This window comes from Fervidicoccaceae archaeon (assembly GCA_038878695.1).
Taxonomy (GTDB): domain Archaea; phylum Thermoproteota; class Thermoprotei_A; order Sulfolobales; family Fervidicoccaceae; genus JAVZVD01.
In genome coordinates this window covers 1-56,631 of sequence record JAVZVD010000002.1, presented here as the reverse complement: position 1 = coordinate 56,631, position 56,631 = coordinate 1, and the positions used below count along the sequence as shown (strand labels likewise).

Here is a 56,631-nt window from a genome sequence, read left to right as displayed (position 1 = left end):
CGAAAGAGGCGGCGGAGATAATTCATAGGAAGGAGTTGGAGGCCGCCGGGAGCGAGGAGAGGAGGAGGGAGCTGCTCGAGTCCTTCGAGCGCGAGTATAGGGAGAAGCTCGCCACGCCATTCTTCGCGGCCTCTCGAGGCTACGTCGACGACGTGATCGAGCCCAGCGAGACTAGGCCCAAGCTCGCGAGAACGCTGGAGCTACTCCTGAGCAAGAGAGAATTGAGGATGAACCCTCCGCTCAGGAAACACGGAAACATCCCTCTCTGATTGATTTTCCTATCGAAAGTTTTTGTTCATCGAGAGCGAAACGGCTCGGTGGCTCGCCGTAAGGGCCGAAAGCCTCTCCGACGCTCTGGGGGCGGAGGACCCTTTCCTCGGTATTTTATCTCCTTCCGGTCCCGCTATCTCTGCCGTCGCTCTGAGCCTCGAGGCTCCAGAATTTCGACGCGCTCGACGAGCGCGTCGAGGATCGTGTTGAGAGCGAGGGCTTAATCTCCGCGGCTAATCTTAATAGCGAGAGAGCGGCAGGGCTCTGAGAGCCTACGTTGAGCTGACCCCCAGCGGCTCGACCCAGCTCGATCGAAAGGCCCCGCGTCCGTGAGCTTCCGAAGCCGCTCCACGCGCTCTCGCTCGACGGGAGGGGGGAGCCCATCTTCTTTGGAGAGATCCACAGAGGTCCTCCTCTCGGTGCTCAGCGAGCGCGAGCTCGCCGGAGCGTTCCGCGCAGCGGCAAAAAGCGCTAGAGCTTTGAACAAGACGGCGCTGTTGCCCTGGAGGGGATGGGCTCCGCGATCCGCTACGAATCCGAAGTGCTCTTCGATACTAAGCGCGACGGGAGACCGCCATGCTTCGTGCGCAGAAAAAGCCGAAGCGCAGGGAACTACGAGCTTTGGAATAGCGGTTGATCGATGGCGTCGCCACGATGATCAAGGGACCCGTGGAGAGGTTCCCGGAGCGGTATTGGTCTAAGCGCGGCGTCGCGGTGAGCTCCTATTCTGCACGACGGGTAGCTCGTGACATATGAGGGCACGGTCGCGAGCCTAGACCTAGATAGAGCTCCAATGACTATGAGGGGCCCAAAGGATATACTTTCCCGAGCTCCACACTTCTTCGGTGCTACTCGTGGGCTCGAAGAGCGTTATATTCGCGGGAACGTTCGAGGCCGCCAGCAGAGTAGTGCACGCGCCCCTCGATAGATCCCTCGGGGGAGCGGGTAACCCCGACAGGCTCAGAGTGAGCCTACACGCTCCCTCCGCCCCCGCCTCCGACGTCGTCGGGGCATTTCTCGAAGTTACTACGTTGTCGAGAGCCTCGTCGATGAGATCGTGGAGGCTCAGAATCGATGGGGTCCCCCTCGCTCGCATGTTCTCCCCCAGCTGCTCCGTAGTAGATAAGCGAGGTCTAGAGCTAGCCTCGATAATATTCGACGTCTCTCCGATAATCAGGAGAGACCCCGGCAGAGAAAGCCACGTGCTCGACGTCTCGTGGACCGCGTCAGATCCGGTCAGGCTCCTGTCGGTCTCGCTCGTGAAGATCCTTGCCTCGACGGGCTGCAGGAGCTCGATAAAGTACGTGGGAGGATGCTTCAAGCTCGCGCCCGGCGAGGCCCTAGAGATAGACGGGCTGGGCGGCGAGGCCTCGAGGAGCGCGCTGAGCTTCGTGGCCTTCTCGCCGGATCAGAACGGGGTCATTGAGGTGCTGGGGAGCGAGGGTGCCAAGCGCCTCCAAGTCACGAGCTCGGTCCAAGATTTCGAGGTAGAGCTCGAGCGAGCCGACGACGTAGTCCTGAGAGTCCCTCACGGCTTCTCGCAGTCCTATCTCTTCGTCCCAAGCATCGTGTACTACTCAACCACGGAAGCTGGGCCCCACATTGAAGTAGACGCCAGCGTCGAGGAGAGGGGTCTCCTCGTGAGGGTCAAGAACACGGGGTCGGCTCAGGCCTGCTCGGTTCAGATAGTGGTTCTAGCGCTGGGACAAACCGTCTCCAGGAAGCACGTGGGAGTGCTGGAACCGGGGGCCTCGGTCGAGCACCTATTACCGCTCGAGGAGCCGCGTAAACCGAGACAACTCTCGGTGAGAGTCGTCTGGAATCAGCACGGCCAGGCGAAGTTTATCGAGAAGAGGTTGAGTCCCGCCGAGCGGCAGCGGTGAGCGATACTAAGCCGCCGAGCGGGGGGAGGCCCGGTCTTGCCCTTGAGGAAGCTCGTGTTAGATGTCCTCAAGCCCCTGCGGGGGCTAGGCATCGAGGAGATGGCTCTCGCCTTAGAGAGCTTGGAGGGCGTCGAGAAGGTCGAGATCGTGGTCAAGGAGTTCGACGTAGACACGGTCACTCTGATCGTGACGCTGGAGGGCGAAGCCATAGACTTCGAGTCTGTTAAGGAGAGCCTCGAGAAGTTGGGCGCAGTGATTCACGGAGTGGACCAGGTCATCGCGGCGAGGTCTACAGAGCGCTCGCGCCGCCACCGCTCCGAGTAGCTCCCCCCGCGATCGACGAGAGCAGCTCGCAGGTCTTGCAGAGCTCCCTCCCCCGACTCGTCGGCTCGCCGCAGACGGAGCACACCGGGAGCCTCCCGTGCCTCTCGACTTCGGGCAGAAGCCTAGCGGCGAGCTCGTCGAGGGCGTCCAGGAGCCTCATGAGAGTTCCGGGCCTCTCCCACTCGATAGAGTAGAGCGTCCTCCTCAGCCTAGCTCTAGCCGTGGGGGCCTCGACTATATAGGGGCAGTCGATCTCTTGGAAGGGGAAGCCGCGCGCATTCGCGTAAAACACTATCTCCCACTCGTACACGCGTCTCAGAGGCTTGATCCTCTGGACGAAGAGCTCGCTGAGGCGAGGAGCGAGGGGGCTGAGGCGGGCCAATCTGTAGACGTCGCCGCGAAGCAGATTGATCAGCGCGGTCTGGACCTCGTCGTCGAGGTTGTGAGCCGTGGCCACCTTGGTGGCGCCTAGCTCTCTAGCAACGGAATTTATGGCTCTGCGCCTCAATACTCCGCAGAATGTGCAGGGGCTCTGAGCCGCTCCTCGAGCCCTCGCGGCGTCTATCATCTCGCTAAGGCTCGCGCCATAGAATTCTCTGAAAGTTGCCGTGACAACGTCGACGCCCAGCTCGCGCGCCAGCCTCCTCGTCCTCTCCACGTCCTCCTCTCTCGTATAGCCTCTTATCCCCTCGATGATCGATATTCCGATCAGCCTGCTGGGCTCGATTATCCTCACCAGCGCATCTAAGAGCACTAGACTGTCTTTGCCTCCGCTGAGAGCGAGAGCCACATTATCTCCCGGGGACACCATGTTGTATCTCGATATCGTGAGCTTCGCTCTCTCGATCACGTCATCTATGAGGCACTGCGCGCAGAGGACTCGAGACGCGTACGCCTGATAGACATAGGCGCCTCGACGACCGCACAGGTCGCAGAGCCTCGAGGTCTCGAGCGCCATCGATTTGTTCCTTGCTAGCTTTCGTGGAGCCGCCGGCGGGATTCGAACCCGCGGCCACCGGCTTTCCCGGTCGGCGACCCGAGCCTCTCGCGCCCGTACGAGGCCGGCGCTCTACCGGGCTGAGCTACGGCGGCTCCTCGACCACGTCGTTGAGCGCCTCCCCTTATTAGTATTGGCGCGGTGGAGCTCTAGCTGCTTCTTTCCATTTATACCTCGAGAGCACTATAATGAGGGGTGCCCCTCGTGTCTGAGCGAGGCTTGGGTGCCTTCGTCTTAGTGGTGACGAGAGTGGGGACAGAGCACAAGGTCAAGGAGAAGATAGAGAGACTGGCCGGTGAGATGGAGGGCGACGTCTGGGTCGACGCCAAGCCCGTCTTCGGCGAGTACGACCTCGTGGTCACGGTCGAGGCCAGAGACCTGAGGGCTCTCGACAAACTGGTCTCCGGGATAAGAGGGCTCGACGAAGTCGTGAAGACCGTCACTCTGATCGCGGTCTAGATTACCGTGAGCTCGAGGCCTCTCCTCGAGGCCAGCTCCGCCACGCTCCTCCTGAACTCGCTCGGGCCGGCTTTCTTCTCGAGCACTATCTCCTCGACCCCGCCGAGGTTCTTGTCGATCGCCTGCTCGAGCGCGTCGGGGCACAGCCCCTCTCTAACCGCGTGCTTGGCGAGTATGTGCCCGAAGCAGTAGCCCTCCTCGAGAGCCATCCTGGTGAACGCGCGCGCGTAGTGCCCTCCCCCTATCCCGATGGCCCTCCTGCAGCGACTCCCGGAGCCCTCTCTCAGCCTCGAGATCGTCGTCTCGATCGCTCTCGCCAGAGCCCTCTGGAGCTCTTCGCTGCTCCACTCCCTCGGAGTGCTGCCTATCTCGGCGAAGACTACGGGCTTCGGGACCTCCGTGGGCCCGTGATGCGTGACCTCGTACGTAACCTCTATCGATCCTCTTGCCTCCTTGACCATCTCCCGTAATATCTCGTAGGAGAGAACCGGGGAGCTCCAGGCTAAAGAGCAGGGCTTCCCGCCGAGTTGGGCGCGAGGCGTGGGATTGCCCGGGTGGTGGACCGTCAAGCAAGGGATCTCCGCCTCGCTCCTGTGCTTCGAGAGAATGATGAATTCGTCGGCTCCTCGGAGGAACTCGAAGTCTACCACGTCCTCCTCGAATCCGGCCAAGAGGACGTCGCTCGAGCTCTCGCCGCGGCTCAACAGCTCAGAGAGAATCTTCGCCGCGCCGGAGCCCGCCGGGTCTCGCCGACTAAAGACCACGCCGATCCTCGGCAAGGGCTCCTCCGCCCCGAGCGGGTCTCGACCCGAGGGCTTAAACCGCTTGCGCGAAACTCCTCGGCTCAGGGGCCTCTGATGCTCGAGTGCCTTGTCGAGGGCTGCGCGTTCGAGTGGCTGAGGCACGCGTGGATCGTGCGGGGAGTCGATCAGCCCGAGGGGCGCGTGTTGGCCCTCCCTAGGTACTCGCTCGCTGGCGACAGGTGGAAGTCCAAGGAGCCCGAGGAGGCGGCTCGCAGAGTCGAGCTGCTCGATCGGTCTCTGCTATCCTACAGCAGATGCCACGGGAGGATCGTTCCTCTCCCGCCGTTGCGCAGACTCGAGGAGGCGAGGACCTTGAGCCCTCTCGAGCCCGAGAGGTGCTCGGTATCGTCATCAGACCCAGCCTGCGAGCTGCTCGAGGAGCTCAGGAGGGAGAGCGGCGTGGAGAGCATAGGGCTCACGGGGAGCGCGCTCCTGTTCCCCAAGCTCGTCCTCGGGCCCGGCAGGGACGTCGACCTCGTGTGTTACGGTTTAGATGAGTCGAGAGAACTCTACGGCTTCCTACGCGAGAACGCGTTCCTCGAACCTCTCGAGGTGGGCGAGGTCCTCGACATGCTGCGGGAGCAGGGCAGGATCGCCTCGAGGGAGCTCATTGAGAGAGAGAGGCTCAAGGCGCTCCAGGGGAAGCGGAGAGGGCTTAGAGTCTACGTCAGGCTTGTCCCGGCTCGCCCGCGGGAGCCGGGGCTCTGCGAGAGGGAGGTCCTCAAGGTTGGGCAGGTCCTCGTCGAGGGGGAAGTTGTTGACGCCGAACGATCGTGGATCTACCCCTGCTCCTATGGAGTAGAGACCGAGGCGGGGCTCATCGAAGTTGTCTCGGATCGAGGCAGATTCTGCGAGCTCGCCGAGGAGGGCGATGAGGTGGCGGCTAGGGGAGATCTCGAGGTCGTGATCTCGGGAGGCTCCCCGAGGCTCCAACTATATCTGTGGAGCGGAGAGCACTACGCGCTGCCTAGGAGGCGAGCTCGTTGATAGAGATCGAGGCGGAGGAGCTGTCGTTCCTCTCGTGGGCCAAGGGGGCATTCATCGAGGGCCTCGCGATATTCGAGAAAGGGGGGGAAGAGCTCCACAGAGCTCTCCTCGGCGTAAGGGTGGCCGGCGCCCTGAGCGCGGAGTTAAGGCTTTTCCACGGCTCGCGAGCCCACGAGCTGGCGACGTCTGGAGCTCTCGAGGAGTCACTGCTTCACTTCAACGTCCTCGGAGACCCGGAGGTCTTCGTGAAGGCCTACACCGACCCCCGATCTCTCCTCGTCAAGCGAGTCGGGAGCTTCCTCGTGGTTGAGGGATCGTATCTAACGCTTTTGGGGGAGGTCCTAGGGTCGGAGCAGCGAGGAGATCACGCCATCGTCCGTGCGAGGCTGAGGCGAAGAGCTCTGCTCGTCCCCAGCCGCATGGCGCCAACTTGCAGAGCCTTGGGCCTGCTCGTCGAGCTCCTCGTCAGGTTGAGCAGAGTGGAGGGGCGCTCTCCGCGACACGACGCGCGCCGCCTTTGCTCGGAGCTCCGCCTCCTGGCCGAGGAGGCCCTGAGGCTCTCGGGCGAGGCCGGTCTGAGACGGGCGATCGAGCTCGCGGCCGGGAGAGCTCGCTCCGCGTGCGGGTGGTGAGGATGCACGGCGACCCCCCAGTGGCGGCGTCGATAGCTATCGCGCTGGAGCCCACCGCGGGGACCGGGGCCGGCACGGTGAGCAGAGCGCGAGACCATCGAGACAAGACGTTGCAGAGCTACGTCGTGCTCTCTCACCTCGTCAGATCCGCGTTCGAGGAGCTCTGCGAGGAGCTCCCTAAGCCTCCGGGCTCGAGACTCCCAAAGATCGTGGGCGAGGCTACGAGGGCTATGGGCTCGAACCTCGCGGCCGGGAGCCTGCTGCTGCTCTATTACAACGTAGCAGCCGCCTGTCACGACGAGAGGGTCGAGAGCCCGGCCGGTAACGGAAGGGCCGCTCTAGCGCTCGCGCTTCGAGACCCGGCATCAATACTCTTCGATGTGATAAGAGAGGCCTCGCCATCGCACGTCCTCCCCTCGTCGAGCAGCTTCTGGCCCGACGTGAGGAGCCCTCTCTACACGCTCGAGAGGAGGAGGTTCGAGGCCAGACCCCTCGGCCTCGCGCTCAGGCTCCTGGCTCGGCGAGACCCCGTGGTCGAGGAGCTCGTCACGGCCTTCGCCAGAACGTCGAGGCTCGCGGAGGAGCGCCTGAGCGAGAGGGGCTGCGCCGTGCCCACAAGCTCAGAGATCGATGAGCTCTACCTGCGCGTCTGCTCGAAGGTCGAGGATTATCTCATCTTCAGAAGAAGAGGGGCCGAGAGAGCGCGAGAGCTCAAAGAGGAGTGCGCGAAGGGGCGCCTACCGGAGCTCAGCGAGGAGGAATCGATGGGTTCGGTCGCCGACCTCGTCGCCGTAGTGCTGTATTACGTGTGCAATGAATGCATTGAGGAGTGGAGAGCCTCACGCTTTTCTAAGCGCGGCCTCCAGAGATTCGGGCGGTAGGAGAGGTGTCGAGCGGGGGCTCTCAGAGAAGGCTCGTTGACTTCCTCGAACGCGTCAAACGCGAGGAGGAGAAAGACGTTCCCGAGGCTCCTTCGGCGCTCCTCGAGACCCTGAGCCTTCTATCCGCCAAACTCGAAGAGCTGGAGAACAGCGTGGTTCGGCTCGAGGGGTCCGTGGAGGCTCTCGAGGAGGCTCTGAGCAGCGCGCAGATTTCTCGAGAGAAGGCCGAGGCTCGGCGCTCGCTCGAGCGAGCACCGAGCTGGGCAGAGGTGCTCGAGTCGAGAGGCTTTGTCTCGCTCGCGAGAGACCTGGAGCGCCTGCCTCCCAGCGAGAGGCTAAAAGTCCTCAGCGAGCTGAGAGCGAGAGGAGCCATAGAGCTCAAGATGGGGGACGACGTGCTCTACGTCGACCCGAGGGTCTACGAGGAGCTCGTGAGCAGGCTGCCAGAGACTAAGACGGGAGACCCGATCGCCGTGGCGGAGAGCCTCGGCAAGGCCTCGATGTTATTCAACGAACTCTTTAGACGAGGAATGGTGTTCTTCGATGTACGCGAGAAGAAGTGGAGAGTCATTTGATGAGAGGGGCGCCCTCTGCGAAAGGCTGACCAACGTCGTTGTAGTAACGGGAGGAGCCGGCTTCATAGGGAGCCACACCGTGGACCTCCTGCTCTCCTGCGATGAGATCGAGATCTTAGTGGTGGACAATCTGTGCTCGGGCTCGCGGTCTAATGTCCCGAGCGACGAGCGAGTAAAGCTCCTAGAGCTCGACGTCTCGGACGCGCGGGCGGTAGAGAGGCTGGTTTCCGAGCTCTCGGGCGAGAGAGTCTCTATCCTCCACTTAGCGGCGATCGTTAGAGTAGAGGAGGTGAGGTCCGACCCGGAGCTCGGTTTCAGAGTAAACGTGAACGGTACACACAACCTGCTCGAGCTGGCCAGGAGGATAGACGCGGAGAGATTTGTCTTCGCCTCCAGCGCTGCCGTCTACGGCGACCCCGAGCGCCTGCCGATCGACGAAAGTCACCCTCTGAGGCCCAAGAGCCTCTACGGCGTTACGAAGCTCCTCGGGGAGAGGCTCGTGGAGAGGTACTCCTCCGAGCACGGGCTGAGCTGCGCCTCGCTGAGGTACTTCAACGTGTACGGCCCTCGAATGAGAAGAGGCCCCTACGCCGGCGTCGTCCTAGCGTTCCTCGAGGCTCTCCTGAGCGGCAGTAGACCCGTCGTGTACGGGGATGGGGCTCAGACGAGAGACTTCGTCTTCGTCTCCGACGTGGTCGAGGCCAACGTGGCGGCTCTCACCTCGAGGACCGAAGGGCCCCTCAATGTGGGGACAGGCGTCGAGACGAGCGTTATGGACCTCTTGGGGGTGCTCTCCGAGCTAGTAGGAGTAGCGATGGAACCTCTCTTCGCTCCCCCGAGGCCGGACGACGTGAGAAGGTCCGTCGCATCGATCGAGAGGATCCGCGAGACGCTCGGGTGGGAGCCGAGAGTCGGTCTCCGCGAGGGGCTGCGCGCCACGATCGAGCACTACCGAGTTTCGGGCAGCGGTTGCATTTGAACTCAGTTATAACTAAGGCAATAAGGAGATATTCCCTGAACGCCCCAAGGTGACGCTAGCATCTAGCACGAGCTAGAGGGCTCGGGGTCATGCGAGCGAGGGCCTGCTTAGCAGCCTTCGTCGCGCTCATCCTCTCCTCCTTCATAGTCCCCTTCGCGCTTGCTCCGCTCTGGAAGCCGTGGGCGCTCTTCGCGTTTTGGTGCTCCATCGCGGCAGCTGCCGCGCTTTTGTTCGCCTCGTGCTCACGGAGGTGAGAAGCTGCGTTGGATCTCCTCGTGGCGTCACTGCTCGCTACGATGGCGGTCTACGTACTCTTGGGCGAGGTGGCTCGAGCGAGGTGGAGAGCCGAGACCGCCGAGGAGTTTTACCTCGCTGGTAGATCTCTTGGCTGGGCGGCGCAGTTCCTAACGTACTTCTCTACGACGTACAGTGCCTTCATGCTCGTGGGGCTCGTAGGCTATGCTCGTCTTTACGGCGTAGGCTCCCTCGGCTTCGAGCTGACATACCTCGTCGGCACAGCCGCCGTGCTAGCTCTGCTGAGCGACAGGATCAGGCGCAGAGCGTTGGAGCTCGGAGCCGTCACCCCGGCTCAACTGATCTACTCCAATAACGGTTCCGTGATCGCTAGATACGTCGTCTCGCTCTCCTACTTGATCTTCCTAGTGCCCTACATGAGCGTTCAAGTAGTTGGGCCGGCCGTCGTCATGGCCAGGCTCGGGGTCTCCTACGAGCTCGCGGTCGTCCTGACCCTCTCCACTGTGGTGATCTACGTCGTCAGAGGAGGAATGCGCGGCGTGGTCCTCACCGACGCGTTGCAGGGCTTGTACTTCCTCGCGGTGGCGGCCGCTCTGGTGATTTACGTCGGCCGAGGCCTGGGCGAGGTGCCGCGCGAGCTACACGAGGTCCCGGGAGGCCTGAACTTCTGGACCCCCGAGAGGTTCATCTCGCTCACCGTGCCCTGGATCTTCTTCGCGTTGACGAATCCTCAGGTGCTCCAGAGGCTTTACACGCCCAAGTCGTCCATCGATTTGTTCAGAGGCGGCATCGCGTTCTTGACCGCGGGCTCCGCGTTGACTATATGCGTGGTGCTCGTCGGACTCGGAGCCGCGGGCCTGGGCGTCGAGGCCTCGCACCCGAACCTCGTTACGCCGGCGCTGCTCGCTGGCGCCCCGGCTGCTCTGAGCGTGGCCGCGGCGCTGGCCGTGTGGGCAGCGGCGGTGAGCACGTTGGACTCAATCATGTTGACGTTGGCCTCGGTGATCGACGTTGACGTCTTGGGGAGAGGAGACGCGAAGGTGGGGAGAGCGGCCGTGGCCGGCCTGGCGCTCGTGGTCGGGCTCTTCTCGTTAAAGACTTCGGCCCCGATCGTGACTCTGGCCGTCGCGAGCTCGGCGGCTCTGCTATATTTGGCTCCCATTGTGATCCTCTCGGTAACGAGAGGCCTGAGACGGAGCGAGGCCTCTGCGCTCGTCCTGCTCGGGTTCGCGACTTTCGCGGCATTATACGTAATTAGGTCTCGCTTCCTGCCGAGCGCTCTAGACTACGCTTCTCTAGGCTCTCTCGCCTCGACCTCGCTGGCCGGACTCGCTCTAGCGCTGCGCGACTCGCTGCGAGCGGGGGAGAGGCGCTAGAGCAACTCGAGAGCCTCTCTGACTCTCATGCCCTCTCTCAGGCCTAGCCCTCTGCCGCGAGAAGTCACCGCTTGGATCTCGCGATCTAGCATCTCCTCCACGGACCTCACGCCAACGACTTTGGCCGCGGCCGCTCCGACCCTCTCGGCCGCGCTCACGTCTAGGAGGCCGCAGGCCACGAAACCTCTCTTGCCAACCACCATGACCAGAGGAGGAGACCCCGGGAGGTCTACTTCGATCCCGAAGAGTTCTCCCTCCAGGCTCTTCAGTCTCACTCTAGACGTGTTATTCAACGAGCCACTCAACGATGAGGGCCCCCGCGTTAGGAGGCCCGCGAACCTTAAAATGAGCTCCGCCTCGGCTCGAGGCGAACGATCTCGCCGGCGCTCAAGGCTGTTACCTCTCCCCGAGCTCTCTCGACGAGTAGCCTGCCGAGCTCGTCGAGTCCGACTACGCGCCCGCGCACGACGTCTCCGCCGACGTCTATCGATACCTCCTCGCCCAGGCAGTCTAGCCTCTCGAGGGTGGCGCGCGTTATCTCGCCGCCCTCGAGAGATGAGAGCCTGCAGCCGAGGACCGCCAGCATGATCGCCGCGAAGAGCGCTCTCGGCACGTAAAAGCCCGCGACCTCTCTCAAAGTTATAGCTTTGCCGATCAACTCGCTCGGAAGCTCGTTGTTTAGATTGAGCCCAATCCCCAATAGCACCGTGCTCGAGAGAGCCTCCACCTCGGCCTCGATCAAGATCCCGGCTAACTTCCGACCTCGCGCGTAGACGTCGTTCGGCCACCTCACGAGGACCCTCTCGCCAGCGAAGGCCTCGGCCGTCTCGGCCGCGGAGAGAGCGGCCGCCAATCCCACGAGCTGGATCGACGAGCACGAGCTCGGCCTCAGAAGAGCGGTGAGCCAGAGCCCCCCCCTAGGGGCCAGCCACCGTCTCCCTCTCCTTCCCCGGCCTCTCGCCATCGCATCGGCGACGACCACCGTCCCGTGCGGATAGCCTAGCTCCGCGAGCTCGGCCGCCAGGTCTTGCGTCGATCCGCAGCTCTCCACGTGCACCAAGGCCGACCACCCCCAGCTCTCGAGATCCATCTCGGCTAGGAGCGCCAGGTCATCGGGGGGCCAGGTCTCCTCGGCCGAGAGGCCCAGCCTCTCGAGGCATAACGGGGCTCGCTTCGACCGTCCCGCAATAGCGCTCCTCAGAGAGCGGGCACAGTTCAGAAGGCTCTCGAGCATCGTCAAAGCGATGTTCTCTCCCCTTCTCTCTTCGATGACGTCGCGGGGACCCTTTCTATTCTTCTTCTCCTCTTGCTATTGGAGCCGCGGCGGAGCTCTTAACCACGCAACCACGTGGGAGCCCCGCCCCTCCTCACTGGCTCACCCCAGAGCTCGAGAGGAGCTCGAGCGCTCGGCCGACTCGACGCACGCCTCGTCGGCGCGCTCGAGGTGTAAGAGGCCAGGGTCGGTGAGCGGCAGCATGACCACGAGCAGCCTAGCCTGGATCTTGTACCTCGTCGAGATGAGATCGACGTACTCGCGCAGAGTAGACTCCACCACGTCGGCGAGGCGAGACCTATCTCTGTAGAGAATGAAGGAGAGAGACACCTCGTCGCCCCGCTTGACCAATAAAGGAGAGGAGCTCGAATAATAGGGCGAGCTCGCCGTAGTGCTTCGCCCAACGGCTTTTCTCCGCGCCGCGACTCACTCTCGCTCCGAGAGGATCGACTCGACGTCGAGCTCTATAACCTCGCCTCGACTCCTCTCCTCCCCCGTGATCCGAAGAGTTTTCCCGCTCACTTCCACCTCCCCTCCGCCGACCTTCAGCTTCGAGATGACGGCCCTCCACGACTTACCGCACTGCGGGCACTTGAAGGAGCCCATGACCGTCACGGTGAGTCTGCCCAAAGAGTCGGGAAGTGGAGCCACCATTGTCCAGACCTTCGATGCCTCGACCCTTGCACCGCACATTGGGCAATCGGCCCGGGCTCCCTTGGGAGAGCTCAAAGCGCTGAGACCTCCTTCCTCGATGATGAGGGGTCCTCGCCCTAAAATCGATGTTCGCGCTCTCTAGCCCGGCCTGACGAGCTCGATCTCCGGCGAGAACTTCTCGAGCTCTCTCGCGAGACTCCTCACGAGCGAGTCGGCCACCTCCTCGCGCTCTCTCTGACCGACATACCTGACTCTCAATAGCAACGTCGCTCGCCTAGGACTCAGGCTCTCGAGGTGGACCTCGAAGTCGCCGGATCTCGCAGCGTGTTTGAACTCTTTGCTCACGACTCGCCTCACCTCTTCTACCACCTCATCCACCTCCTCCCACTCCGAGACCCCTATCCTGAGAACCGCGGTCCTCTCCCCGCCTGGGCACTTGATCACCTTATCCAGTAGCAGAGAGTTGGGCACGAGTATGGTGTCCCCCTCGTCCGTCTGAAGCGACGTGGTGAGCAGGCCGAGGCTCTTGATCTTCGCCTTCACTCCGTCTAATTCCACGAGCTTCCCCTCACTCAGCTGAGCCGAGAATCTGAGAGCGTAGTACGCGCTCAAGTTCGTCAGCAGCTTCCACGAGCTAAAGGCTCCGACCGTTATAGCGGCAACCAACAGGAGTAGAGCGGCGCTCGAGCCGAAGAAGGAGTACGCCGAGACGAGCAATATAATAGCTAGGGAGAACGTCCATAAGATCCTCTTGAGCTCCTCCGCTGCCGCCTCCCCCAGAGCCCCTCTCCTCACCATCCTCCGTAAGTCTCCGAGGACCGCCGCGACTATCGCGAGCAGCGCGGCCACGAGGAGGAGGGTCTCGAGGAGCCTGGGGAGGAGGCTCTGCGTGGTCAAGGCGGCTTCACCTGAACACTCTCTCGAAGTCCTCCGATTTCTCGCTCCTGACGAGCGCTACCACGATGGTTCCGGGCGAGAGCTCGATCGAGTCCGAGGGCGCCAGAACCTCGTTGTCCTTCACGATGGCGAGGATCGCAGAGCCCTCGGGTAGTTCTAGCTCGCCGAGCGTCTTACCCACCGAAGAGTCGGTCGTGCCTATCGTGAGCGAGAGCAGCGAGTAGAGGCCCGAGAGGGCTTCGGTCAGTGGGACCGACCCAAAGAGCCCCTCCACCATGGATAGCATGAGCTTCGCTATTAGGATCGGGCCCACCACTACATGGCGCACCCCAAGTCTCTGGAGCAGCGCGGCCACCTTAGGGCTCCTCGCTCTAGCCACGATTAGCGGCACGTTAGCCTCCTTCGCCAGCACCGACACGAACAAGTTGACCTCATCGCTGTCGGTGCAAGCCACGACCGCGTCGAAGGAGGCCAAGTTCATCTCATCGTAGAGGCCCGGGTCCGTGGCGTCGCGAGTGATGCAGGTCACGTCGGCTTCTCTCTGAAGGGACCTCAACTTCTCGGCCTCTTTGTCTACCACCAGCACCTCGTGGCCCCTCTCGGAGAGGAGCCTCGCCAGGTATCCCCCAACCGCTCCCCCGCCAACGATCAGAATGCGCATCGCGTCGTCTCGGCTTACAGAGCTGACGCTTACATTTTATTTTATTTTTTCTCAGATTGTGTAGTCTCGCGGCGGCTCGGAGCTATGCGGCGAGGAACCTCCGTGAGGGCCGTCAAGGCCCTCGAGGTGCTGGACTCGAGAGGCAACCCGACGCTCAGAGCATGCGTCGAGACCGAGGTCTCCAAGGGCTGCGGCGATGCTCCGGCGGGAGCCTCTAGAGGTAAGAGCGAGGCGCTCGAGCTCAGAGACGGGGGCGAGAGGCTCGGAGGAAAAGGTGTCAGAAGAGCTATCTTCATCGTAGAGAACATCATAGCTCCGGCGCTGGTCGGGATAGACGTAGTCGATCAGAGGCGCGTGGATCTCGCCATGATAGCTCTCGATGGAACCAAGCAGAAGGAGAAGTTAGGAGCTAACTCGACCATTGCCGTTAGCGTGGCTGCCTCAAGAGCGGCGGCTCAAGCCCTCGGGATCCCCCTCTACGCTCATCTCGGGGGAATAAGTCCGCGGAAGTTCCCTCTCCCCCTGATGAACTTGATAAACGGAGGAGCTCACGCAGGTAATGAGCTCGACTTCCAGGAGTTCCTCGTGGTGCCGGCCGGCGCGGACTCCCTGGCTGATTCTGTGTGGCTAGGAGCCGAGATTTACAGAGCTCTGAGGAATCTCGTCGCCGAGAGATTCGGCAAGCAGTTCACCTCGGTGGCCGACGAGGGAGGATTCGCGCCTCCTCTGCGCGACCCCAGAGAGGCGCTGAGACTCCTCGAGAAAGCAGTCGAGAGGGTCGGCGTATCGCTCGGCTCCGACGTGTTCTTCGGGATCGACGCGGCGGCCAGTAGATTATACGACGAGAGCTCGGGAGTCTACTCCGTGGCTGGGAGAAGAATGAGCAGAGGAGAGCTCGTAGACTACTATCGAGAGTTGGCCTCGGAGTTCCCGCTAAGATATCTCGAGGATCCTCTGTGGGAGGAAGACTTCGCCGGGTTCGCCGAGCTGCAGCGCTCTCTCGAGCCTCTCGGCGTAACGGTGGTCGGCGACGACCTCTACACGACGAACCTCGACAGACTGGCTTCCGGGGCTCGTCAGCGCTCGACGAGAGGGGCCATAGTGAAACCCAATCAGATAGGTACGGTGAGCGAGGCCGTCGACTTCGCCAGAGAGGCGAGGGCATCGGGGATGCTCGTAGTGGTTAGCCACAGGAGCGGCGACACCGAGGACGCCTTCGTGGCTGATCTGGCGATCGCGCTCGAGAGCGATTTCGTCAAGTTCGGAGCTCCCGCTCGAGGCGAGAGAACAGCGAAGTACAACAGACTCATCGAAATAGAGGCGGAGCTAGCGGGTACGACCAGACCTCTACGAAGTATGGCTCAATGAGTAAAGCAAAAGAGAATAGGGGAGTGTTGAAGAGGACGCAGCTCAGACGTGAGCCTGAGAGGTGCTGTTGGTGGGGAAGATCAGAGTAGGGCTCGTTGGCATAGGCAACTGCGCCTCGGCCATAGTGCAGGCCGTCTACATGGCCAAGAAGAATCCGAGCGAGCAGGCGATCAATAACGCACTCGGCGGCTACAGGGTCAGCGACGTGGAGTTCACCGCCGCCTTCGACGTAGACGTGAGGAAGATCGGCAAGGACCTGGCCGAGGCGATCTTCGCCGGTCACAACATGGTCCCGAGACTCGTCGAACTCGAGGAGACGGGTGTGATCGTGAGGCCCGGCCCCGTGCTCGACGGGGTGGCTCCTCACATGGTCGAATACTTCCGTCCTCACGACTCGACCGTGACTCTCCGCGATGTGATAGAGCACCTGGAGAGCACCGAGACCGAGATCGTCGTCAATATGCTACCGGTGGGCTCCGAGGAGGCCACGAGGTTCTACGCCGAGGCGAGTCTCCTCGGGGGAGCCGCCTTCGTAAACGGGATCCCGGTCTTCATAGCGAGCGACCCGACGGGGTACTGGCCCAGAAGATATAGAGAGGCGGGCCTGCCTCTGTTGGGCGACGACATAAAGGGTCAGTTCGGCGCCACGATACTTCACTCTGCCCTCACGGCCTTGATGAGAGAGAGGGGGCTGGAGATAGAGAGCACGTATCAGCTCAACATAGGAGGAAACACGGACTTCCTCAATATGATGATGGAGGAGAGGCTCGCTAGTAAGAGAGAGAGCAAGACCAAGGCCGTTAAAGATACCATAGAGGTGGGGCCTCGTAGGATCAGCGATGAGAACATAAGAATAGGCCCGAGCGACTATGTGCCCTTCTTGGGCAACACGAAGGTCGCTTACATATACATTAGAGCTCGATCGTATCTCGGCTTCCCCGTGGAGCTCGACGTTAAGCTGAAAGTGGACGACAAGAGCATGTTCGCTGCGGCTATGCTGGACGCTATTCGCCTGGCCAAGATAGCGCTCGACAGAGGTTTGGCGGGGGCGATCCACGAGGCGTCGGCTTATTACTTCAAGCATCCGCCCAGGCCCGTGAGGTCGCCCCACGAGGCTAAAGAGCTCCTCGAGAAGTTCTTGGCTGGAGAGGTCGCCGAGGCCCGCGAAGCCTGACGAGATCGCTCGCATCGTCTCGCGATCTCCAGGGCGCGAGCTCAGAGGGCCGGAATTGACTTCGGGCTTTGCGCTTCAGTGTCCGGTCTGCGGCAGCGCCAAGGAGACGGAGCTGGGTCGGTCTCTCGGAATAGCTCGATGCGAGTCGTGCGACTCCCCCCTCGTCCCAAGGCTAGCCGGCCTCGGAGGGGCGCCAGACCTCTCGCCGCGCGAGGTGGCGAGGATCTTGTGCGGGGGAGGAGAGCCTATCTCCTTGGGAGAAGGGGGCACGCCTCTCGTGCCTCTCCGCTCGGACCCGACCGTGCTCGCGAAGCTCGAAGGCTCGAATCCCACTGGGACGTTCATAGATAGAGGCTCCGCCGTCCTCGCTACGGTCCTAAGAGCTCGAGGCATCGAGAGGATCGTCGTGGCGTCTTTGGGAGACTTGGGCGTGTCCGCCTCGACCTACGCTAGGAGAGCGGGGCTAAGCTGCACGGTTTATACTACCTCCATCACGCCGTACTCCAAGATATATCAAGCCGCCCTGCTGGCCGAGAGAGTCTTCGTTGCCTCGAGTTATGCCGAGGCTCTTCAGAGAGCGAGGAGAGCGGAGCGCCCCGGCTGCGCGCTCGTCTCTGCCGACCATCATCTTCTCCTGGCCGGCTACGAGACGATACTCTACGAGGCTAGAAGAAGCTTCGGCTCTTCATTCAAAACGATAGTAGTCCCACTAGGCGACGGCGCCCTCCTAGCTGCCCTATACGCGGCTTCGCTCGAGCTCAGAGAGCCCGCGACCTTCGTGTGCGCTCGAGGGAGCAGAGAATCTCCTCTCCTGCGAGATGTGAGAGTGGAGGAGCCGCTCTTCGGGAGCCTCGTGGAGAAGATAGTCAATGAGCTGGGCGGGCTCGTCGTCGAGGTGAGCGAGGACGAGGTCCTGGAGGCCGTGTCGACCGCCGCGAGGAGCGAGGGGCTCCTCCTCGACGCCTCGGGAGCCACGGTGTTCGCCGCGATGCAGAGAGTCCCCGATCTGAAGAGGCCCGCCCTCGTCGTGGCTACCGGGGGCCCGCGGTCTGACCCTCTCGCTCTTTGGCTAGCGGCCAAACTGAGAGAACAGCACGGCGGGCTTCCGGTAGAGTTCATCGAGAGCTTGGGCTTCACGAAGATGAGAATCCTGGAGGTCCTCGCGACCAGAGGTCCCGCTCACCCCTACGCAGCGTGGAGGGCTCTCAGGAGCTCGTGCGGTCTCGACGTGAGCCTCAGGACAGTCTATCAACACTTCGAGGAGCTTCAGAAGATGGGCCTCGTCGAGTGCAAATACGACGAGTCCTCAGCGAGACGTAGAAAGCTCTGCGAGGCCACTCGCCGAGGGCTCGAGGCTCTGCTCAGGTCTCTCTGAGCTCTAGGCATAATTTGCATCAATATGCGCCTCAATAGAAGCTCTCATCTTATATCCGCGGATCTCGAAAAAGGGCCCTAGGTTGTTGGAGTCTTGCCCAGGCTTCCCAGGCCCGCCCACAACGAGTCTCTCGTAGAGGTGGGCTTCGAAGCTATAATAGAGTTCTTCTATCGATTGGCCGAGGTCGCCGAGTCCCTGAGAGGAGAGGGCCTCTGGTTCAGGTACGGTCCCGAGAGGCTCCCCGAGCGCATCGATGTGCCGAGGCGGGGAACTCTCCGCGTCAAGCACGGGTTCCCAATCTATCAGAGAGGCGGCGTCTGCATGGACGTGACCAACGCCGGGCAAGCCGAGATAGCAGAGGAGGCGGGAGCCGTGTCCGTTATGGTCCTTGACAAGTTACCATACGACGTGAGGAGAGCGGGGGGAGTCGCGAGGATGGCAGACCCCAAAGTGATCAAAGAGGTCATGGAGGTCATCACGATCCCCGTCACGGCTAAGGTCAGAATAGGACATTACGCGGAGGCTCTGATACTCGAGCAGCTAGGCGTGGACGCCATAGACGAGTCCGAGGTCCTCACGCCAGCCGATGAGGAGAGGCACATCAATAAGTGGCTATTCGACGTCCCCTTCATAAACGGGGCGAGAAACCTGGGCGAAGCTCTCAGGAGGATCTACGAGGGAGCCTCGTGGATCAGGACCAAGGGGGAAGCCGGCACCGGAAACGTATCTGAGGCGGTCAAGCACATGAGGACGATAAACTCCGAGATAGCGAGGCTCGGAGCTCTGAGCCCGGAGGAGAGGCTGAAGCTCTCCCGTGAGCTGGGGGTCCCCCCAGAGCTCGCCGAGCTCACAGCCAGGCTGAGGAGGCTCCCAGTGATAAACTTCGCGGCGGGAGGCATAGCGACCCCGGCAGATGCCGCTCTCATGATGTGGCTCGGAGCCGACGGGAACTTCGTGGGTTCGGGCATCTTCAAGTCCCAAGACCCCGAGGTCAGGGCCGAGGCCATAGTTCTGGCCACGGCCTTCTGGGACGACCCGGACAAAGTGCTAGAGGCTCAGTCGATGATATCGGAGACGAAGTCGATGATGGGCATAGACATCAGGTCGCTCAAACCCGAGGAGCTCCTCCAGGTGAGGGGTCAGTGAGGGTAGGGGTCTTAGCTCTCCAGGGCGGCTTCATTGAGCACATCCACCACGTGAGGAGAGCGTGCGCCGAGGCGGGCCTGAGCTGCGAGACGGTGCTAGTCAGAAGCCCGAGGGAGCTGAGGGGTCTCGATGCTCTCGTGCTGCCCGGCGGGGAGTCGACTACTCTGCTAAAGCTGGCTAGAGCAGCCGGCCTCCTCGGCGGGATCCGAGATCTGCTCTCCTCCGGGATCCCGGCTCTGGCTACATGCGCTGGGGCCATCGTGCTCGCCGAGAAGATCGTCGACTCGAGGACGGGCAAGTCTATGGAAGGGGGCCTCGGTCTGCTGAGCGCAGAGATAGCGAGGAATTACTTCGGAAGGCAGAGAGAATCCTTCGAAGTGGACCTTGACCTGAGATTCGATGGGGGAGAGCGTTTCAGAGCCGTCTTCATCAGAGCTCCGGCATTCATTAGATTCACCTCGAGCAGGATCAGGTCTCTGGCCGAGCTCTCGGGAGTCTCCGTGGCGGTCGAGCAGGACAACATCGTCGCGACGGCCTTTCACCCCGAGCTGGTCGAAGATCATCGAGTCCACGCTTACGCGCTGATGAGAGCGGCGCGCTCTTAATCTCGCGCGAAGCCTAGCCATGCTGCGGGGTCTTCATGTCGTGGGGGGCGCAGCTCTCTCGAGCCAACCGGAGAAATCTTAGCCGATTCGCACCTCCACGAGTCCTCGATGGATTTCGCGCCAGCATACCCTAAACCGGTCTTCATCTCTCCCATGAGCTCCGCCAAGATCTCGGCGAGGCTACCCCAATACTCGACCAAGCCCTCCACCCCCTCCTCTATCGTCTTGGAGGGCCTCGAGTATCTGTCTGCCGAGAATCTTCTCCTCATGGAGGTGGCGCTCCCCATACCCCTATAGAGGTTTATATACAGTTTGTCTCCGACCCCAATGAGTTGGCTCGAAGCCTCGTTGCAAGGAGCAAAGAGTCTGCCGCTCATGGCGACGGAGGCCCTGGCCATCGGAGCCTTGACGACGTCTCCGGGGCTCCTGAAGCCTCCATCCGCTATGATGGGACCCCGCCGAAGAGGCCTTGTCCCTCGAGCGCTCTTCTCGCATTGATAACAGCGGTCAGCGTAGGGACCCCGGCCCCCGCCACCTCGCTGGTCTTGCATGCGCTGCCGCTCGACATCCCGACTCTCGGCCCATCGATCCTCTCGACCGAGCTGAGAGCATCGAGAACGCCCTCCTTTGCCCGAGATTGTCCACCACGATGTCGGCCGAGACGCGCTTCACCGTGTAAGCGGCGGACCTCACGGCTTTCTTGTCGTGGAAGTGAGCCGCGTCTATCACGAGGACGTCGGCTCCGGCCGAGTCCAGAGTCTCGGCCCTCTTCAGATCGTACGCCCCCCACGGCCGCTCCGACGGCGAGTCTTCCCGCTTCATCTAGCGTCGGTCTCAAACCGTGGGGCTCCTCGAGAGACGCGAGGGCGGGCGCCTTGGCGAGAAGCCTGCGAGCCTCCTCGGGCTCTCTCAAGTCGACCAACAGGAATCTCTCGCGTTCCGGCCTTCCGATTAGGGCAGCCTTGAAAGAGGCCCCGCTCATCGTCGAGATTGGCTCCTCGACAACACTCGCACGGTCGAGCCTCAAGACCTCGCCCCGGGGCGAGGGGTCAGCCCTCTTGACGTATGCTACTCGCTCGACCTGCTTCTCAATGCTCATGTTCCTGCGTATCACTCCGATCCCTCCCAACCCGGCTATCTCTACGGCGAGCCTGTGCCCCCATCACAGTATCCATGGGACTCGACGCCAATGGCACCGAGAGCCTAGTCCTCGTCGATAGCTTAGAGGAGAGGTCAACGTCGCGAGGCTCTATGTTGACTCCAGTACGTCGTCGAAAGAGAGGAGCTCCTCCACGCTTGAGCCGAACCCGAGAACCCTTTTGAATCCAGACCTCTTCCTCCTAAGTAACCCAGCATCGCTCTAGCCAAGATTTTTATCCGCCGAGCTCAACGGTCCGTTGATTCCGTGCCCACTCTGGTGGTCGACGTGGTGAGATGGGGCTCGAAGATATGGTTCGATGGCAAGCTCATCGAATTCAACGAAGCCAAGATCCACGTCATGACGCACTCGCTTCATTACGGCGTGGGAGTCTTCGAAGGCATCAGGGCCTACAGATTAGACGACGGGTCGGTCGGCGTATTCAGGCTTGACGACCACCTGAGGAGGCTCGAATTCTCGGCCAAAATCTACAGGCTCAAGCTGCCCTATACGCTCGAGCAGCTGAGAGAGGCCGTGATCGCCGTCGTGAGGGAGTCGGGCTTCGGCGACTGCTACATTAGGCCCGTCGTGATCTTCAACACGACGGCCCTCGGCATATTCCCGAAAGAGAGGCCCGTCTCTGTGGCGATAGGAGCAATGGAGTGGGAGAAATACTTAGGAGAAGCCTATAGGCGTGGAGCGAGAGTCACCGTGGTCAAGTGGAGGAGGCCTCCACCCGACGTACTCCCCATCGGCGCCAAGGCTCTCGGCAACTACTTGAACAGCTACCTCGCCACGGTAGAAGCGAGGGAAAAGGGCTTTGACGAGGCCCTCATGCTCGACTACAGGGGGTTCGTTAGCGAGGGCCCGGGCGAGAACATATTCGCCGTGTTAGGCGGAAAGCTCGTGACTCCCCCGCCTAGCGCCAGCATACTGCCTGGCATCACCAGAGACACCATAATGAGGCTCGCGCGAGAGCTAGAAGGGGTGGAGGTCGTCGAGGCGGACCTCACGCTCGGGCAGCTCCTCTCGGCCGAGGAGGCCTTCTTCGTGGGCACGGCGGCCGAGGTCACACCAATAGTGGAGGTGGACGGTGTCTCGATAGGCGACGGAGAGCCCGGCCCTCTGACGAGGAGGCTGCAGAGGCTCTACGAGGACCTAGTGCGCGGGAGGCTCAAGGAGTACTCGAGCTGGATAACGCGTGTGACTTGAGCCGCGGGTGTTTCTCGCTTGGGGCTCGAGGAGGAGGTCTCTAGCAGGCTAGAGGTCAGGAGACTGAGAGACCCGAGCGAATACAGGAAAATCGTGGATGTAATGATGGAGGTTTGGGGGATGAAAGACTCGAGAGCGGTCGTGGCCCACCATCTCTTAATCGCCGCGGACAGACGCGGAGGCCTCGTGCTCGGAGCCTTCGATCGCGACACCGGGGAGCTTTTGGGCTTCTGCTTTGGGATTCCTGCCCTGACCGGCAACGGCAAGCTCTACCACTACAGTCACATGACCGGGGTCGTGCCTCGTTGCAGGTATAAAGGCGTGGGCTACGCGTTGAAGCTCGAGCAGAGGAAGCTCGTGCTCGAGCAGGGCTTAGACCTGATCGCGTGGACTTACGACCCTCTCCAGGCCCCCAACGCCAAATTCAACATAGCCAAGCTCGGGGCGGTGGTAAGGAAGTTCTACGTCAATTACTACGGCGAGCTGATCGACTCAATAAACTACGGCATGCCGACCGATAGGTTCGAGGCGGAGTGGTGGATCAAGAGCAAGAGGGTCGAGCTGAGGCTCTCGAGATCTCAACGACCTCCAGACCTCGAGAGAATCTTGCAGATGGGGGCCGAGGTGGTGACGAGGACTCGCGAAGTCGGAGGACTCAGGCTCCTCGAGTCCTTCGAGAAGAGAGCGAGCGCGGAGACCGTTCTCGTCGAGATACCGCGAGCTATCGAGCCTCTGAGAGGGGCGGGCGACGCCCTCTCGGCGTGGAGGCTCGGCCTCAGGGAGCTCTTCGAGGAGTACATCAATGGATCGAACTACGTGGTCGTGGACTTCGTGTGCCACGAGGAAAGCGGTAGATGCTTCTACGTCCTATGGAGGAGAGATCTCGAGAAGATACTCGAGGAGGGGGAGCCGTGGAGATAAGGCGAGTTGGGATCCACCACGTCGTCATGAGGCTCAGAGAACCCTTCGAGACAAGCTTCGGCAAGATCGTCGACAGACACTGTCTGATCTTCGAGGTGGAGGAGAGAAGCGGGGAAGTCGGCTGGGGAGAGGCTCCAGTCGACGACGGGCCATGGTATAGCTACGAGACCGTGGACACCGCCCTAAGCATCGCGGCGCGCTTCTTGGTCCCGGAGCTATTGAGAGCAGAGGAAGTCGACGGGCCCCTAGGCTTCCTGAGGCTCGCGCGGAGAGTGCGCGGCCACAGAATGGCCAAGGCCGGCATAGAGATGGCTCTCTGGGATCTCGCTGCGAGGCTGGAGGGGAGGCCCCTCTATAGGCTGCTCGGGGGGGTCAGGAGCAGAGTGGAGTGCGGGATCAGCGTCGGCATCATCGGAGACGCCGCGGCTCTGCTGAGGTCCGTCCTAAGATACTTAGAACGCGGCTATAGGAGAGTGAAGATAAAGATCAAGCCGGGCTGGGACGTGGAGCCCGTAGACCTTCTCAGGAGAGAGCTCGGACACATACCTCTCCAGGTGGATGCCAACGCCGCTTACTCTCTCGAGACATCGGGGCCTCTCCTCGAGCTAGACTCGCGGGACCTGCTCATGATAGAGCAACCCCTGCACTACGACGATCTGGCCGAGCACGCTGAGCTTCAATCCAAGCTGAGGACCCCCATATGCCTCGACGAGAGCATCAAGAGCCTCCACGACGCTAAGGCCGCTCTCAAGTTGAAGAGTTGCAGGGTCATTAACATCAAGCCGGCCAGAGTCGGGGGGCTGAACGAGGTGAGGGCGATACACGACCTAGCGGAGTCGTTCGGTGTTGGGGTGTGGATAGGGGGGATGTTGGAGACCGGGATCGGCAGGGCCTTTCTCGTCGCATCGGCCACGCTCCCAAACGTTAGGTATCCCAGCGACATCGGCGAGAGCTCGAGGTATTGGTACGAGGACATAGTCGAGCCGCCTTGGGAGCTGAGGAGCGACGGAACCATGGAGATGCCCGAAAGAAGCGGCATAGGCGTCGAGGTCTTGGAAGATCGGCTGAGGAAGCATGTCAAGGGAAGCCTCGAGCTCCGCCGCTCCGGCGGATAGCCCTGGTCGCGATCGAGCAAGACGTCCTCAACGACTAGAGTCTCGAGTCAATCTAGCCACGATCCTCTTCTTCGTAGGCCTCCAGGCCTCCGGCCCCTACGTGGCTCAATTCGCCGTCGCTCTGGGAGCCTCCGAGGCGCAGGTCGCTCTACTGGGCCCCGCCATAGCGGCCACGGCCCTGGGCCTCAGGCTCCTGACCGGGGCGCTCCTGGACCGGGGTCTAGCCGCCCACGCCTTAGTGGCTGGGGCGGCGCTCGCCTGCGTCTCTCAGGCCCTGCTGGTCTCTGCGAACGGTCTCGGGGAGATCTACGCGAGTAGGGCGCTTCAGGGCCTAGGCCTCGCTCTCTTCATGCCGACCACCATGTATGTCGCGGCCATGAGCGGCGAGTCAGCCGCCAGGGCCATAGCTTGGAGGTCCGCGGCCGTGGGCTTCTCCATGGCTCTGGGCCCGGCCATAGGGGGATACGTAGTGGCATCGCGAGGTTACAGGGCGGCCTTCGCCGTCTCTCTCGCCATCGTGCTCGCCTCTCTCTCCTTGTGCGCTACGATGCTCAGTCGGCTAGAGACTCTATCGGGTAGAGCCGGTGCGGATCTCGAGCGTCGAGCGCAACACTCCGCCCTCTCCAGGCTTTTAACGCCCCGCTTCCTCGTGCCGACAACGGTCGTGCTGCTGCACAGCATGTCGTTCAATTCGATGACGCTCTTCCTCCCGGCTCTCCACAAGCTGAGGGGAATCGACCCCCACGTCACGGGCGGCTTCTTCGTGGTCTTCGCGCTGGCCACGCTGCCCCCGCGCGTGCTCATGGGGGTATCGCGCCGACGCGTCGACGAGAGGGCGACGGGGATCCTGGGGCTGACGCTCTCGCTGCTCGGAGCCCTCCTGACGGCGGCGGACCCCCTCTCTAGACGCTTGACGGCTTACGCGGCCATAGCCGGGCTGGGGATGGGGTTCGTTGTCCCTTCTCTGCAGAGCCTCGCGCTCCTCGGCGTAGAGCCTCGCGTCAGGGGGCTGGCCTCGGGCGTTTACACGGCTATGTTCGACGTGGGAAGCCTCGCGGGGCCCCCTCTCTTCGTTGCGATGAGCCGCGATTACTCGAGAGCCATCGAAGTCTCGGCCCTGTTTTATGTGGTCCCCCTCGCCCTCTTCGCATCGAGCGCTAGGAAGATAGGAAGATAAAAGGTCGAGAAGAGCGAGAGCGCCGAGAGAAAGGCGAGCCGCCGTGGGGAGAGTGAAACTCGTCGCCGTGGCCGCTCACAGCGAGGACGCGGACCCATCGCTCGCCAGAGCGGCCGAGCTCTTCGTGGAGACGCTAGCGTCGAGTTGCGGAGAGAGAGCGGCGCTCGTATTGGGGGGCTACTGGGGCCTCATGAGGGTCGTGGTCGACAAAGCCCTCTCCTTGGGTCTACGCGTCGTGCTGCTGCCTCCTATCGAGATGGAGCGCGGCCGCGAGTACCCTCCAGATGCTCTGGTGATAAGAACGGGCCTGAGCTTCCGAGGGAGGAGCGTCGCGCTGGCTAGGAGCTGCGACGTAATGGTTGCCCTCGGAGGGGCCTCGGGGACCATGATTGAGGTCCTCCTGGCCTACACCGAGGGGAAGCCCTCCTTCGTCCTCCAGGGGACTGGCTTGCCGACCGACAAGCTTGAGAGGCTCGCTCCCTTCCCAGACGGCAGGAGGCTGGCGAGGATAGAACTGATCGAGGATCCCGTTGCGCTGGCCGAGCGCGTCTGCTCCGAGCTCGAGAGAGGCTTAACTGAGCAGTACAGCCAAGCTAGCCGCAGCTAGCTAGGGTCGAAACTGACGAGAGGAGCCCTACAGCGCGTCCGCGAGGACTTCGCCGGGACTCGGCGACTGGGAGTGCGTTGAGCGGGGGCGCTGACGACCTACTCAAGCCCCCCGGATGTTCGCGGTCCTCTACGGTAGCCTATCGGCTCTCTCGGTTCTTGTCTTGCTCGAGAGACGCCTCTCCGGCTTGCTAGCTCTCTCGGTAGACCTCATCGCTCTTAGTGTCCCTAATACTCTCGTCTGAGCCCGGTTAATTCCATCTTGACAAACGCGACGCTCTCAACACCCTATTTCCATTGACCGCTCTCGCCTCTGCCCCCGCCTCAGCGGGCTCTGAACTCAAGGCGAGCTCTCCAGCTCAGCACTTCCTTCTCCACGCTGGCGTGGCGCTCGAAGTCCTGGCCGTGCTGCTCAGCAAGCTCCAGCGGAGTGCACGGGCTGGTCCCCAGAAGTCTCGGAATGAGAAGAGGTCTGGGGACTGCTACCTCGTTATCACGCCACCAATGGTGGGGACGAGGAGCTGGAGCCCTGGCTATCACGAGCTGTTAGTTTACTACGCCAGCGCCGCGATCCGCGATCAGGGGTTTGAGCGATGAAGAGAGGCTGGGCCTAAGTTTCTCTCTTAACGGCTGGCCACTTAGGCGGTAGCATTGGCGGCCCGAGCGGGATCACGTTGGTCGAGGTCATGTTAAAGCGCATCCCCTACGCGAACCTCTTGCGGATTTCGTCGATCTCGATGATCTCGTTAGGTCTCGCCGCCGCGGCGGCGCGAGCGCGCGCTTTTAATCGGCCGACTGGCTCCTCTGCGCGGTGAGGAGAGGAGAGCGTGAGGCGCTCCCACCACTGGACCGAGGAGCTGGTCGCGGCGGTCGAGGAGAGAATCGGGAAGCTCGGCCTCTCGCACGTAGTAGTGAACGGCGGCCTCTCCGTCTCGGGTCTCCAACATATAGGAAGACTGCGCGGCGAGGTCCTCGTGGGGGAGGCCGTGAGAAGAGAGCTGAGACGCCGAGGGTACTCCGTGGAGCAGAAGATAGTCCTCTACACTCAGGACCCATGGAAGGGGAAGCCGCCTCAGTTAGCCCAATTCCCGCGCGGCGAGGGCTCCAAGTACGTCGGTTGGCCCCTCTCCAGGGTCCCCGACCCTTGCGGCTGCCACGAGGGTTGGGTCCAGCACTTCTGGGAGGACTTCGGGGCTTATCTCTCGAGATTCTCGGACGGAGAAATAGAGGTCGTGACGACCACGGAGCTCTATGCGGGCCCTCTCAAGGCGCTGGTCCTCGAGAGCCTCGAGAAGAGATCAAAGCTCAGAGCCGTCCTCAATAAGTACAGAGGCAGAGCTCCTCTGCCCGAGGACTGGAGCCCCTTCGAGCCGATATGCGGAGCCTGCGGTAGAATAGACTCGACGAGAGTCCTCTCGGTTTCCGGCGAGCTCGTCGAATACTCCTGCGGAGCCTGCGGGTACGTTGGGAGGACCGGCGTGGAGAACGGGAAGCTCGGCTGGAGAATCGAGTGGGCCGCTGTGTGGAAGGCTCTGCGCATAGACTTCGAGCCTTACGGGCGAGATCACGCGACTCCCGGGGGCAGCAGAGATAGCTGCTCCGAGATATCGCGCCTCGTCTTCGACTACGAGCCCCCGGCCGGGATCCCGTACGAGTGGGTCTCGTACAAGCGCGGCGGAGCCGAAGAGGACATGTCGAGCAGCGAGTTCGTTGGGCTGACGCCCAAGCAGTGGGACGAGGTGGCTCACCCGGAGGTCCTGAGATACTTGTACTATGGCACGCACCCGAGAAGGAGGATCGTGATAGATCTAGAGAGGATGCCCGCGTATTACGAGGACTTCTACTCGGCGGAGAGGCTCTATTACGCGTTGGGGGAGGGGAAAGTGAGCGCGTTGAGTCCCGACGACGAGCTCAAGGTCTCCTCCTACGAGCTCAGCATGTTGCCGAAACCGCCGAGCGAGATGCTCCCGCAGGTCTCCTACCTCACCATGGCTCTCTTGGTGCAATCTCTCCCGAGCTATTGGACGCCGGAGCAGGTCGTGGAGAGATTGAGAGCGTCAGGCCTCCTAGCGGGCGACCTGAGCGATGAGGGGCTCAGGAGGGTCCTCGGGCTGGCGAGGAGAGCGGAGGCCTGGGTCAAGCTCTACGCGCCAAGCCACGTGAGGTACAAGCTGCTGGAGGAGCTCCCGCCGAGTCTGACGGAGAAGCTCAGGTATCGAGGCCTCCTCGTGGAGCTCGGCAGGAGGCTCGAGGCGCTAAGCGAGTGGAGGAGCGAGGCGATCAAGAGAGTGATGATAGAGGTCACGGCCCACTTATCTGACGAGGAGCGCGCGAGATTCTACGAGGAGTTCTACATGGTATTCGTGGGCGACGTCAAGGGCCCGAGAGCGGCGCCGCTGGTCGAGGCCCTCGGGCGAGACGTCGTGTGCAAGAGACTGACGCGAGAGCTCTCGGGAAAAGATTAAGCTGGTCCTGAGCGAGAGAAGAGCGGGGCCGTGACGAAGGTCGGTATTGCTGAGCGGTGAAGACTGACACCAATGCCGAGCCTCGCCCCTACTCTGGGAGTCTGCGCGGGCAGAGCCTGGAGAAGGCGCAGTACCTGCACTCCCAATCCCACTTGGGCACCTTATCGGCTCTGAGGTGCTCTAGGACGAGCTCGCCGAGAGTCGGGCGACTCTCCGCCTCTACCTCAAATTCCACCAACCTGTCGCCGGTTACATAGATGAGAGTTCCTCTCCTCGAGCCCGTGAGCGCCATGTAGATCTTCAGTTGAAGCACGTGGTGCTCTTGAGGCAACCTCTGACCCGGGCGACCCGTCTTTATCTCGACGATCCTGTCCTCGAACATCGCATCTACCCTGCCCTTGACTACGTAGACTCTGCCGTCCACCTCGACTCTCTCGCTGACCTCCTTCTCGACCTCAAAGCCGACGGACGATAGCAGATGCTCTAGGCCCGCGTGAGCCACGTCGCCCAAGATGAGCTGAGGGTCGAATCTGAACGTCAGCTCGGGGAACCTAACGCGGAATTCTCTCTTCTTGGGACAGCCCGCCAGCTCCACCACGTAGATCACAGACTCGTCTCTAAGCTCGCTCAGCCTCTCCGCGAACTCAGCTCTCTTCCTCTCGTAGAGCAGATCCAAGATGGAGAGCCTCGAGCGGTCGAGAGAGCTCATCTCGGCTCGCCTCCCCCGACCCCCTTCACGAGAGCAGCGAACCTCCTCAATGACGCCGCCGCCTTCTCGGCCGCTCGCGAGTCGGTGCAGGGGCCGGCGATTCTCCTCCCATCTCTCATAGCTACAACGACGCGCGCGCGGCCGCGGCCGCGGCCGCAACTCTCCACGGCCACGGGCTCGGCCTCACCGATCAGCACGAGGCCCTCGAGCTCGTAGAGGTCCTTGACTTCGTCGCTCACGGTAGAGCACCGCGCTCTTCTAGAAGCCCCCTCCGAGCTTAAGCTTGAGCTCGAGGCCCGAGAGGTTTTTAACGAGTCTTGAGTCTCCCGCTCTGGGCCGGGACTTCGCATGAAGACCGAGGAGTCGTTGGAGTTTACCCGAGTTTCCTCGCTGTCCGATATAGCTCGAGCCGCCGCCGCGTCGATAGGCGTGGGTCAACCGGTTTACCTGTTGAGGTATAAGAGGAGAGATGGTCGCCACGTCGTTGGGATGCTAGCGGTCCTCAGAGACTATTATACGCTATACGGAGTCCCCATGCTCTACTACTACGAGTGCGAGCCGGACGACGCCAAGTGCGCGGAGAGCAACTACGTGGCTTTTAAGCTAGACGAATCCGGCGAGAGAGTCGAGCTCACGAATAGGAGCGTGCCCGGCTACATCATGATCCCGATACTCAATCTGGAGCTCCCGCCAAGCTTCCTCTTGCGAGGAGAGGAAGAGGAGAAAAAGAGGCCCGGACCCGCGCGACGTCGTAGAACGAGCTCAACGTTTTAATGCCCACGCGGGAAAGCTCGATGACGCCGTGAGGTGAAACGCGAGCATGAGCTATCTAGAGGAGCTGAGGGAGAAGATATCCGGAGAGCTCGCCGCCAGAGGCATGAAGCTTATGCCGAGGGGGTCGACGCTTAGGATAATTAAAGAGGACTCGGTCCTGATGGAACTGACCGACCGAGGAGACTTCGTGGAGATCAATTATAAAGGTAGGATGTACAGATACGATAAATGGTACACGAAGCCGAAACACTTGGCCGACGTGATCCTCGGTCAATTATCTTCTGGGAGCTCTTCGGAGAGAGCCTAGCCGTTTAAAAGACTTCTTAAGCACGAAGAGAAGAGCGGAACGGAAATGTTTTTCTTAACCTAACACCGAGGCAGCGGTGAGAGGATGGCCAGCAAATCGCAAGAAAGCCCCGACATTGCGAGGACCGCTCCTATGTACGACGCCGAGCTGGGGGCAAAGAGTAAAGTCGAGCTGGCGGTGGCCGAGAGCTGGAGCGCGGAGCTCGTACGCACTCTAGGCTGGAGGGTCGCGGGCGACCTAGTGCTATACCTCTATAAACACGCCCTGATCCACGGCGAAGGCGAGAAGGCTCTGTGGGAGGCCGTGGAGCCCAAGACGGGGTCGGTGGTACTGCGAGGGGAGGCGCTCCACTGCCCAGCTCACGTGCTCGACTCACTCAATGAGCTCGAGCAAGGAGGGACGAAGAGGCGCTTCGAGAGGATAATGCCGAGCCTCGTGAGCGCGGGACTCGTCGCCGAGACGCCAACGTTCAGGCTCCTCGTCTGCCCCAAGTGCGGTTCCTCCTACGTAGGCCCGAGGCTCTATTGCCCTAGCTGCTCGTCGGATGAGATCAAGCCGACCAGGCTCGTCCAACACGTCGCCTGCGGCTATGTAGATGTCGTCGATAGATTCCCGGTCGCCCCAGAGGGCAAGAGGGTGTGCCCTCGTTGCAACATACTCGTCACAAATCCCGAGACGCAGTTGAGAGTCCTCGGCAAGCTCTTCCTCTGTGAGAGCTGTAACGTCACGTTCAAGACTCCTATCCTAAAGTTGATTTGCATGAACGCCGAGGCTCTGGCTCACCGGGTCAACTACGAATTTGACCCACTCGATGGAGAGGTCAGAGTGCTGAAATCCTACAGGCTCTCGTCGCGACAGCTGAGCGAGCCCACGCTCGTGGAGGAGGTATTCGCTGAGGCTCTCAAGAGATACGTCGAGGAGCGCGGCCTAGGCCTCAGGCTTCACGCGGGCAAAGCCATAGCGCTGAGCGATGAGGTGCACCGCATCTTCAAGCTGACGCCTTTCTCTATGGTCATAGTCAATCAGGTCTCCAAGATCAACGTCGCTTTGGATTTGGGTCGAGGCAACGATGTGACGCCCTACGTAATGAAGACTGCCTACGTGAGCGGGACCGAGGGGCACTACGTGTTGATAATCACGCCTCAGCTAGAAGTCGGGAGAACGCTGATGGAAGAGGAGCTAGCCCATTCGAGTAAGAACAACGTCTTGGTCCTGAAGCTGATGGACGAAACCTTTGAGTCCCTCGCCGAAAAGATCACAGAATTCGTCCTCTCAGCGACGTGAGGCGAACTCTGCTCCTTTAAAACGACAGCGCTCTCTAGAGTTACTTCGGCGAGTTCGCTTGAAGAGGACCATCACCGTGAGGCTCTCGGAGGAGCTCTTAGAGCTCCTTGACGAGCTCGTCACGGTTGGGATCTTCAGGAGCAGAAGCGAGGCTGTCGCGGCGGCCGTGGAAGAGCTCGTCGAGAAGGTGCTTCTGGCCGTCCCGAGGCGATGATCCTGCAGCGATAGCCCTCAGACGCGCGGCCTAATACCATCTGCTCTTCGTCGGCTTATTCGAACCTCGCTTGGTCGGGGTCCTTGGTCTGACCTCGCGTGGCTCCAGAGCGTCGACTTCGAGCTCTTCTCGACCCTCGAGCTCGGGGAGTTCTTCTCTCTCATCCAACAGCCTCATCTCCATTGCGAATCGCTCTAAGAGTTGGAGATCTACTTCGATGAGCCGCCTGGGATCCTCTATCGGGTATCCCCGCTCTCTCAAGAACTCTATGAGCTTCTCCAAGAGCCCCGCAGAGAGCACTAATTCGAGGATTCTCTCCTTAGATGCGCTCACGACGGAGCACTCTCTCCCTCCCACGAAAAGCTGCCATTTAAATTTCCCTCGCCACGAGCTCACGTTCCCGGGCTAGGTCCGTCGGCAGGGGAGGTCGCCGTGAGCGGGTCCAGAGCCGCCCCGTGCTCGATCGCGGTGTACCGGGGAGGTCCCACGGGCGAGTGCCTAGAGCCCCCGGGAGAAATCGACGTGTTCGAGCTAGCTTACGCGACAAAGAAGGGCAAGACCGAGGCACGAGGAAGTGACGGCAATAAGATCGATTGGATCGACGTGATACGGATCTACTCGAGCGAAGAGCCCAGAGCCTGGGTGATGTTCTCGGTCTACTATGACCTGATAGAAAGAGGTAGGCTCGTCAAGCGAGGGCCTCTCCCCCACGGCTTCACGATGTATTCAGGCGGCAAGCCGCTCGCCAATATAGTCGTGCTGGAGGAGACCGTGCCGCTCGTCGTGAACAGTCTCATCGAGTGGCTACAGACCTCGAGGAAGCAAGGCAGAGCCCTGATTCTCGCCATAGTAGATAAGCACGGCGACGTATCGTACTACCAATTGGAGGGCTTCGAGTAAAGCCCTGCCGTCGACCTCAGCTCTAATTTCAGGGAGATCGCCTCGTAAGGTGGCAGTGCCAGCTCGAGCGAGTTCGGTCTGGCTGGCGCGAGCTCCTCCTCGCCGTCGATCGCGGCGGACGCTTTTGCCACATAGTGCGGAGGTCTCACGTAGATTCTGGTCGAGACGCTCCTCGGCATAGGATTGACCAGCTCGAGCTCGAGCTCGTGCGGCCCCCTCTCGCCGACGCACCTCAGGCGACTGGAGTGAGGGATAAGCGCCGGCGGGCTCAATTTCACCAACGGCGTCAGCTCTCTCGCTCTGCCGAACTTAGCCGACAGCTCGTACCAACGTCTCACGAGATCACGACTCAGTCCGCGCCCGCTGTAGACCGCGACCGGTCGCTCCGAGGAGGCCTCGAGTTCTCGCCCAATGAAGCGGGCCTCGAGCTCCGAGCTCGAGACAACTGCTATCGCTCCCTCCGGCCCTCGGAGTCCCACCAGCCCGCTAACGAGCTTCTCGCCGACACTCAGCGAGTCCCACACAAGAGCGAAGGGCTGCAACCAAAACACGAGAGGCTGATCCACTTTCGCTCCCATCGTGAAGCTCAGCCTTCCCTTCAACGGTAGTAATAAGAGGAGGCCCCCCGCGCGGTCAATGATCATCGCCACGTTAGGCCAGACCAACGCGGACAGCCTAGGCCCGGCCAGCGCCTCAGGCTCTCCCCCCGCCTCGAGCTCGAGGGATCCTCCGCTTAATTGAATCGAGGCCCAGCCCACTCCTAAATTGATCCTCGCGCCCTCCGTAACCCTCTCGGCATTAACCGGCCTCAGCTTCTCGTATCGCTTGTGTGAGAGCTCGTCTAGGCTCCCGTAACCCTCTACCTCGAGGATCGTGACTACCTTCTCCTCGATATCGATCCCCCTAACGATCGAGGCCTCCCAAGGTATCGTGGACAAGGGCATCGCGCCGTCCTCGCCGCATTCGTGCTCGTGAAGACCGAGCCTCCACGGAGAGAGCCTCTGGGGTCTCGACGTCCTGTACCAAAGCGACGTCGGCTCGCTTCCTCTGAGCCAAACGACCTTTCCATTGGCGGAGAAGTACATCACGCCGAAGCCGGGGCGAGGGCTCCTGGAGACCTCATCGCTGGCGCCACGCAGGACGAGTCTTTCGTAAACTTCGAGATTCCACAAACCCAGGAGCAATGACTCTTCCAAGGGTGCCTCGGCCTCTCTACTAGTCTACTAGAGATGGTGCCGCCGCCGGGATTCGAACCCGGGACCTCCGGATTCCCCAGGCGCTCGACCCGATCTTTCCGGGGCGACCGTATGAGTCCGGCGCTCTTCCTGGGGCTGAGCTACGGCGGCACGATTTGGTGGTAGCCGGGCGGGGATTCGAACCCCGGTCGCGGGGGCTCTTCCCTCCCCCACCCACTGCTGGTTCGCCGCTAAGCTGAAAAACGTTTGCGCCTCTCCTATATAGAGTGATTTCGCTTGTAACGCGCAAGAGGAGAGGCCCCGTTGTTGAAGCTGCGTCGCCGCGGAAAGTCCGAGGTCCTCCGCAAGTGCTCTAGTTGCCTCCACTACAAGGAGAAGTTCCGCTACTGCTCCTTCATGAAGATCTCCGTCAACGGCGGGGCCGAGGCCTGCGATCACTACGCGCCCAGGAGCGCCGAGGCTGCGTGAGCTTGGCCGAGCCCGTGAGCCCCGAGATAATGGTCTTAGCCGAGTTGGGGCTAATCTACCCTCCCTCATCTCTAATTCTCGTTGAGTGTTCCCCCGAGACCTCCCCCGAGGTCGTGTTCCTCGAGTTCGTGGTCAGGAGGATGACCTCGGGAGAGAGGACGCTCGTGCTCTCCCTCCGACAGGACCTGCTGGAGGATCTCCGTAGATCTTCCGTTCCTTTCCCCGTCTTCTCCCGCTACAAGCATATGATGGAGTCGGCCGTGAGCCCGGACGAGTTCTCGAGTAAAGCCGAAAGCCGCGGAATTCCTCTCCTGTCGTACGCGAAGGCGAACGACGCGAGGGAGATCGCCGAGGAGATCGCGAAACACGCCGAGCTTTTCCCCTTCATCTACGTTTATGCCGTGGACCTGGCCGCTCTCGAGGAGCCCGGAGCACTCGAGAGCCTCGCCGAGGCCGCCGAGAAGACTAAGAGGTCGAGAAAAAGAGGGTCGCTGACCTTCTTCGTCGACGAAGCTGTGCGCTTCAGGTCCGCGGGGAGGAGACTCGAGTACGCGGCAGATCTGGTCTACAGATTGGTCGCAGCGAGCGAAACAGGTCGAGCCCTCATAGTGTTAGCGAGAGCGAAGTTCACCGCGAGGCCTAGAGTCAGAATCGAGTACTCGATAACGAAAGAGGGCGTTAGCTTCGAGCTCGTGCGAGAGATTTAGCGCTCGCGTCGGAGGGCCGAGGGCTTTGAGCGCCGGCTCCGCTCCTCGATACGAGGTCATAGTATTGGGCTCGGGGGCCGGAGGATTAGCCGGGCGCCGAGCTCAGTCGATCGTACTCTTCAGAGAGGAAGACGGCCGAGCTCTCTTGATAGATGCCGGTCAACCTCTACCTCAGAGGTTGCGCGAGGCCGACGTAGATCCCGCTGGCATCGGAGCGGTCATCGTGACGCACGCTCACGCAGACCACTTCCTAGGCCTAATCGGTTTGCTCTATGAATTGAAGACCGTGGGCGTCAAGAGATCTCCTCCGGTGTATACGGGGTGGAGCTCGGCCTCGACGCTCTCGATAGTCTTGAGCGAGCTCTCGCCCTCCGGCTTCACCACGGAGATCGAGGGGCTAAGCGAGGGTCGCGAGGAGCGAGTCGAATTAGGGAAGATCGTGGTAGAGACTTTCCCCGTAAGGCACAGCGTACCAACGCTGGGAGTGCGCGTGCTCGATGCCGCGAGGAGCGAGTGCCTCCTCTTCTACTCCTCGGACACGGTTTATCTAGAGAAACTCAAGGAGCTCGCTGAATGCTCCATAGGACTCCACGAGGCCACTCTGCCCGTCAGCATGGAGAGCGTAGCTGAGGAATCGGGCTTCCACTCGAGCCCTCGCCAAGCCCTCGAGGTGCTCGAGCGATCGGAGATCCGCGTGCTCACCCACCTCACCGAGCTGACCTTCAGGGACCCCTTCGAGGCGCGCCACCCCTACGTGGTGGCACACGATGGGCTGAGGCTGATCGCGAGGGGGAGGCGTTAGAGTGAGGCCGAGGCTCTCAGATAGCTCAGGGCTTCCTCTAGTCCTCTCCTAGCGCACTCGCGCACGAAGTCCCTGGGGACGAGCTCAGGGCATCTCTCTGCGACGATGTGTGGGCGGCTCCCAGAGGCTCTCATGTCAACGCCCAGCATCGAGAGAAGATCCTCTCCTACGAGGTCGGCCACCGTTATGGGTTCGTTGCGCGCTAAGTTCTCGAGCTGCAGGCACCTGGGCCCGATCCACTTCCAGAGCAAGGGGTGAGCGTCGTAAAGCCTCCTCCACATAAGCCACGCGAGTGCCCTGAGCTCCCACTGCGTCTTAGCGCAAGTCCTCAGGCTCAAGAAGTGAGCGAGCTCTCTAGCGTTCATAGTCACGATGATCTTCGTAGCCACGGCCTGAGGCACCACGTACCTCGCGTCCTCGGGAGGCACGCCGATCTTCAGGAGCCTCCTGTAAGCCTCTAACGCTCTCGCGTACGCGGCCTCAAACTCCTCGGCGGCTTCACTTCGCTTGATTACGCTCGGCGGCACCACCGGCTTGAGCAGCTCTTCGTCGAGGGCTCTGTATCTCTGGCTGTGCTGCGTGTAACTGGCGAGCCTGTGCCTCACGAGCTGATGCGAATTCCCCGACCACAAGACCAAATCGCCCCTCCTCACGTATAGCAAGTGCCCCGGTACAACGAGACTGTACACGCGCCCCGCGTAGTACACCAGCTCCACGTTCTCCACGCGGACTACGACGTCGGGCTCTAGGGAGTCCCCCGGTCTTCCCGAGCCGAGTGAAGTCTTGATCCCATAGGAGCCCGGCTCGAGGTTGGACGCCTCGACGAGAACCCAAGTCTTCGTGTCTTCGTCGCGGACCCAAAGCCTGTGCTCGGGCGTGACTAGGAGCTCCCCCTTCTCCAATCGGAGCCTGACCATAGGGCCCCTATAGAGCTCTATTATCTTGGCTTTAGGTCTGCACCACTCGAGCGCGCCCGACTCCATGCAGGCTACCTCCGTGCTCAGATCGACGTGCTCGAATCTCATCCACCCCTCTCTCGTGAGGACTTCCGTCTCCTCGTCGTAGCACGCGACGCGAGATAGCCCCTCAATGTAGAACGTATAGACGCAATGTTCCCAGGGGCTAGTATGCCCCCTCCTCATGGTCTCTCGAATCCACTCCTCCTTCTCCTCCTCGAGCATCGAGGCCCAGCTGACGTCGAACGGCTTCCTCGTTAGCGTCTGCTTGCTAGCTACGGCAACGAGCTTATCGCATTCAGGGGTGAATTTCACGAGCTCCGCTCTCAGCATCTCTCACAGCCCGCTGGCTCAATAGCGATGCGGGGGAGCTCGAGCTTAAGCTCGTCGAAACATCTCAAGAAGCTCGCTAAGAGGGATATTGGCACTATCGTTGCCCCCCCAAGAGGCCCCCTCATCTTAGACAACAACGTGACCACGATGGGGTAGAGGTGCGCGATGCCTCCGCCCGCTTCGCGCTCGATCTCCTCGATTAACTCGCGACAGAGTGTAAGCTTTCTCGCCCTCCGCGCGTGCTGCTCTGCTATCGCTGCCAGCCTCGAGGGGGTAGAGCTTCTCGGATTCCAATGCTTGCAGTCGACGATTAGGACCTCTCGACCTAATAGCCCCACCACGTCAACTTCCAACTTTTGGGGCTTAGAGCACCTGAGCCCTCTCAAGCAGCTCGCTCCGCTCTCCTCAAGTATGGCCGCGACCTCCTCCTCGAATTCTCTCCAGCTCAGGAACTGAGATACTACGTGGGGGGAGACTCCGCGCTCTATAGCCGAGACCGCTAGCGCTATCCGAGACAGCACGAATATCTCCTCTCCTCGTATCTCTAGGCCGCCGAGCTTCCTGAGGTTCGCCTCTACGAGCACACGCGGCTCTCCCAATGCCGCGGCGAGCTCCCCGACCGTTCGGGGGCCTCCTCGCAGCAGAAGCCTAGCAGCCTGCTCGAGCCACGTGGAGATTCTCCCCCGCTTGCTAAGCGTTAAATGCCTTCTTTGCGCTCATTAAAAGCTGGAGCCCGTGAGGTGCTTCGTCGAGATTGCCGATCTACGTGCCTGAGAAGATCGAGTACAAGCCCCTCCCCCTCGCTCTAGTCCTCAGAGAGATGAAAACTCTCTCGAGTCTCGCTCTGGACCTGGCATACTACAGCACGATATACGCGGACTTGGCGATCGCTCGCCTTGTTCTCAAACTCGAGCACGAGGTAGACGCCAGGTGGGCTCTCGCTGCGATGCAGGCCTCCCTCTCCTCCAGAAGCCCCAAGAACAGCGAGAGGATCGTTGGTCTCCTGAAGGTGATCAACGCGCTAGACGCGGTGAGCGATGCCGCGGGAGACCTCGCCTCCGTAGTCATGTTGATGCCTGAGAAGGTGGGGCTTAAGATTCTACTTCAGGTCCTGTCCAAGAGCGAGGAGCGCATATGCAGGCTCAAGGTGAACAGCCTGCCCAAGCCCTCGGCTAGAATAGTCGATATAACGTCTTTCCCGAGACACTCCGATGTTTTGATCGTTGAGCGGGGCGAGACCATGACCATAGAGCCTCCGCCAGACTTCGCCTTGGAGGTGGGCGACGTGTTGCTGCTACGAGGCACCGAGGAGGCTCTAAAGTCTGTGGCCGAGCTACTCGGCGACTACTCGGGCCTCGAGGAGGCTCGCGGCTTGGAGGTCGAGGAGCCCCTCAGAGAGCTGGTGAGATATGTCGTGGATCTAAAGAATACCTCCGAGGTGGCGCTGGATCTGGCATTCTATTCTGTCATCAGCGGAGATAAAGCGCTAGCCCTCGAGGTCGTAGAGCTCGAAGAGCAGACAGACTCGCACTACGTCGGGATACTTAAGCTTCTTCACTCGATGAGCGAGAAGATCAGCGCGAAAGAGAGGGTGCTACTTACCGTGCTCCTCAGCACGCTCGAAAGGGTGGCGGACGCGGCGTGGAACATAGCGTCGGTGGCCGCGAGCGACTACGAAGTGAGCGAAGTCTTGGAGCGCGCCGAGAGGGAGAGCAACGAGGTGGTGATCCGCGCGATCGCGAGAGAAGAGGCGTCGGGCTCCACCATAGGCGACGCGCGCTTAGACGACGTGGGGGCGCACGTGCTAGCGCTCAAGACGAGGAGCGGCAAGTGGCTGCCGCTGCCCGACGAAACGACACGCTTGGAGCCGGGCGACGAGCTCGTGCTCAAGCTCTACAGCGAAAAAGACCCAAACTTGGTGGAGACCTTGAGGGTTAGAGGCCTTGAGCTGATACATCGGTAAAGAGAGCAGGGGCTCGACTTCTCGTCGAGAGCCTCACGTTTATTAGACGTCGGAGGCGGAGAGGCCCCGCGCTCGAGTTCCCTGGGTGGAAGGGTTGTGGAGAGCCGCGGCGCTACTTGACGCCATCAACGAGAGAGAGCCGCTGGCTTTGGCCACGGCCGCGGCAGCGCTGACGCTGGCTCTGCTCACGAAGTTCGGGGCGGTCGGCGTGGCGAGCGTGCTGGCGGGGTTCGTTGCACACGAACTAGCTCACAGGGCTATTTCTAGGAGGTACGGTTGCTCGAGCAGATTCGTCGTTGACTCCTTCGGTCTGCTCGTCACCTTGATCTCGGCTCTGCTCCCCGTGGCCTTTCTCGCCCCGGGCTACGTAAGCTCTAGATGTCCTTTCACGTTGTCAAAATTCGCCGAGGCGAGGATCGCCGCATCGGGGCCTCTAGCAAACATAGCCTTAGCGGTCGCCGCTCTCGCCGTGCACACGATCCTTGGCGACTGGCCTCTTCGCGTTTTCGCCGAGGTCAACGCCTGGCTGGCCCTCTTCAATCTCCTACCCATCGGCCCGCTCGATGGCTCCAAGGTCCTGCGCGGCAGCGTTGTCCTCTGGGCTGCCGCCTTCATCGCCTCATTGCTCATACTGTGGAAGGCCTAGCGACAACGCGGAGCGCTCCGAGAGGTGGAGGATCGCCTTGGCCCTCGTGGTACCCGTGCCTGAGCAGCCCAACCTCCTAGTGACCGTGTTTCTGACCTTCATCCTCTGCCTGGTCCTCGTGTTGCCTCTTAGAGTCCACGTCATCGAGAAGAACCTCGAATACTTCTTCGCGCTCATGGGGCTCCTATCGATCGGAGGAGTCTACACTCTGGGTCTCGTGAGCTCGGAGCTCCTAGACGAGGTATTCTCGCATGCTCTACTCTCCCCCGTCAGCATCGGCGGTAAGCCGATCGGGATAACGCAGGTGGTCCTTCTAGCCGGCTTAGCGTTCGGGGTGCTTGGAGAGAAATTCTACTCGGCGATAAGCAACGCGTCGAGGCGTTTGGGCCTCCCGCTTCTGGTCTTCGTAGTAGTTCTGGCTCTGGGCTTGAGCTCTAGCCTGATCTCTGCCATCGTGGCATCAGTCGTGGCGGCCGAGATCTTGCGAGGGCTCCCCGTGGGCGACGAGAAGAAGAGGCGGATAGCCGTAGTGGCGTGCTTCTCCATTGGGGCGGGAGCGGCTCTGACTCCCGTGGGCGAGCCTCTCTCGACGATCGCCGTCTCCAAGCTGTCGGGCGAGCCCTATCACGCAGGCTTCTGGTTTCTCGTCGATCTGCTAGGGCCCATCATAGTTCCGTTGATACTCGGGCTCTCGATCTACGCTGCCTTCATCGCTCGCGGAATCGAAGCAGGCCGAGCGAGCTCGCTCGGCCTGAGCGGCTCCGGCAGCAGAATCTCCGATGCATTCACGAGAGCCTTCAGAGTCTATGTATTCGTCTTTGCTCTCGAGCTCCTAGGCGCCAGCTTTTCCCCCATAAGCTACTGGTACCTGCGGAGGATGCCCGATTGGGCCGTCTACTGGTTCAACACGATCTCGGCCGTGCTCGATAACGCTACGCTCACGGCCGCCGAGATCTCGCCAGCCCTCTCGATAGAGCAAATAAGGAGCGCTCTGATGTCGCTGATAATATCAGGTGGAATATTAATACCCGGTAACGTCCCAAACATAGTTGTAGCGGCGAGACTTGACATCGGAAGCAGAGAGTGGGCCCGAATAGGGCTCCCTCTCGGCTTCGCTCTCCTCGCCGCGTGCTTCCCCGTGGTGGAGCTGCTATGAGCTCTGAGCTCGCCGCGGTTAGAATGGAGACCGTGTTGGTTCCCCTGGATCTCTCCGAGTACTCGGCCAGAGTGGCAGAGTACGCTCCTATCCTCGCGAGAGTGGGCGTTAAGCGCGCCTACCTGTTACACGTCATAGAAGAAATCGTACTCGAGCACGTCGCTTACTTCTATCTGCAGGACCTCGTGGGCTCTCTGAAGGGGCGGGCCAAGGCTACGCTCGACACGGTCGCGACTAGATTTCGGCAACACGGGATAGAGGCGCAGAGCCTGGAAGTCGTCGTAGGAGACCCCGCGCGCATCATAGCGGAGGAGGCGCGAGCTAGAGCCGACGCCATAGTCATGATGAGCAGAGGAGTAGGTTACCTCAGGGTGAAGCTGCTAGGCAGCACGGCTGAAGAAGTCCTGAATCTCTGCTCTAGACCCGTTTTAGTCCTCAAGGAGGTCGAGAGAGGAGCTGAGCTCGCGCACAGGAGGATGGAGCGGATACTCGTCGGCTTAGCCTTTAGGTCCATAGACGAGAGGGTCCTCTCCTACGCCGTGAAGTTCGCGGAGTCGCTCGGAGCCAAAGTGACCTTGGTCCATGTCGTGGGACGTGACGAGAGCGGCAGAGACGCCGCGGCCAAGCTGGAGGAAATCTCGCGCTCTCTCTCAGAGAGAGGCATCGATGTCGACTACGTCGTCCCGATCGGTGACCCGTGCAGAGAGCTCATAAGCGCGGCCTACGACATCAACGCTGATCTCGTCGTGCTGGGAGACGAGGCTTGCTCCGAGCCCCAAGAGGTCAGGCTCAAGCACAGGAGAGTGCTCGACTGCGTAGCGAGGAGACTGGCTCGTCACGTGTTAGTGGCTTTCTGAGTGGGCGAGCGCTCTATTACTTTACCTCTCAAATCGAAGAACGTGACCCTCTCGATCAGGACCTTCACTTTCTCGCCGAGCGAGGCGGAGCCGCTCGGTAGAACTATCGACGCGTAGTTCCTCGCTCTGGCCACGAGTCCTCTCCCTCGCTCAACTACCACTCCCTCGACGAGGCGCCCAATGTATCTGGCGTGCCTCTTGTAGCCAACTTCCTCGCATAGCTTCGAGAGTCTCCGGCTTCTCTCCTTCTTCACGTGATCGGGGACTCCCTTTAGTCTCGCCGAGAGCGTGAGGGGCCTCGGAGTGTACTGAGCCACGTGGACTCTATCGAACTCGAGCTCTCTCACGACCCTCATGGTGTTCTCGAAAGCCTCTTCGTCCTCACCGGGATGCCCAACTATGATGTCCGTTGCTATGTAAGCGTCCTCAAACTTCCGCCTGATTTCTCGTACCATCTCGACATACTCATCGACGCTGTAGTTCCTCTTCATTACTCTCAGCACTCTATCGTCTCCAGATTCCAACGGTAAATGGAAGAACAGATAGATCCTCGGATCCGAGTAGAGCTCGAGCAGCTCGTCCATTATCTTGAGGAACCAGCCCGGCGTCATCATGCCGACGCGCAGCTTGTAGTCTCCTCCCACCTTACACAGAATCTCCTCGATGAGGTTTGGCAGGAGAGGCTTGCCCGCCAAGTCGTAGCCGTAGACCGCCAGGTCCTGCCCCGTCAACTGTATCTCGTAGAATCCTCGCTCGACCAGCTCTGCTATCCGCTCTACGACGCGTTCGGGCCTCCGGCTCAGGAGATTGGGCCTCGCCACGGTCGTGATGCAGAATGAGCAAGAACATAGGCACCCCTCGCAGAGAGGCACCACGGCGATCAGCTCATCTCGCGATGGGCAGATCGCGTAGCTCGGCAAGAGATCGCGCTTAATGCTCGAGTGCTCGAGGATAGCCGTCCCTGGAGGGCTCTCGAGGGCCTCGACGATTCGGTGGACGCTGCCCGTGCTCAATAGAGTCATCTCGGGAGCCAGGGAGAGTAGCGTGAACGGCCTCGCGGAGGCCAGGCAACCAGCCACTACGAGCTTCTTACCGAGCCTCCGCAGCTCCGCGATCCTCTTCATCGCTCTCTCCTCGGAGTCTCGCCTCACGGCGCAAGTGTTTAGGAGGAGGAAATCCGCCTCCTCCGGCGATGACTTGAGCTCGTAACCGGCCGAGACCGCGAGCTCTATCATTATCTGGGAATCGCTCTTATTTAGGGGGCAACCGTAGGTCTCGACGTAGAGTCCTCGACTTCTTCCTCCAACAGCCTCCTCAGGCACCTCGCGAGGGCACCCAGCGCGTATTCTCCGGCGGTTCTCCTATCAAAATTGCGCCTTTCAGCCTCGCTCTCGACGTAGGCGAAGAGGAAAATCGTCGGGGCTCCACCTATCTCGTGCACTGCTCTGACCATACTCGAGACCTGAGCCAACGGGATCAACTCCCCCTCGGCATCTATGAGGGGCTCCCTCAGCTCTCCGCTCGTTATTGGAGCGTAGAGCTTGACGACGACCTTCAGCTCTCGTCCTCTCTCCCCGAGCTCCCGGTTCACTTCTCTCTCCAGCAACTCGGCTAAGGATTCGTAGCTCTCCCACCGGCGGGGGACGAGCTCGGAGAGGGCACGGAGAGAGTCCCTCGCGTACTCGACCCATGAGACCTCGGGGGGTCCGAGCCCTCTCGCTTCGCTGAGCTTTCTGGCTAGCCTAGCCATCAGCACCTCCTGCCTCTTTGCTAGAGGAACGTAGGGGGGCCTTCTTCGGAAGAGGCGCGAAGCCCACTCCTCGACGTCTCTCCTCCCGGAGCACTTCGCGATAGAGCTTAACATCACGTCAACGAAGCCGTCGTCTACTCTGATGTTAGACTCGACGACGTATCTCCAAATAGTCTCGGGATGGAAGAGATCCCACAGAGCTCTCGGCGGCGAGGGAACAAGTCTCTCGACGCAATCTAGAGCCTCGGGCCAGGCCTCCGCCGCGAGTTGGAGGAGGCGAGAGTACGTTAGCTCCATCGCTAGAACCTTGTGGTGCATATAGACCCAGCGATACATCATATACCTCGAATAATAGAGCTCCTCGATATTCGACAAGAGCTTTGCTGGGTAGATTATCTTCACTTCTCCGTCTGCTATCCGAGCTGAGACCCCGCTCGCGAGCCTCTCAACGTCTACTCTACCATAGGTGGCCCCGGTATTGTAAGCGTCTCTCACCAGGTAGTCCATTCTGTCGGCATCTATCACGTGGCCCGAAATTATAGAGCGCGCGAGCTCTATAGCCGGCTCGGTGAAGATTCGCGTCTTCTCGCCTCGACCAGAGCTGGCGCAAAGCGCCGCGAGAGCCGCCTCGGCAAGTCTCTCCACTAATTCGCCGTGCTCGCCTTCCCACCGAGCAGACACCTCTCTCAACAGCTTCTCAGCCATAGAGCAGCCGCCAAGCTCGTGCAGTCTCCGCTTAGACCTCGAGAGGAGTTCTCTCAGCGAGCCCTCCAACGAGCCGCGCCTATGCGCCTCCTCTATGGACTGCTCGGTGGCGTGGCTGTAAGGGAGGTGGCCGATGTCGTGGAGGAGAGCGGAAAGTCTAACGAGTTGAACGAAGAGCTCGCCTCCTCCTTCCTCCAGTAGCTCGTCGCGAATGCTCGGGTTGGTCCTCAGGATCGACTCGGCCATGAGATGAGCCACGTGCATTGACCCGAGCGAGTGCTCGAAGCGCGTGTGCTTTGCCTGAGGATAAACGAGATACGTGAATCCCAACTGCTTTATCCCGTGAAGTCTGAGAAATGCCGGGTGCTCTATCACCTCGTACTCGAGTCGATTGACTGGTATCAGGACGTGTATGGGGTCCTTAAAGACTGCTCTTAGGGGGAAGAGCCCGAGGACTCCGCGAGAGCTCCCGCTTCTCTCCAAGGCTAAAGCCTCTCGCCGACACGAGGAGCAATCATTAATGGGAGATACCGAAGAATAAAAGAACGCGAGTAGAGGCCTGTGAAGAGGAATCCGGGAACTGAGCTGTGATGTGAGAGCTTCTCAGAGGCCTTGGGAATTGAGGGGAGGCGCGGCGTCGTCCAAGTGGCCGAGCGTAGGCTACACCAACGCGTGTCCAAACTGTGGAGGTCACATCGAAGGAAGCAGGCTGTTGCGAGGCCTGCCGTGTTCTAGGTGCCTCCCCACTTCTGAGGTCCTCGAGCCGTTGAGCTCGAGAGAGGTCCTCGAGGTGCTACACGCCAATGGGAGGCTCTACATGCTCGGGCGCCTCTACGAGCTCGAGACGGAGCTCGAGAAGTTCGAGGAGTTCTTCGAGAGAGCAGTCGGAAGCCCCCCCTGGAGCTCGCAGAAGACTTGGGCCGGGCGCGTCTTAAGGGGTAAGAGTTTCTCGATCGTTGCTCCCACTGGCGTGGGCAAGACCGTCTTCGGGCTCGTCATCTCGCTCTTTCTGGCGTCGAAGGGCAAGAGGTCCTACGTGGTCTTTCCCACATCGATCCTAGTACAACGGGCCGAGCTAAAGCTCTCCGAGCTCTCTTCGCGCGTCTGCCCAGGAGCGCGCGTGTTGGCTCTGCACTCGAGACTAGATCACAGTGAGAGAGAGCGGAGGCTCGCTCGCCTCTCGTCGCGCGACTTCGACGTATTGGTCACCACTTCCAGGTTCATGATCAACAGGAGTAGGGAGCTCGCAGAGCTCGGGTTCTCTCTGATCTTCGTAGACGACGTCGACGCCGTACTCAGGAGCGGGAAGAGCGTGAGCGCCCTCTTGACTGTTTTAGGTTTCACCGACGAGGACGTGGAGCGTGCTCGACGGGCCGCGTCTCTGCGGAGAATACTGGCCTCGATCACTAGGAGGGCTTCAGCAGCAAGAGAGAGCTTTGACGAGATAGAGGCTCTCGCGCGCGAGCTGAGATCCATCGAAGAGGCGCTGAGCGCTAAGAGAAGTCGGGCTCCCTCGCTGGTCGTGAGCAGCGCCACCGGGAGAGCTCGGGGGCCTAAGGTTGAGATCTTCAGAGAGCTCCTAGGCTTCAGAGTTGGAGCTATCGGGGAAATGCTCAGGAGAGTGTACGACGTGAAGTGCTCTCTCGAGCCCGGGGAGAATATTGTCGAGGCTGTGGCCCGCGTGGTCAGCGCGCTGGGGTCCGGGGGGCTGGTCTACGTTCCTCCCGACCTAGGCCCCGGAGCCTACGAGGCCGTAGCGGGCGCTCTGATGGAGAGAGGCGTTAGGGCCGAGGTCATGCGCTCCAGAAGCGTTCGAGCACTCGAGCTCTTCGTCTCCGGGGAAATAGACGTGCTGGTCGGCTCGGCCGTCTACTACGGGGTGCTAGTCCGAGGTCTCGATATGCCAGAGCGCGTTAGGTACGCAGTATTCGCCGGGGTACCGCGCTTTAAGTTCTCGGTAGCGGCCAAGGAGGCGCACCCGCTCGGCGTGTTGAGAATGCTAGCAGTCTTAACGGAGGCGGCGCCCGAACCGTGGAACAAATCTGCTATGGAGCATCTGGTTAAGCTGAGGAGGTTAGTGAGGCGCTTATCTCCGGCGGCTCTTCAGGCACTCGCGGAGAGAGTGCGCGCCGGGGGCGAGATGGGGGAGCCCGAGAGATTGGTGCTGCAGGCGGTCGACTTTGTGGGGAGAGCCCTGGCCGAGGAGAAAGTCCTGGAGGCGCTGAGGACCTCGCCCGACGTGGTAGTTCGTTTTGAGGACGGGCAGCTCTACGTCCTCCTGCCCGACGTGATGACGTACATTCAAGCGAGCGGCAGGACAAGCAGATTGTACGTTGGGGGCTTGACGCGAGGTCTCTCCGTAGTGTTGGTCGACGACGAGAGGCTCATGAGAGCTCTGATGAGCAGGCTACGGTTCTTCGTAGAGGACTCCGAGTGGAGAGATTTCGCCGAGATCGTGAGGAGCGGAGAGCTCTCGAGGATATTGGCCGAGATCGACGAAGACAGGAGAGCAGTGCGTAGAGCGATCGCCGGCGATCTACGCGGGCGAGTCGAGGACCTTACCAAGACCGTCCTCCTCGTCGTCGAGTCCCCAACGAAGGCTAAGACTATCTCTAGGTTCTTCGGGAGACCCAGCGGCAGGAGAATCGGGGAGAGCCTGACTGCGTACGAGGTCTCGCTCGGAGGAACTCAGCTGCTGGTGGCTCCCACGGGTGGCCACATAGTAGATTTGGTGACCGAGGAGCCCGAGGGCGCGGCCGAAGCCTTCTCGTACTCGTTCTTCTATCACGGAGTTGGAGTGCGTAAGACCGATGGGCTCCTCAAGGACTTTGAGCCTATCTACGCGCCGATAAAGAGATGCAGAGTGTGTGGCCACCAGTTCGTGGAGAGGCTCGCTCGATGTCCCAGGTGCGGCAGCTCGCTCATAGTCGATAGCTGGAAAATCGTCGAGGCTCTCCGCGAGCTGGCGATCGAGGCCGACGAAGTCTTGATAGGGACGGACCCGGACACTGAGGGCGAGAAGATAGGGTGGGATGTGGCCTTACTCCTCGCGCCCTTCGCTCGATCGATAAAGCGCGTAGAGTTCCACGAGGTAACCAAGAGGGCAGTCCTCGAGGCCCTGAGCAATACGCGAGAAGTCTCTGCCTCGCTAGTCGAGGCGCAACTCGTCAGGAGAATAGAGGATCGCTGGATAGGCTTCACGCTCTCCCCGATCCTCTGGAGGGTCTTCTGGCCCGAGTTCTGCTCGAGGTATCCGACCTACTGCGAGAGGTACTGCGCTCGGAGGGCCGAGAACGAGGAGTGTTTAAGAGAGAACAGAGGCCTCAGCGCCGGCCGAGTACAGACTCCAGTGCTCGGTTGGATAGTCGATAGGTACCTGCGAAGCAGGAGTAGACGCAAGACCTTCTATAGAGTCAGACTCGAGGGCTGGCCAGTCGACATAGAATTCGACGAGGACGAGATAAAGCGGAGGGTCTCCCTCGACGAGTTGAGAGAGGCAAAGGTCACGGTGAGATCCGTCGAAGAGTTCCTCGAAGATGTAGCGCCTCCGCCGCCCTTTACGACGGACTCTATGTTGAGTGAGGCGTCGAGGAGGCTTAGGCTCGCCGCTCCTCGCCTCATGAGATTGGCCCAAGACCTCTTCGAGTTGGGCCTCATAACTTATCACAGGACTGATAGCACAAGGGTCTCGACGACCGGGATAGCCGTCGCCAGGCGCTACTTGGAGGAGAAGTTCGAGCCGGAGAGGTTGGCCGAGCTCTTCGTCCCCAGGACGTGGGGCGAGGAGGGGGCGCACGAGGCCATCAGGCCCACCAAGCCCATCGACGCCGATGCGCTGAGGAGCATGCTCTCGAGCGGGGAGCTCGAGCTCCCGAGACCTCTGACGCGCGAGCATCTAGCGCTCTACGATTTGATCTTCAGGAGATTCGTCGCTTCGCAGATGAGGGGGGCTCGCGTCGTCTTCCGCGTCTACGAGCTCGCCTTCCCCGAGGGCGGAGCGATCCTCAGGAGGTTCTGCGCGTCGATAGTGGAGGGGCGGGAGGCGCTGGAGATATACCAGAGCGTGAAGTGCGTTGGGGATCTCCCCGTTGGGACGCTGCGCGTCATCGAGGCCTCCTCGTGGACTGCCGGGGCGGAGCCCCTTTTCACTCAAGCCGATGTGGTGGAGCTCATGAAACGCAGGGGGATCGGGAGACCCAGCACCTATGCCACCATAATAGAGAAGCTCTTATCGAGGCGCTACGTGATAGAGAGGTCCGGGAAGCTCATTGCGACGAGATTGGGAGCGGAGGTCTACAAGTTCCTCCAAGAGAACTACGGGTTTATGGTGAGTGAGGAGAGAACAGAGCTCCTCGAGAAGAAGATGGACCTCGTCGCTTCAGGTAAGGAAGATTATATTGGGGTGCTTCTGGAGCTCTACCACGAGACGTCTCAGATCGCTGAGTCCCACAGTGTGGCCGGGTAAATCGATGAGGCGAGGCTGCTCTTCATGAGGCTTGCTATAATTCACACCTCGCTTAAGCTCAACGCCAAGAAATTTAACATGGATAAGGTAAGGAAGCTGATCAAGGAAGCTAGGGAACGAGGCGCCAGAGTGATCCTCCTACCATCTATGGCGAATCTGGGACCTGTTCTATCCTTCTTCCCCCTGAATCAGTGCAACCTCTTCGTGAAGAATCAAGCCGAGAGAATTCCGACGGGGACCACCGCCAGTTTCATCAACAGCATGGCCGCGCTCTATGGGGTCGGCCTGATAGTTGGCCCGATAATAGAAAGGGCCGGCCCTCGCATTTTCCTGACTTCGTTGGCCGCATCTCCCTTCGGTGGCCTAACTGCTAAGTACAGGAAGATAACTCTCGATAGAGTAGATGAAGAGCTGGGATTCTCGGCGGGCAAGAGCCCCGTCTCCATCAAGATGGAGGGAGTACATGGCATAGCAGCCGAGGGCGACCTCGAGCAGCCAGAGGTCATGAGACTCCTCTCCCTGTTGGGAGTGGGCTCGATAATATACTTCTTTAGAGTCTGCCCGAGCTTCGACAAGAGGCTCGAAAAGCTGCTGGAGGCTCGGAGCTTCGAAAACGGCGTTCCCGTGATAGCTGTTGGAGGAGCCGTCGAGTCCAACGACAGCATAATAGCCGAGACCCCCAGCTACGTGGTAGATCCGCGCCACGGCATCGTCGAGGAGATCAGATTAGAGGAGCGCGTAGATGGTGGGAAGGAATATCGGATCCCGACCATAGAGCTCAAGAGCGCGTCGCGGAGCGCAAGCGAGCGGGCGAGAGCCGAGCGCGTCGCGCGGCTCTACGTTCAGCTCTTGAGAAGACTCTCAAAGAATCAAACCGATGAGAGGCGAGCTGAGAGGAGCCGGGGGCGGGATTCGAACCCGCGGTAAAGCGGGTCGCAGCGGCTCGGGCTCGAGTCCCCGCGGCATCTGCAGCCCGCCGCCTTAGACCGCTCGGCCACCCCGGCCCACGTCCTTGTTTTTTCTCCGAAATATTATATCCTTGCGCGCCATCCGACTCATTGAGGTGCTCTTTTGCCTCTCGAGATCCGAGACGCCTTGGGGATCCTCGAGAGCCTGAAAGAAGTCGGGATAAAATTCATCGTAATAGGAGACCTCGTGCTCGAGCTCTACCTAAAGCGCCCCACGACCCACGACGACCTAGACCTCTTCGTCATTGAGCCCGACCCGCTCGTGGAGGAGGAGATCTACCGAGAGCTGGCGGCTAAGCTCGACTTCGAGTTCGAGACCACCTGGGCCGGAACGCCCAGGCTGTCGTCGCCAAGCGAGGGCTTCGCCATCGACTTTTACTCGAATGTCCTCGAGTTCGAGATGCCCCCGAAATTCCTCGACGAGCTCGAGGAGTGGAACATAAGAGGTGTATCCTTCGAGAGCGTAAACCTAGAGCAGCAGACTGTCCTCAAGGCGAGAGCCTGCATGGTCTACGAGGAGCACGCGCAAGAGCTGAGAGATTCCGTGGAATCTCTCGGACTGACGCGCGCGCTCAAACGCAAGAAGCTGGAGGAATACGTGGACATGTTGAGCGAGGACTCTAGGAAAGTAGTGCGGAGGCTCCTGAAGGAGCTGAGGGCTCTGGGCTAGCCCTTCTTCGGCCCGGTCTTCTTCTTCTTCGGCCTCAAATTCTTGCTCCCGCATCTCCTACACTTCGTGGCATCCATCGCATTAAGGGCTCCACATTTTCTACAGACCTTTTTGTCCAGAATGCGTCTCGATACTATGCTCACGAGCTCCGGATCGGTCAGCGGCATAACGGCTTCTCCTCACGATCGCGAGCCTTAGACAAGAGTAATAAAAGTTATTACTTATGAGGGCCTCGCCCCGAGGGGTTGATCTCCCAGGAGCCTTCGCCAAGCTATGTGACGTTCTATAGCGCCGACTATGGCTTCCTCCTTCAATTTCAGAGACTCGGGCGCTATCACTCGCTGAGCCTCGCGGACTCTCTCTATGGCCTCGAGCGTGCTCATCTTCGTCAACAAGAGAGGGACCTCGACCTCCTTAGCCTTGGAGATCACCGCCGCTTCGGGCCTCACACCTTCCGTCGCCACGACAAGGCCGGGTCTGGCCTCTAGCGCTGCTACGAGCAGATCCGGTCTATCGCCTCCCACGATGACGACTGCGTTGCCGGCCTTCCTCAACCACCTGAGCAAAGTCCCAACGCTTAGGACCCCGGCCACCATCTCCTCGATTACGTTTCCCAAACGTTCGTGGCCCCAGAGGACCTCGGCCTCGAGAACTTGCGCTATTTCTCTCGCCGTCGGAGATAATACGAAGGACATCTCGGGGATCGCGCCGAGAAATTCGACGCCGAGCTCCTCGACGCGCCTCCTCACCGAAGTCTCTGCTCTCTCCAAAGCGTAGGCCGAGACCGCGTTGAGTATGACGCCGCCTAACTTGACTCCTCGCTCCTCGAAGAATGAGGCGTAGAGCTCCACCTGGTCCGCAATTCTATCGATCATATATTCCCCCTTGCACCCGGCCACGAAGATGACCTGAGCGCCGATCGCTCTGGCGACGTCGGGGGCCCCAAGTCCTATCCTGGAGAACGTCTCCGGGGGGCCGTAGCCCTCGGCTAATATCAGATCGAAGGAGTCCGCCAGCTTTTCGAACACTCTCTTGAGCCTCTCGATCGCGTTGGCTCTCTCTTTCTCGGTCAACTCGAGATACCGCTCGGGCAACGCCACGGGAGCCAACAGGTCTACGTCCACCGAGAGGCCCAACGCCTCTCTCATGGTAAGGGAGTCCGCGTCTCCAACGTCTTGTCGACCGAACTCAAATTTAGCCACGTATACGGGCTTAACGTAACATGCTCGAAGTCCGAGCATTTGCGCTTTTCTAGCCAATCCGTAGGCGAGCATGGTTTTTCCGCAATAATTGGGACCCACCAAGTGGAGGATCTTAGCCACCGTGAGAGCGCCCCACGATGATCTTCACGTCGGGGGTGGCACATCCTTTTTCGTACACGAATAATGGATTTATATCTATCTCATATATCGATCGCTTGAAATCCGTGACTAATCTGCTAACTCTGAGTAGGACTTCGACCGCGCACTCGATGTCGCCTGGAGGCTCGCCCCGATAACCTCGCAGTAGAGTCCCGAGCCTCGTGGACTCGACGAGTTCGAGAGCCTCGCTCCTCTTGAGAGGAGCGAGCGCGAATGAGACGTCTCTCAGCAACTCGACGTATACCCCTCCGCTCCCAAACATTATGAGGTGGCCGAAGCGTTCGTCGAGCGTCGCGCCCACCGCCGCCTCGCGCCCGCGCGCTAGCATTTTCTGCACCAAGACTCCTCTCACTCTAGCCGCCGGCGCGAGCCTCGTCGTTCTCTCAACGAGTTCGTTGAAGCCCCGAACCACCTCTTCCGGCGAGCTAAGCCCCAATCTCACGCCGCCGACATCTGTTTTGTGCAATACATCGGGCGAGGAAATCTTCAGAGCGACGGGGTAGCCGAGTCGCTCAGCCGCCTCCACCGCCTCCTCAGCCGTCCTGGCCAAACGCGCCGGGGCCGCTTCAATGCCGTAAGCTCTCGCGACTTCCAGCGCCTCTTCTTCGGTCAGGACTCTCCTCCCCTCGCGCACCGCCTCATTGAGCTCCCGAGCGACTAGCTCTCTATCGACCTCGAGACTCGGCTCCGCCTCTTCGGCGATCCGCCTAGCTCTCTCCACAGCCAGCGAGTAATCGCGCAGAGACTTCAACGAAGACGCCGCCAACTCGATCCACTCGAAGCAAGGCACTCCCCGCTCGAGCAGAAGCGAGCGCGCCTTCTCGACGAGGTCTCCGCCCAGAAAAGAAGCGACGACGGGCTTGAAGGAGGTTTTCTCGGCGATCTCCGCGATCATCCTAGCCGTTTCGACGGGCTTCGTCATAGCTTGCGGGGTCAGCAGAACCAGAGCTCCCCCCACCTCCTCGCTAGCGAGCAAGAGCCTTAGGGCCTCCGCGTATCTCTCGGGGCCCGCGTCGCCGAGCACATCGATAGGGTTCAGCACGCTGGCGGCCGGCGGGAGCGCCAATTTCAGAGCCTCGGCGAGAGAACGAGAGATTCTGGCGAGAGGAACCCCGATCGAGACGAGTTGGTCCACCGCTATTATGCCCGGGCCCCCGGCGTTGGTGACTACGGCGATTCCTCCACTGAGTCTTCTCCATCGCTCGAGGACGAGAGATGCCGCCACGAGGTCCGCGAGACCTGAGACCTCCACGGCTCCGACCTTTCGGAAAGCCGCTCTGTAGACTGCGTGATCTCCGGCGAGAGCGCCCGTGTGGCTTGCAGCCGCTCTAGCTCCAGCCTCGGTCGTCCCGCCTCGCAACACCACGAGAGGCTTAGCTAGGGAGAGCTCGCGGGCAGCCTCAACGAACTCGGCGCCACGCTCTATTTCCTCTACGTAAAGCAGGACCACCTTCGTGTGCTCGTCTCCTCTGAGCGCTCCGAGGAGGTCTACCTCGTCTATGTCGGCCTTGTTGCCCAAGCTGACTACTTTGGAGAAGCCCACGCCGACGCGATGAGCCCAGTCCAAGAGAGCTGTAACTATAGCGCCGCTCTGCGAGACAAGCGCTATGCCGCCGGCTTTGGGGGTCGAAGCAGCGAACGAGGCGTTGAGAGGCGTGTGCGCATCGATCAAGCCGAGGCAGTTCGGGCCCAAAAGCCTCATGCCGTATCTCCTGCATATCGCTACGAGCTCCTTCTCTCTCTTGAGGCCCTCGGGGCCCGTCTCGCGGAAACCCGCGGAGATCACGACGAGGCATCGGACCCCCTTCTCGCCACACTGCTCGGCCACCTCAGCCACGGACGTGGACGGCACGGCGATTACCGCTTGCTCGAGAGAGTCGGGTATCTCTGTCACAGACCTGTAACACTTTAGCCCGAGTACTTCGTCGGCGTGAGGATTGACAGCGTAGACTCGGCCGCCGTACCCGCTCTCGAGTATGTTCTTGAGAACTACGTGCCCCACCTTGCTCGGGGACCTGGAAGCCCCCACTACGACCACGGAGGAGGGAGCGAAGAGCTCTTTCACGTTTAGGGACCTCGATGCCTTGTGGGCTGAGCCGACGCGCTCGGGTCAGGGGAACGGTCTCCGGCCGACGAGTCGCGACGCCAGGATCATCATGAGGTCTCTATACTCGAGGAGCAAGAGGAGGAAGGCGGCAACGCCCAGCGAGGGGGTCAGTGGATACGAGGCGAAGACTCTCCGAGCTCTGCTCCTGATGAGCCGCGTGATCTGCTCGTAGGCGTGCTCGTCGGCCCTCGGCAGGTCCTCGAGCCTCGCTGCGGGTAGCCCGTGCTCTCTGAGAAGAGCCTGATAGAGCTGTAGGGGCGACTCCGCGGCTGGCAGGCTTTTCACTGCCGAGGAGAGTCTTCCCCGCGTCACTTTGGCGGCGAGCTCCACGACCTCCTTGTCCAGTTCCTTGAAGAGCCAGAGGTCGGCTAGCATCTGAACGATTATGTAATCGAGCAGGGGGCCCACGAGTTCTCGGGGCGGAGGGGCCAGCCTGGTCGAGGCTCGCTCCGCCGCCTCGAGTATCGCCTCGATTATCTTCAGCGCGGCCATCGCCTCGATAACGCGGAGGCTCTCGGTCCTCTCCACTCGCCTCGTTGCTTCCTCCAGCGCGCTTCGCAGAAGCTCGTCCTTAACTACCGCGAGGGCCCTCTTGACGAGGGCTCTTGGGGACCTCCTCTCTTCTCTCGAGGAGGCCAAGTGATCGCGAATCTCGAGAGCGGAGCCAGTGAGCCTGTAGGCCGGGATCGAGGAGAGGGCCTGAGGGCCTCCCCGCGAGTAGGCTGAGAGCACAGTAAATATGGCTCGCAGCTCCTCGAGCTTCAGGAGCAGAGTGACGATCTCGCGAGCATCGCTGGCCGAGACTCGCGAGAGCTTGGCTAGGTCTTCTGAGTGCCTTCTCGTTATTCCCTCGCTCACCTCCTGCAGCTTAGCCGCCGAGCTTATTCGCCGAGCGTATCTCGTCTCCTTGAGGAGCCTGACGATCTCGTCCAACGTCTCCGCTCTCGAAAGCTCCACCAGCTTCTGCGCCTCGAGGAGAGAGGCCTTGATGACTCTCATTCTCGGGGCAGACGCGGCATAGGCAAAGATTCCGATCAAGCGCCCAACTCCTCCAGCACCTTCTCGAGGGCCCTAGAGACGGCCCTCTCGAAGTTTCTCGCCGCTCTGCTCTCGAGCTCCTCAACGAGCTCTTTCTCGCGCTCTCGCCCCTTCCCTAATATCTCGGCGCGTAGGCTCTCGGCTTCTCGTTCTATCTCGGATATCGCTTGCTCTAGCGAGCTCTGAGCGAAGCTCCTGAGCTCATTGGAGAGAGCGTCAGCCTCGTCGATGAGTCTAGACGCTTCTCTCAGCTTCGCTTCAACCCTCTCGGAGACTCTCCTGTCGAGCTCAGCGAAGAGCTTGGCTAGCTCAGCGAGGGCTCGCAACTCGAGCCGCACCTCATCCGGCTCAGGCCCCGCGCCCCGACTTTATTAAAGCTAGTCGTCACTCGCGCTGAGCGTCTAAAGTAAATTTAGCCTAGCTTACATAACCGAGGCTGGGACCTAGACCCTTGACGACGAGGAGAGAGCTGGAGCTGCGGGTGGCCGAGGCTAAGAGTAGAGATGTGGGGAGGAAGCTCGCGCGCTTGAGCACCGAAGCCATGAAAGCGCTTGGCATATCGTCTGGGGACTTCGTAGAAATCGAGGGAAGAAAGGGATCCGTTCTGGCTCAGGCGTGGAGAGCGTACCCGGAAGACGACGAGCGAGACCCGAACATGGTGAGAATAGACGGTCACCTCCGAGAGGCCGTGGGAGCTTCTCTCGATGACACGGTGATCGTTAGGAGGGCATCGGTCGAGGAGGCCGACAAGGTCGTGGTGGCGCCTGTCGAGGGACTCTATAGGGGACTCTTCATCTCACCGGAGGATCTGGCTTCCGTGATCCGGGAGTATCTCCTAGGGAAACCCGTTAGGAGAGGCGAGAAGGTCGTAGTGCCGTTCTTCGGCGGTCCTTCGCTGATCTTCGTTGTGACATCGACTCAGCCAACAGCTAACGTCTACATCACGGAGAGGACGCAGGTAGTCGTACGAGAGGAGCCCGTGGCTCACGAGGCCGTCGAGCGCGGCGTGCCGCGAGTCACGTGGGAGGACATAGGAGATCTCGAGGAAGCCAAGCAGAAATTGAGAGAGATGATAGAGCTCCCCCTTAAGCATCCCGAGCTCTTCAAGCACCTCGGCGTAGAGCCCCCGAAGGGGGTACTGCTCTACGGCCCCCCTGGCACGGGCAAGACCCTGCTGGCCAAGGCTCTGGCCAACGAAATAGGGGCTTACTTCATATCGATAAACGGCCCCGAGATCATGAGCAAGTTCTACGGCGAGAGCGAGCAGAGGCTGAGGGAGATATTCGAGGAGGCCCAAGAGAACGCCCCAGCCATCATATTCATCGATGAGATAGACAGCATCGCCCCGAAGAGAGAGGAGGTGGTCGGCGAGGTCGAGAGGAGGGTGGTCGCTCAGCTCTTGACGCTGATGGATGGGCTGAAAGAGAGGGGGAAGGTCGTCGTTATAGGAGCCACCAATAGGCCTGGAGCTGTGGACCCGGCCCTCAGGAGGCCCGGCAGATTCGACAGGGAGATCGAGATCCGTCCGCCCGACACGAGAGCCAGAAAGGAGATCCTGGCCGTCCACACGCGCAGCATGCCGCTGGCCGACGACGTGGACCTGGAGAGGCTGGCCGAGATGACCCACGGCTACACCGGCGCAGACCTCGCCGCACTCGCGAAAGAGGCGGCGATGCACGCTCTGAGGAGGTTCATGCAAGAGAAAAGCATCGATTTGAGCAAGCCCATCGGCAAGCAATTAATTTCCGAGCTCAAGGTCACGTGGGCCGACTTCGTGGCCGCAATGAAGGGGATCCAGCCTAGCTTAATCAGAGAGGTCTACGTCGAGGTCCCGAACATCAGGTGGACCGACATAGGAGGGCTCGAGGAGGTCAAGCAGAGTCTGCGCGAGGCCGTCGAGTGGCCCCTGAGGAACCCCGCTCTCTTCGAGAAGATGGGGATAAGGCCGCCTAAGGGCATACTGCTCTACGGCCCCCCTGGCACGGGCAAGACCCTGCTGGCCAAGGCCGTCGCGACGGAGAGCGAGGCCAACTTCATCGCCATAAGAGGCCCCGAGATACTGAGCAAGTGGGTCGGCGAGAGCGAGA

61 protein-coding genes and 3 tRNA genes (1 of these 64 only partly in view) are annotated in these 56,631 nt (G+C 60.8%); 36 read left to right on the top strand and 28 right to left on the bottom strand.

Annotation, left to right across the window (positions count from 1 at the left end):
- From QXU97_03650 to QXU97_03640, 3 genes are all read left to right on the top strand, one after another.
- A protein-coding gene (locus tag QXU97_03650) for a carboxyl transferase domain-containing protein (GenBank protein MEM4035688.1) crosses the window boundary here: on the top strand, window positions 1-269 show its 3' end. The gene continues 1,306 nt to the left of window position 1, outside the view; the window shows 269 of its 1,575 coding nt (coding positions 1,307-1,575); its start codon lies beyond the left edge, outside the window; it ends in the stop codon at window positions 267-269.
- Between the two features lie 855 nt (window positions 270-1,124).
- Complete coding sequence (locus QXU97_03645; protein MEM4035687.1) at window positions 1,125-2,153, top strand: hypothetical protein; 1,029 nt, start codon at window positions 1,125-1,127, stop codon at window positions 2,151-2,153.
- Window positions 2,154-2,189: 36 nt separating this feature from the next.
- Window positions 2,190-2,477, top strand: coding sequence for a DUF211 domain-containing protein (locus QXU97_03640; protein MEM4035686.1), 288 nt, complete (start codon window positions 2,190-2,192; stop codon window positions 2,475-2,477).
- Here the strand turns inward: QXU97_03640 and QXU97_03635 are convergent.
- Both QXU97_03635 and QXU97_03630 read right to left on the bottom strand, forming a co-directional pair.
- Window positions 2,443-3,435 carry a TIGR00269 family protein gene (locus tag QXU97_03635; protein ID MEM4035685.1) on the bottom strand — a complete coding sequence of 331 codons (993 nt, stop codon included), beginning with the start codon at window positions 3,433-3,435 and terminating at the stop codon, window positions 2,443-2,445. The two genes, QXU97_03640 and QXU97_03635, sit on opposite strands and share 35 nt — an antisense overlap.
- 24 nt (window positions 3,436-3,459) lie before the next feature.
- Window positions 3,460-3,569, bottom strand: a tRNA-Thr gene (locus QXU97_03630).
- A gap of 109 nt (window positions 3,570-3,678) precedes the next feature.
- Here QXU97_03630 and QXU97_03625 point away from each other — a divergent pair.
- Window positions 3,679-3,933, top strand: coding sequence for an Lrp/AsnC ligand binding domain-containing protein (locus tag QXU97_03625; protein ID MEM4035684.1), 255 nt, complete (start codon window positions 3,679-3,681; stop codon window positions 3,931-3,933).
- Here the strand turns inward: QXU97_03625 and QXU97_03620 are convergent.
- Window positions 3,930-4,712, bottom strand: a complete 783-nt coding sequence (locus tag QXU97_03620) for a D-aminoacyl-tRNA deacylase (GenBank protein MEM4035683.1) — start codon at window positions 4,710-4,712, stop codon at window positions 3,930-3,932. The two genes, QXU97_03625 and QXU97_03620, sit on opposite strands and share 4 nt — an antisense overlap.
- 78 nt (window positions 4,713-4,790) lie before the next feature.
- Here QXU97_03620 and QXU97_03615 point away from each other — a divergent pair, with 78 nt between their 5' ends.
- The 6 genes from QXU97_03615 to QXU97_03590 all read left to right on the top strand — a co-directional run bounded on the left by QXU97_03615 (window position 4,791) and on the right by QXU97_03590 (window position 10,421).
- Window positions 4,791-5,723, top strand: a complete 933-nt coding sequence (locus QXU97_03615; GenBank protein ID MEM4035682.1) for a hypothetical protein — start codon at window positions 4,791-4,793, stop codon at window positions 5,721-5,723.
- Entirely contained in the window at window positions 5,720-6,355 is a 636-nt protein-coding gene (locus QXU97_03610; protein MEM4035681.1) for a DUF447 family protein, read from the top strand. Before QXU97_03615 ends, QXU97_03610 begins: the two co-directional genes overlap by 4 nt.
- Window positions 6,343-7,236 carry a triphosphoribosyl-dephospho-CoA synthase gene (locus QXU97_03605; GenBank protein MEM4035680.1) on the top strand — a complete coding sequence of 298 codons (894 nt, stop codon included), beginning with the start codon at window positions 6,343-6,345 and terminating at the stop codon, window positions 7,234-7,236. Before QXU97_03610 ends, QXU97_03605 begins: the two co-directional genes overlap by 13 nt.
- A 5-nt stretch (window positions 7,237-7,241) precedes the next feature.
- Window positions 7,242-7,811 (top strand): hypothetical protein, encoded by a 570-nt coding sequence (locus QXU97_03600; GenBank protein ID MEM4035679.1) that lies wholly within the window; start codon window positions 7,242-7,244, stop codon window positions 7,809-7,811.
- Window positions 7,780-8,790, top strand: a complete 1,011-nt coding sequence (locus QXU97_03595) for a GDP-mannose 4,6-dehydratase (GenBank protein MEM4035678.1) — start codon at window positions 7,780-7,782, stop codon at window positions 8,788-8,790. The genes QXU97_03600 and QXU97_03595 overlap by 32 nt, the downstream gene beginning before the upstream one ends.
- Before the next feature lie 263 nt (window positions 8,791-9,053).
- Window positions 9,054-10,421 (top strand): hypothetical protein, encoded by a 1,368-nt coding sequence (locus tag QXU97_03590; protein MEM4035677.1) that lies wholly within the window; start codon window positions 9,054-9,056, stop codon window positions 10,419-10,421.
- Here the strand turns inward: QXU97_03590 and QXU97_03585 are convergent.
- The 6 genes from QXU97_03585 to QXU97_03560 form a co-directional block, all read right to left on the bottom strand.
- A complete protein-coding gene (locus QXU97_03585; GenBank protein ID MEM4035676.1) occupies window positions 10,418-10,726 on the bottom strand; it encodes a DUF1805 domain-containing protein in 309 nt (102 codons plus the stop codon). The two genes, QXU97_03590 and QXU97_03585, sit on opposite strands and share 4 nt — an antisense overlap.
- Window positions 10,727-10,761: 35 nt before the next feature.
- Window positions 10,762-11,655, bottom strand: a complete 894-nt coding sequence (locus QXU97_03580; GenBank protein MEM4035675.1) for a biotin--[acetyl-CoA-carboxylase] ligase — start codon at window positions 11,653-11,655, stop codon at window positions 10,762-10,764.
- A gap of 141 nt (window positions 11,656-11,796) precedes the next feature.
- A complete protein-coding gene (locus QXU97_03575; protein ID MEM4035674.1) occupies window positions 11,797-12,045 on the bottom strand; it encodes a hypothetical protein in 249 nt (82 codons plus the stop codon).
- Window positions 12,046-12,120: 75 nt separating this feature from the next.
- Complete coding sequence (locus tag QXU97_03570) at window positions 12,121-12,423, bottom strand: chromatin protein Cren7 (GenBank protein ID MEM4035673.1); 303 nt, start codon at window positions 12,421-12,423, stop codon at window positions 12,121-12,123.
- Window positions 12,424-12,486: 63 nt separating this feature from the next.
- A complete protein-coding gene (locus QXU97_03565) occupies window positions 12,487-13,245 on the bottom strand; it encodes a mechanosensitive ion channel (protein ID MEM4035672.1) in 759 nt (252 codons plus the stop codon).
- 7 nt (window positions 13,246-13,252) lie between these two features.
- Window positions 13,253-13,906: a TrkA family potassium uptake protein gene (locus QXU97_03560; GenBank protein MEM4035671.1), complete on the bottom strand. Its 654-nt coding sequence runs from the start codon at window positions 13,904-13,906 to the stop codon at window positions 13,253-13,255.
- A gap of 102 nt (window positions 13,907-14,008) precedes the next feature.
- Here QXU97_03560 and eno point away from each other — a divergent pair, with 102 nt between their 5' ends.
- From eno to pdxT, 5 genes are all read left to right on the top strand, one after another.
- Window positions 14,009-15,274 (top strand): phosphopyruvate hydratase, encoded by a 1,266-nt coding sequence (gene eno / locus QXU97_03555; protein ID MEM4035670.1) that lies wholly within the window; start codon window positions 14,009-14,011, stop codon window positions 15,272-15,274.
- A gap of 61 nt (window positions 15,275-15,335) precedes the next feature.
- Entirely contained in the window at window positions 15,336-16,448 is a 1,113-nt protein-coding gene (locus QXU97_03550; GenBank protein MEM4035669.1) for an inositol-3-phosphate synthase, read from the top strand.
- A gap of 55 nt (window positions 16,449-16,503) precedes the next feature.
- A complete protein-coding gene (locus tag QXU97_03545) occupies window positions 16,504-17,823 on the top strand; it encodes a pyridoxal-phosphate dependent enzyme (GenBank protein MEM4035668.1) in 1,320 nt (439 codons plus the stop codon).
- Between the two features lie 93 nt (window positions 17,824-17,916).
- Window positions 17,917-18,969, top strand: a complete 1,053-nt coding sequence (gene pdxS / locus QXU97_03540) for a pyridoxal 5'-phosphate synthase lyase subunit PdxS (protein MEM4035667.1) — start codon at window positions 17,917-17,919, stop codon at window positions 18,967-18,969.
- Complete coding sequence (pdxT, locus tag QXU97_03535; protein ID MEM4035666.1) at window positions 18,966-19,574, top strand: pyridoxal 5'-phosphate synthase glutaminase subunit PdxT; 609 nt, start codon at window positions 18,966-18,968, stop codon at window positions 19,572-19,574. Before pdxS ends, pdxT begins: the two co-directional genes overlap by 4 nt.
- Here the strand turns inward: pdxT and QXU97_03530 are convergent.
- Window positions 19,571-19,972: an IMP dehydrogenase gene (locus QXU97_03530; protein ID MEM4035665.1), complete on the bottom strand. Its 402-nt coding sequence runs from the start codon at window positions 19,970-19,972 to the stop codon at window positions 19,571-19,573. The two genes, pdxT and QXU97_03530, sit on opposite strands and share 4 nt — an antisense overlap.
- A 44-nt stretch (window positions 19,973-20,016) precedes the next feature.
- The gene (locus QXU97_03525; protein ID MEM4035664.1) at window positions 20,017-20,703 is read right to left on the bottom strand and encodes an IMP dehydrogenase; all 687 of its coding nucleotides are present in this window, start codon (window positions 20,701-20,703) and stop codon (window positions 20,017-20,019) included.
- A 276-nt stretch (window positions 20,704-20,979) separates the two neighbouring features.
- Between QXU97_03525 and QXU97_03520 the strand changes: the two genes are divergently transcribed.
- The 5 genes from QXU97_03520 to QXU97_03500 are packed head-to-tail and all read left to right on the top strand — an operon-like array spanning window position 20,980 to window position 25,744.
- Window positions 20,980-21,924, top strand: a complete 945-nt coding sequence (locus tag QXU97_03520) for a branched-chain amino acid transaminase (GenBank protein MEM4035663.1) — start codon at window positions 20,980-20,982, stop codon at window positions 21,922-21,924.
- Between the two features lie 18 nt (window positions 21,925-21,942).
- A complete protein-coding gene (locus QXU97_03515) occupies window positions 21,943-22,845 on the top strand; it encodes a hypothetical protein (GenBank protein ID MEM4035662.1) in 903 nt (300 codons plus the stop codon).
- Entirely contained in the window at window positions 22,836-23,960 is a 1,125-nt protein-coding gene (menC, locus tag QXU97_03510) for an o-succinylbenzoate synthase (protein MEM4035661.1), read from the top strand. Before QXU97_03515 ends, menC begins: the two co-directional genes overlap by 10 nt.
- Window positions 23,920-25,137: an MFS transporter gene (locus QXU97_03505; protein MEM4035660.1), complete on the top strand. Its 1,218-nt coding sequence runs from the start codon at window positions 23,920-23,922 to the stop codon at window positions 25,135-25,137. The genes menC and QXU97_03505 overlap by 41 nt, the downstream gene beginning before the upstream one ends.
- Before the next feature lie 43 nt (window positions 25,138-25,180).
- Window positions 25,181-25,744, top strand: coding sequence for a hypothetical protein (locus QXU97_03500; GenBank protein ID MEM4035659.1), 564 nt, complete (start codon window positions 25,181-25,183; stop codon window positions 25,742-25,744).
- Between the two features lie 323 nt (window positions 25,745-26,067).
- On the opposite strand, the gene QXU97_03495 is transcribed toward QXU97_03500, so the two are convergent.
- The gene (locus QXU97_03495; protein ID MEM4035658.1) at window positions 26,068-26,283 is read right to left on the bottom strand and encodes a hypothetical protein; all 216 of its coding nucleotides are present in this window, start codon (window positions 26,281-26,283) and stop codon (window positions 26,068-26,070) included.
- A 287-nt stretch (window positions 26,284-26,570) separates the two neighbouring features.
- Here QXU97_03495 and lysS point away from each other — a divergent pair, with 287 nt between their 5' ends.
- Window positions 26,571-28,208 (top strand): lysine--tRNA ligase, encoded by a 1,638-nt coding sequence (gene lysS, locus QXU97_03490; protein ID MEM4035657.1) that lies wholly within the window; start codon window positions 26,571-26,573, stop codon window positions 28,206-28,208.
- A gap of 88 nt (window positions 28,209-28,296) precedes the next feature.
- Here lysS and cas4 read toward each other — a convergent pair whose 3' ends face one another.
- The gene (gene cas4, locus QXU97_03485) at window positions 28,297-28,917 is read right to left on the bottom strand and encodes a CRISPR-associated protein Cas4 (GenBank protein MEM4035656.1); all 621 of its coding nucleotides are present in this window, start codon (window positions 28,915-28,917) and stop codon (window positions 28,297-28,299) included.
- Window positions 28,914-29,156: a hypothetical protein gene (locus QXU97_03480; protein ID MEM4035655.1), complete on the bottom strand. Its 243-nt coding sequence runs from the start codon at window positions 29,154-29,156 to the stop codon at window positions 28,914-28,916. Before QXU97_03480 ends, cas4 begins: the two co-directional genes overlap by 4 nt.
- Before the next feature lie 127 nt (window positions 29,157-29,283).
- Here QXU97_03480 and QXU97_03475 point away from each other — a divergent pair, with 127 nt between their 5' ends.
- From QXU97_03475 to QXU97_03460, 4 genes are all read left to right on the top strand, one after another.
- Entirely contained in the window at window positions 29,284-29,691 is a 408-nt protein-coding gene (locus QXU97_03475; GenBank protein MEM4035654.1) for a cren protein, read from the top strand.
- Between the two features lie 46 nt (window positions 29,692-29,737).
- Window positions 29,738-29,998 carry a hypothetical protein gene (locus QXU97_03470; protein MEM4035653.1) on the top strand — a complete coding sequence of 87 codons (261 nt, stop codon included), beginning with the start codon at window positions 29,738-29,740 and terminating at the stop codon, window positions 29,996-29,998.
- 132 nt (window positions 29,999-30,130) lie between these two features.
- Entirely contained in the window at window positions 30,131-31,282 is a 1,152-nt protein-coding gene (locus tag QXU97_03465; GenBank protein MEM4035652.1) for a zinc ribbon domain-containing protein, read from the top strand.
- Between the two features lie 58 nt (window positions 31,283-31,340).
- Window positions 31,341-31,496: a ribbon-helix-helix protein, CopG family gene (locus QXU97_03460; protein MEM4035651.1), complete on the top strand. Its 156-nt coding sequence runs from the start codon at window positions 31,341-31,343 to the stop codon at window positions 31,494-31,496.
- Window positions 31,497-31,526: 30 nt separating this feature from the next.
- Here the strand turns inward: QXU97_03460 and QXU97_03455 are convergent, their stop codons facing one another.
- Complete coding sequence (locus QXU97_03455; protein MEM4035650.1) at window positions 31,527-31,829, bottom strand: hypothetical protein; 303 nt, start codon at window positions 31,827-31,829, stop codon at window positions 31,527-31,529.
- Window positions 31,830-31,928: 99 nt separating this feature from the next.
- Between QXU97_03455 and QXU97_03450 the strand changes: the two genes are divergently transcribed.
- Window positions 31,929-32,396 (top strand): hypothetical protein, encoded by a 468-nt coding sequence (locus QXU97_03450; protein MEM4035649.1) that lies wholly within the window; start codon window positions 31,929-31,931, stop codon window positions 32,394-32,396.
- On the opposite strand, the gene QXU97_03445 is transcribed toward QXU97_03450, so the two are convergent.
- Both QXU97_03445 and QXU97_03440 read right to left on the bottom strand, forming a co-directional pair.
- A complete protein-coding gene (locus QXU97_03445) occupies window positions 32,372-33,592 on the bottom strand; it encodes a hypothetical protein (GenBank protein MEM4035648.1) in 1,221 nt (406 codons plus the stop codon). The genes QXU97_03450 and QXU97_03445 overlap by 25 nt on opposite strands.
- A gap of 34 nt (window positions 33,593-33,626) precedes the next feature.
- Window positions 33,627-33,742 (bottom strand) — tRNA-Met (locus QXU97_03440).
- Window positions 33,743-33,898: 156 nt separating this feature from the next.
- Between QXU97_03440 and QXU97_03435 the strand changes: the two genes are divergently transcribed.
- Genes QXU97_03435 through QXU97_03425 form a run of 3 tightly spaced genes read left to right on the top strand, consistent with a single transcriptional unit; the run spans window position 33,899 to window position 35,569 of the window.
- Window positions 33,899-34,060, top strand: a complete 162-nt coding sequence (locus QXU97_03435; protein MEM4035647.1) for a hypothetical protein — start codon at window positions 33,899-33,901, stop codon at window positions 34,058-34,060.
- Window positions 34,057-34,767, top strand: a complete 711-nt coding sequence (locus QXU97_03430; protein MEM4035646.1) for a hypothetical protein — start codon at window positions 34,057-34,059, stop codon at window positions 34,765-34,767. Before QXU97_03435 ends, QXU97_03430 begins: the two co-directional genes overlap by 4 nt.
- A 25-nt stretch (window positions 34,768-34,792) precedes the next feature.
- Window positions 34,793-35,569, top strand: coding sequence for an MBL fold metallo-hydrolase (locus QXU97_03425; GenBank protein ID MEM4035645.1), 777 nt, complete (start codon window positions 34,793-34,795; stop codon window positions 35,567-35,569).
- Here the strand turns inward: QXU97_03425 and thyX are convergent.
- Window positions 35,566-36,858: an FAD-dependent thymidylate synthase gene (thyX, locus tag QXU97_03420; GenBank protein ID MEM4035644.1), complete on the bottom strand. Its 1,293-nt coding sequence runs from the start codon at window positions 36,856-36,858 to the stop codon at window positions 35,566-35,568. The two genes, QXU97_03425 and thyX, sit on opposite strands and share 4 nt — an antisense overlap.
- A complete protein-coding gene (locus QXU97_03415; protein MEM4035643.1) occupies window positions 36,852-37,457 on the bottom strand; it encodes a hypothetical protein in 606 nt (201 codons plus the stop codon). The genes thyX and QXU97_03415 overlap by 7 nt, the downstream gene beginning before the upstream one ends.
- 155 nt (window positions 37,458-37,612) lie before the next feature.
- On the opposite strand from QXU97_03415, the gene QXU97_03410 reads away from it, so the two are divergent.
- The 4 genes from QXU97_03410 to QXU97_03395 all read left to right on the top strand — a co-directional run bounded on the left by QXU97_03410 (window position 37,613) and on the right by QXU97_03395 (window position 41,480).
- Window positions 37,613-38,821 carry a PhoU domain-containing protein gene (locus tag QXU97_03410; protein MEM4035642.1) on the top strand — a complete coding sequence of 403 codons (1,209 nt, stop codon included), beginning with the start codon at window positions 37,613-37,615 and terminating at the stop codon, window positions 38,819-38,821.
- Window positions 38,822-38,915: 94 nt separating this feature from the next.
- Entirely contained in the window at window positions 38,916-39,467 is a 552-nt protein-coding gene (locus tag QXU97_03405) for a metalloprotease (GenBank protein MEM4035641.1), read from the top strand.
- A gap of 46 nt (window positions 39,468-39,513) precedes the next feature.
- Window positions 39,514-40,623: a DUF1646 family protein gene (locus QXU97_03400; protein ID MEM4035640.1), complete on the top strand. Its 1,110-nt coding sequence runs from the start codon at window positions 39,514-39,516 to the stop codon at window positions 40,621-40,623.
- Window positions 40,620-41,480 carry a universal stress protein gene (locus QXU97_03395; protein MEM4035639.1) on the top strand — a complete coding sequence of 287 codons (861 nt, stop codon included), beginning with the start codon at window positions 40,620-40,622 and terminating at the stop codon, window positions 41,478-41,480. The genes QXU97_03400 and QXU97_03395 overlap by 4 nt, the downstream gene beginning before the upstream one ends.
- Here QXU97_03395 and QXU97_03390 read toward each other — a convergent pair.
- Both QXU97_03390 and QXU97_03385 read right to left on the bottom strand, forming a co-directional pair.
- Window positions 41,459-42,802: a tRNA (N(6)-L-threonylcarbamoyladenosine(37)-C(2))-methylthiotransferase gene (locus tag QXU97_03390; protein ID MEM4035638.1), complete on the bottom strand. Its 1,344-nt coding sequence runs from the start codon at window positions 42,800-42,802 to the stop codon at window positions 41,459-41,461. The two genes, QXU97_03395 and QXU97_03390, sit on opposite strands and share 22 nt — an antisense overlap.
- Entirely contained in the window at window positions 42,736-44,418 is a 1,683-nt protein-coding gene (locus QXU97_03385; GenBank protein MEM4035637.1) for an HD domain-containing protein, read from the bottom strand. The genes QXU97_03390 and QXU97_03385 overlap by 67 nt, the downstream gene beginning before the upstream one ends.
- Before the next feature lie 136 nt (window positions 44,419-44,554).
- Between QXU97_03385 and rgy the strand changes: the two genes are divergently transcribed.
- The gene (gene rgy / locus QXU97_03380; protein MEM4035636.1) at window positions 44,555-48,400 is read left to right on the top strand and encodes a reverse gyrase; all 3,846 of its coding nucleotides are present in this window, start codon (window positions 44,555-44,557) and stop codon (window positions 48,398-48,400) included.
- 363 nt (window positions 48,401-48,763) lie between these two features.
- Here the strand turns inward: rgy and QXU97_03375 are convergent, their stop codons facing one another.
- Window positions 48,764-49,105: a hypothetical protein gene (locus QXU97_03375; protein MEM4035635.1), complete on the bottom strand. Its 342-nt coding sequence runs from the start codon at window positions 49,103-49,105 to the stop codon at window positions 48,764-48,766.
- Between the two features lie 192 nt (window positions 49,106-49,297).
- A tRNA-Cys gene (locus tag QXU97_03370) sits at window positions 49,298-49,404 on the bottom strand.
- 91 nt (window positions 49,405-49,495) lie between these two features.
- Between QXU97_03370 and QXU97_03365 the strand changes: the two genes are divergently transcribed.
- Complete coding sequence (locus QXU97_03365; GenBank protein MEM4035634.1) at window positions 49,496-50,038, top strand: nucleotidyltransferase; 543 nt, start codon at window positions 49,496-49,498, stop codon at window positions 50,036-50,038.
- Here QXU97_03365 and QXU97_03360 read toward each other — a convergent pair.
- From QXU97_03360 to QXU97_03340, 5 genes are read right to left on the bottom strand one after another with little or no spacing between them, the layout of a single operon-like run.
- The gene (locus QXU97_03360; protein MEM4035633.1) at window positions 50,035-50,205 is read right to left on the bottom strand and encodes a 50S ribosomal protein L40e; all 171 of its coding nucleotides are present in this window, start codon (window positions 50,203-50,205) and stop codon (window positions 50,035-50,037) included. The genes QXU97_03365 and QXU97_03360 overlap by 4 nt on opposite strands.
- 54 nt (window positions 50,206-50,259) lie before the next feature.
- Window positions 50,260-51,360 (bottom strand): DRTGG domain-containing protein, encoded by a 1,101-nt coding sequence (locus QXU97_03355; GenBank protein ID MEM4035632.1) that lies wholly within the window; start codon window positions 51,358-51,360, stop codon window positions 50,260-50,262.
- A complete protein-coding gene (locus tag QXU97_03350) occupies window positions 51,353-53,464 on the bottom strand; it encodes an acetate--CoA ligase family protein (protein ID MEM4035631.1) in 2,112 nt (703 codons plus the stop codon). The genes QXU97_03355 and QXU97_03350 overlap by 8 nt, the downstream gene beginning before the upstream one ends.
- Before the next feature lie 45 nt (window positions 53,465-53,509).
- Window positions 53,510-54,544, bottom strand: a complete 1,035-nt coding sequence (locus tag QXU97_03345; protein ID MEM4035630.1) for a V-type ATPase subunit — start codon at window positions 54,542-54,544, stop codon at window positions 53,510-53,512.
- Window positions 54,541-54,870: a hypothetical protein gene (locus QXU97_03340; GenBank protein ID MEM4035629.1), complete on the bottom strand. Its 330-nt coding sequence runs from the start codon at window positions 54,868-54,870 to the stop codon at window positions 54,541-54,543. The genes QXU97_03345 and QXU97_03340 overlap by 4 nt, the downstream gene beginning before the upstream one ends.
- Window positions 54,871-54,995: 125 nt before the next feature.
- Between QXU97_03340 and QXU97_03335 the strand changes: the two genes are divergently transcribed.
- Window positions 54,996-56,631, top strand: a 1,636-nt coding sequence (locus tag QXU97_03335) for a CDC48 family AAA ATPase (protein ID MEM4035628.1), incomplete at its 3' end; no start/stop codon positions are given.

Bases quoted from the DNA above. Each gene is read 5' to 3' on its own strand.
- QXU97_03635 (MEM4035685.1), bottom strand. From the start codon at position 3,435: ATGGCGCTCGAGACCTCGAGGCTCTGCGACCTGTGCGGTCGTCGAGGC.
- QXU97_03615 (MEM4035682.1), top strand. From the start codon at position 4,791: ATGCTCGAGTGCCTTGTCGAGGGCTGCGCGTTCGAGTGGCTGAGGCAC.
- QXU97_03595 (MEM4035678.1), top strand. From the start codon at position 7,780: ATGTACGCGAGAAGAAGTGGAGAGTCATTTGATGAGAGGGGCGCCCTC.
- QXU97_03580 (MEM4035675.1), bottom strand. From the start codon at position 11,655: ATGCTCGAGAGCCTTCTGAACTGTGCCCGCTCTCTGAGGAGCGCTATT.
- QXU97_03560 (MEM4035671.1), bottom strand. From the start codon at position 13,906: ATGCGCATTCTGATCGTTGGCGGGGGAGCGGTTGGGGGATACCTGGCG.
- QXU97_03530 (MEM4035665.1), bottom strand. From the start codon at position 19,972: ATGGCCAGGGCCTCCGTCGCCATGAGCGGCAGACTCTTTGCTCCTTGC.
- QXU97_03505 (MEM4035660.1), top strand. From the start codon at position 23,920: ATGTCAAGGGAAGCCTCGAGCTCCGCCGCTCCGGCGGATAGCCCTGGT.
- cas4 (MEM4035656.1), bottom strand. From the start codon at position 28,917: ATGAGCTCTCTCGACCGCTCGAGGCTCTCCATCTTGGATCTGCTCTAC.
- QXU97_03470 (MEM4035653.1), top strand. From the start codon at position 29,738: ATGAGCTATCTAGAGGAGCTGAGGGAGAAGATATCCGGAGAGCTCGCC.
- QXU97_03465 (MEM4035652.1), top strand. From the start codon at position 30,131: ATGTACGACGCCGAGCTGGGGGCAAAGAGTAAAGTCGAGCTGGCGGTG.
- thyX (MEM4035644.1), bottom strand. From the start codon at position 36,858: ATGCTGAGAGCGGAGCTCGTGAAATTCACCCCTGAATGCGATAAGCTC.
- QXU97_03395 (MEM4035639.1), top strand. From the start codon at position 40,620: ATGAGCTCTGAGCTCGCCGCGGTTAGAATGGAGACCGTGTTGGTTCCC.
- QXU97_03360 (MEM4035633.1), bottom strand. From the start codon at position 50,205: ATGCCGCTGACCGATCCGGAGCTCGTGAGCATAGTATCGAGACGCATT.